Here is a 57671-nt window from a genome sequence, read left to right as displayed (position 1 = left end):
ATGAAGTAGTGCCCGGCAGGCACCGTCCACGACCGATCCGGAGTGGCGCGGTAGCGGCTCATTTCCTTGCGGATCAGGTGCTCGGCTGCACCGAGTTTTTCCTGGTAGAGCTCCGCGCTGCCCAGCGATCCCGCTTCGGCGCCGACCATCTTCTCGGCAATCGATTCGCCGTTGACGAACAGACGCTTGTCGGCGGTGTAACGCACCGTGTCACCTGGCAGGCCGACCACGCGCTTGATGTAGTTGACGTTCGGGTCGCTCGGGTAGCGGAACACCATGACATCGCCGCGCTGCGGATCACCGACTTCGATGATCTTCTTGTCGATCACCGGCAAACGGATCCCGTAGGAAAACTTGTTCACCAGAATGAAGTCGCCGACGTCCAGGGTCGGTTTCATCGAGCCGGACGGAATCTGGAACGGCTCCACCAGGAACGAACGCAGCACCAGCACAATGAACAGCACCGGAAAGAACGACTTGCCGTATTCGACCAGCAGCGGCTCTTTGTTCAGCTTCTCGACCACCACAGGCTCGGGCTGGCTGACACTGCCTTGATAAGAGGCAATGGCAGCCCGCCGACGCGGTGCCAGGAACAGCAGATCAATCAACGCCAACAGGCCGCAGACGAACACGGCGATGACCAGCAACAGCGGGAAATTTAGCGACATAGGACCTGATTATTCCAACCTGAGCACGGCGAGGAAGGCTTCCTGTGGAATTTCCACGTTGCCGACCTGTTTCATGCGTTTCTTACCGGCCTTCTGCTTCTCGAGCAGTTTCTTCTTACGACTGACGTCACCGCCGTAGCATTTGGCCAATACGTTCTTTCTGAGCGCCTTGACGGTTGTCCGGGCCACGATCTGACCACCGATGGCGGCCTGGATCGCCACGTCGAACATCTGACGAGGAATCAGTTCTTTCATCTTCTCGGTCAACTGGCGACCTTTGAAGTGCGAATTGTCACGGTGCACGATCAATGCCAGGGCATCGACCTTGTCGCCGTTGATCAGCACGTCCAGTTTCACCAGATTAGCCGATTGGTAACGATCGAAATGGTAGTCCAGCGAAGCATAGCCGCGGCTGGTGGATTTGAGACGGTCGAAGAAGTCCAGGACCACTTCGTTCATCGGCAGGTCGTAGGTGACTTGCACCTGATTGCCGAGGAACAGCATGTCGACCTGAACGCCGCGTTTCTCGATGCACAGGGTGATGACGTTGCCCAGGTGCTCCTGCGGTACGAGGATATTGGCGCGCACGATTGGCTCGCGCATGTCCTCAATCGCCGACACGTCCGGAAGCTTCGACGGGTTGTCGACGTAAATCGTTTCACCGGTTTTCAGCACCAGCTCGAAAATTACCGTCGGCGCGGTGGTGATCAGGTCCAGGTCGTACTCGCGCTCGAGGCGCTCCTGGATGATTTCCATGTGCAGCATGCCGAGGAAGCCGCAACGGAAGCCGAAGCCCAGGGCGTCGGAGCTTTCCGGGGTGTACTGCAGCGACGAGTCGTTCAGGGTCAGCTTCTGCAGTGCTTCGCGGAAATCCTCGAAGTCATCGGAGCTGACCGGGAACAGACCGGCGTAAACCTGCGGCTGGATACGTTTGAAGCCCGGCAGCACTGGCACATCAGGCGTGGAGCTGAGGGTCAGGGTATCGCCGACCGGCGCACCGTGAATGTCCTTGATGCTGGCGATGATGAAGCCCACTTCGCCGGCCTTGAGGTCAACGGTAGCGGTGTGTTTCGGGTTGAACACGCCAACGCTGTCGACCAGGTGCACCTTGCCGGTGGACTTGACCAGAATCTTGTCGCCCTTCTTCACCCGGCCATGGCGTACACGTACCAGGGAGACAACGCCCAGGTAGTTGTCGAACCAGGAGTCGATGATCAACGCTTGCAGCGGATCTTCGATGTTGCCGGTCGGCGCGGGAATGGTGTGGACCAGACGCTCGAGCACTTCGTCGACACCCAGGCCGGTCTTGGCGCTGCAGGTGACGGCGTCGGTGGCGTCGATGCCGATGATCTTCTCGATCTCGTCCTTGACGCGATCCGGCTCGGCCTGGGGCAGGTCGATCTTGTTCAGCACCGGCATGACCTCGAGGCCCTGCTCGATGGCGGTGTAGCAGTTGGCCACGGACTGGGCTTCCACGCCCTGCCCCGCATCGACCACCAGCAAGGCGCCTTCGCACGCGGCCAGGGAACGGCTGACTTCGTAGGTGAAGTCGACGTGGCCCGGGGTGTCGATGAAGTTCAGCTGGTAGGTGATGCCATCTTTGGCTTTGTAATAGAGGGTAACGCTGTGGGCCTTGATGGTGATCCCGCGTTCACGCTCAAGATCCATGGAATCCAGTACCTGGGCTTCCATTTCACGCTCGGCCAGGCCGCCGCACATCTGGATGAAACGGTCAGCCAGCGTCGACTTGCCATGGTCAATGTGGGCGATGATGGAGAAATTGCGGATATGACTCAAATCACTCACGGATCAACACTCAAAAAGGCTGCAGGCTTGGCCCGCCGAAAAATAGCCGGGAATTGTACCTGATACACGGCGCAAGCGTCACGTTCGCCTGTCACCCGGATCGCATGCAAAAACGCCCCGGTCTGGCGACCGAGGCGTTTTCAGGGTTCAGGCGCTGAATGAAAGCTTGTTCATCAGCCCGCTCGCCTGAGCAGCCAGACACCCGCCAGCGCACACACGCCGGCCGGCACCAGCACCGCAAACAGCGGCGAGAAACCGAACACCAGACTCGATGGCCCCAGCAGATCCTGGACGATACGGAAGGTGAATCCCACCAGCACGCCGGTGAAGACCCGCTGACCGAGGGTCACCGAACGCAGCGGGCCGAAGATGAACGAGATCGCCATCAGCACCAGTGCCGCAGTCACCAGCGGCTGCAACACCTTGACCCAAAATGCCAGCCAGTAACGGCCATTGCTCAGGCCCTGCTCGGCCAGATAGTGGATGTAGCCCCACAGCCCGCTGATCGACAGCGATTCAGGGGCCATGACCACGGTACTGAGCAGTTGCGGGCTCAACGCGACGTCCCATTGCTCGCTCGGGGTATTGACGACTTCAGTACTGCGCTCATGGAACAGCGTGGTGGCAACGTCGGTGAGCTGCCACTTGTTGCCGTCGAACTCGGCCTTTTTGGCGAAGCTGGAGCTGAGCAGATGGCGCTCCTTGTCGAAGTGATAGCGCGTCACGCCGTACAACAGACCGTTCGGTTGCACCGCGTTGATGTGGATGAATTCCTCACCCTGACGGTGCCACATACCGTGTTTGGCGCTTTGCGCATCGCCGCTGCCCTGGGCCAGCGAGCGATTGGCCTGGGCCATGCTCTCGGTGGCCGGGGCGACATATTCGCCGATCAGTACACCGGCGAGCATCAGCACCAGCATCGGCTTCATGACGGCCCAGACGATACGGCCGATCGACACGCCGGCGGCGCGCATGACGGTCAGCTCACTGCTGCTGGCCAGACTGCCGAGACCGATCAGACAGCCGATCAGTGCAGCCATCGGCAGCATTTCGTAGAGCCGGCGCGGCGCGGTCAACACCACGAAACCGAGCACATCGACCAAGGTGTAGGTGTCGCTGACGTCGCCCATTTCATCGATGAAAGCAAACAGCGTCGCCAGGCCGAGGATGATCGCCAGCACGGCGATGATCGCCATGAATACGCTGCTGCCGATGTAGCGGTCGAGTTTAACCACGGGCCACCTCCAGCGCGGCGCTGCGACGGCTGGCCAGCTTCAGGCGCATCGGCTCCCAATAGAGCAGGCCGAGGCCGATGACCAGGAAGATCGCGTGCACCCACCACAAGCCAAGGGCCGGCGGGATCTTGCCTTTTTCAAGGGCGCCGCGGGCGGCAATCAGGATGGTCAGGTAAGCCATATAAAGAAGAATCGCCGGCAGCAGCTTGAGGAAACGCCCCTGACGCGGATTCACCCGCGACAGCGGCACCGCCATCAGGGTCACGATGAACACCAGCAACGGCAGGGACATGCGCCATTGCAGTTCGGTTTTCGAACGGATGTCGTCACTGCCCCACAGGGACGAGGTCGGCATCGCGTCACGATCGGTGACTTCTTCGCTGACATCCGGCTTGGGCAGTAGCACGCCGTAGGTTTCGTAATGGATGGCACGATAGTCGGCCTGACCCGGACTGCCGTCATAGCGATAACCGTTGTCGAGAATCAGGTAGCGATTGCCGTCGGGGCGAATTTCCTGACGGCCCGATTCGGCAACCAGCACGGAAATCCCGCGATCCTTCTGGTCGGCGCCAAGGTTTTTCTGCGAGATGAACACGCTGCCGAGATTGACTCGATCGTCGCTCAGGGTTTCGGTATAGGTCACTCGAGTACCGTCACGCAACGCCTGGAAGCGGCCCGGTTCGAGCGTATCGAACTCGGTCAGCGCGTCCTGCTTGTTCAGCAACAGCTGAAACTGGTTGGCGCCCTGCGGAGCCAGGCCAAGGCTCAGCCACGCCACCACCAGTGCCACCAGCGTCGCCGGAAACAGGGTCATGCGAAAGAGTTTCTGCTGGCTCATGCCGGTGGCCGAGAGCACGGTCATTTCGCTTTCGAGGTACAGGCGACCGTAGGCCAGCAGGATCCCGAGGAACAGGCCCAGCGGCAGAATCAGTTGCAGGAAACCCGGCAGACGAAAGCCCATGATCAGGAACAGCGAGCCCGGATCGAGCTGACCGGCCGCAGCCTGCGCCAGGTATTTGATGAAGCGACCGCTCATGATGATGACCAGCAGCACGGCACTTACGGCGCTGAGGGTCAACAGGACTTCGCGGGACAGATAACGGAAGACGATCAAACCAGACACTCCAGGGTTGTCAGGCTAAGGCGGCCAAACAAGCAAACACATCGACCGCCCGCCATGCAGAGCGGTCGAAAAAAGATGCGGCATTATCCTGTGATTGGGTGCGCCTGTCACTGCGCACACTCATCCATCTCTGTAATCCTTTGCCGATCGTACAACCTAGGGGGCGTTCTCAATTAGTTTTCACACCGCGCCGGGTCTGCTGTTGTGCAGGACAAGGCGCGAGAAGCGTGGTTTGGTCATTCCAAACAAGCTTCGAGCAACGCAGCCCTGCACAACAGCAGGCCCGGCCCTTCGGGTTGTGCCTTAAAGCCGGCCAGTCTGCGTTGCAGGCCTTGGAAAGGGAACAACCATTCCCAGCGGCCTGCGCCTTGCCTGGCTGGCTTTAAGGCGACAACGCGGTGTGAAAACTAATTGAGAACGCCCCCTAGGGTTGTCAGGCGCGGGGAGCGAGGTTCAAACTGCGGCCCTTGTCGCGGGCTTTGGCCTGCGCCTCTTCTATTTATAAGCAGGCGACTGCGGACAGCGTCGAACGCCTGCATGTTGACCATTCATTAGGGATCCGGACATGGAACTGGTTGTAAAAAGCGTTAGCCCAGAAACGTTGAAAACCGCCACCCTGGTGGTTGCCGTCGGCGAAGGCCGCAAACTCGGTGTCGCCGCCAGACTGGTCGACGAGTCGAGCGGTGGTGCGATCAGCACCGTGCTCAAGCGTGGCGACCTGGCCGGCAAGGTCGGGCAGAGCCTGTTGCTGCACAGCCTGCCGAACCTGAAAGCCGAGCGCGTGTTGCTGGTCGGCGTGGGCAAGGACGAAGAACTGGGCGACCGTCCGTTCCGCAAAATCGTCGCCGGCATCCTCAACACCCTCAAAGGCCTGGGCGGCGGCGATGCCGTGCTGGCGCTGGATGAAGTCATCGTCAAAGGCCGCGACAGCTACGGCAAGACCCGCCTGCTGGCGGAAACCCTGGTCGACGGCGGCTACACCTTCGACCAGTTCAAGAGCCAGAAAGCCGAACCGCGCGCCCTGAAGAAAATCACCCTGCTGACCATCAAGGCTGCACAGGCCGAAGTACAGCGCGCCGTGAACCACGCCACCGCAATCGCCAACGGCATGGCCTTCACCCGTGATCTGGGCAACCTGCCGCCGAACATCTGCCACCCGACGTTCATGGGCGAACAGGCGAAGAACCTCGGCAAAGAGTTCAAGGATCTGAAAGTCGAAGTACTCGACGAGAAGAAGATCAAATCCCTCGGCATGGGTTCGTTCTATGCCGTTGGCCAGGGCAGCGCCCAGCCGCCGCGCCTGATCGTCATGCAATACAACGGTGGCAAGAAATCCGAGAAGCCGTACGCGCTGGTCGGCAAGGGCATCACCTTCGACACCGGCGGCATCAGCCTGAAGCCGGGCGCCGGCATGGACGAGATGAAGTACGACATGGGCGGCGCTGCCTCTGTGTTCGGTACGCTGCGTGCGGTGCTTGAGCTGAAACTGCCGATCAATCTGGTGTGCATCCTCGCCTGCGCCGAAAACATGCCGAGCGGCAACGCGTCGCGTCCGGGCGACATCGTTACCACCATGAGCGGCCAGACTGTGGAAATCCTCAACACCGACGCCGAAGGCCGTCTGGTGCTGTGCGATGCGCTGACCTACGCCGAGCGCTTCAAGCCACAAGCGGTGATCGACATCGCCACTTTGACCGGTGCTTGCGTGGTAGCCCTGGGCGCCCATACTTCCGGCCTGCTGGGCAACAACGACGAACTGATCGACCAGTTGCTCAGCGCCGGCAAGGCCGCCGACGACCGCGCCTGGCAACTGCCGCTGTTCGATGAGTACCAGGAGCAACTGGACAGCCCGTTCGCCGACATCGCCAACATTGGCGGGCCGAAGGCCGGCACCATCACCGCCGCCTGCTTCCTGTCGCGCTTCACCAAGAACCTCAACTGGGCGCACCTGGACATCGCCGGCACCGCATGGACCAGCGGCGGCAAGGACAAGGGCGCCACTGGCCGTCCGGTTCCACTGCTGACCCAGTACCTGCTGGATCGCGCCAAAGCCTGAACCTGCTGAGGGGCGGCGTCGCTTCATGGCGACGCCGCTCGCTGCTCTGGAACCGCAATGACCAAAGTCGACTTCTACATCCTGCCGAGCGCCGATCCTTCGGCGCGCCTGGATTTTGCCTGCAAGCTCACCGAGAAAGCCTGGCGCATGGGCCATCGCATCTACCTGCATTGCAGCGATGCGAGCCAGCGGGACGATCTCGATGCGCGCCTGTGGGCTTTCAAGGGCGAAAGCTTCGTGCCCCACGGCCCTGCCGACAGTGAACCGGACGGCTTGATCGTGCTGGGATTCGGGGAAGACTGCGGTGAGCATCAGGATCTTCTGGTCAACCTCGACCTGAAAGTCCCGGCCTTCGCCAGCAAGTTCGCCCGCGTGGCGGAGGTGGTGGTGGAAGACCCGACCATCCGAGCGGCGGCGCGGGAGAGTTTTCGCTTCTATCGCGAACAGGGCTATTCTCTGCAAGACCACCGTTTACAGCGACTCTGAGCATTCCAATGGACACTCCGAAACCGCAACAGAAATCCGCACACCTGCTGGACGATCTTGAATCGATCCGCCAGTTGCTCGGCGATGACAACCTGCAACCGCCGCTCTTGACCGATACGGTCGATGACAGCGAACAGGAACAGATTCCAATGCTGTTCGATTCCGTCGGCAACGAGCCGGCGGCCGTCGCGCCACCCCCGGCACCAGCCCCGGCTGCCCAGCCTGCGGCACCGGTCGATAAAGGCCCGGACGCCCTTCTCCATCTGGACAGCGAACTGCGCGCGGCCGCGCAACTGATCATGCAAGACGTGATCGACGACTTCGCTCCGCACATCGAAACCGAAATCAAACGCCGCCTCGAGGCGCGGATGGAGCGGCTGCTCAGCCAGTACGAATAACCCCGCCTTCGGTATTTTTTGTGGCGAGGGAGCTTGCTCCCGCTGGGGTGCGAAGCGCCCCCAAAACCATTCAACAGTGTTTTTGCCGCGAAGCCTGCGTGACAGTGTTTACGACTGCTGCGCAGCCGAGCGGGAGCAAGCTCCCTCGCCACAGAGTTCGCGATCACATTTAGATCTCCATCCGGCCCACCCCGCTCGCCCTCGGCACCATGCCCCGCTATACTTCCCGGCTTTTCCTGAATAAATGCCAATAGGGTCCCGCCGCGCATGGATAAGACCTACCAGCCGCACGCCATTGAAACTTCCTGGTACAAGACCTGGGAGTCCGAGAACTACTTCGCCCCGCAAGGCGCGGGCGAGTCCTACACCATCATGATCCCGCCGCCGAACGTCACCGGCAGCCTGCACATGGGTCACGGCTTCAACAACGCGATCATGGACGCCCTGATCCGTTTCCGCCGCATGCAAGGTCGCGACACCCTGTGGCAACCGGGCACCGACCACGCCGGTATCGCTACGCAGATGCTGGTGGAGCGCCAACTCGAAGCCCAGGGCCAGAATCGTCACGATCTGGGTCGCGAGAAATTCCTCGAGAAAGTCTGGGAGTGGAAAGATCAGTCCGGCGGCAATATCAGCCGGCAGATCCGTCGCCTCGGCTCGTCCGTCGACTGGAGCCGCGAGCGCTTCACCATGGACGACGGCCTCTCGGAAGCGGTGAAAGAAGCATTCGTGCGTCTGCATGAAGACGGCCTGATCTACCGCGGCAAGCGTTTGGTCAACTGGGACACCAAACTGCACACGGCGATTTCCGACCTCGAAGTGGAAAACCACGAAGAGAAAGGTTTCCTGTGGAACCTGAAATACCCGCTGGCCGACGGCGTCAAGACCGCCGAGGGCAATGACTTCCTGATCGTTGCCACCACCCGCCCGGAAACCATGCTCGGCGACTCCGCCGTCGCGGTTAACCCGAACGATGAGCGCTACAAAGCCCTGATCGGCAAATTCGTCGAGCTGCCATTGGTTGGCCGTCGTATCCCGATCATCGCCGACGATTACTGCGACCCGGAATTCGGCACCGGCTGCGTGAAAATCACTCCGGCGCACGATTTCAATGACTACGAAGTCGGCAAGCGCCACAACCTGCCGCTGCTGAACATCTTCGACAAGAACGCCAACGTGCTGCCGGCAGCCCAGGTGTTCAACCTCGACGGTACGCTGAACGAAAGCATCGACGGCAAAATTCCGGCCGAGTTCGCTGGCCTGGAGCGTTTCGAAGCGCGCAAGCAGATCGTCGCCGCGTTCGACGCCGCCGGCCTGCTGGTGAGCGTCAATGATCACAACCTGAAAACGCCGAAAGGCGACCGCTCCGGCACGGTCATTGAGCCGTGGCTGACTGACCAGTGGTACGTATCGACCAAGCCTTTGGCCGAGCCGGCGATTGCTGCGGTCGAAGACGGGCGCATCCAGTTCGTGCCCAAGCAGTACGAAAACATGTACTTCTCGTGGATGCGTGACATCCAGGACTGGTGCATCAGCCGTCAGCTGTGGTGGGGCCACCGGATTCCGGCCTGGTACGACGAGTCCGGCAAGGTCTACGTCGGCCGCGACGAAGCCGAAGTGCGTGCCAAGCACAACCTCGGCCCGGACGTTGCGCTGCAACAGGACAACGACGTACTCGATACCTGGTTCAGTTCCGGCCTGTGGACATTCTCGACCCTGGGCTGGCCTGAGCAGACCGAGTTCCTGAAGAAATTCCACTCCACCGACGTTCTGGTCACCGGTTTCGACATCATCTTCTTCTGGGTTGCCCGGATGATCATGATGACCATGCACCTGATGAAGAACGAAGACGGCACGCCGCAGGTTCCGTTCAAGACTGTGTACGTACACGGCCTGGTGCGCGACGGCCAGGGCCAGAAGATGTCCAAGTCCAAGGGCAACGTTCTTGACCCGCTGGACATCATCGATGGCATCGACCTCGAGTCGCTGGTGCAGAAGCGCACCTCGGGCCTGATGCAGCCGAAACTGGCGAAGAAGATCGAAAAGCAGACCCGCGAAGAGTTCGCCAACGGCATCGAAAGCTACGGCACCGACGCCCTGCGCTTCACGTTCTGCTCGCTGGCCTCGACTGGTCGCGACATCAAGTTCGACATGGGCCGCGTCGAAGGCTATCGCAACTTCTGCAACAAGATCTGGAACGCCGCGCGCTACGTTCTGGACAAGGGCGAAGACTGCGGCCAGAACGGCGAAGCCTACGAGCTGTCGCTGGCCGATCGCTGGATCATCTCGCAACTGCAACGCACCGAAGCCGAAGTGACCCGTCAACTGGATCAGTTCCGTTTCGACCTCGCCGCGCAAGCGCTGTACGAGTTCATCTGGAACCAGTACTGCGACTGGTACCTGGAGCTTTCCAAGCCCGTGCTGTGGGACGAGAACGCGCCGGTCGAACGTCAGCGCGGCACTCGCCGTACGCTGGTGCGCGTGCTGGAAGTGGCGTTGCGTCTGGCACATCCGTTCATGCCGTTCATCACTGAAGAAATCTGGCAGCGCATCGCGCCGCTGGCCGGCATTCAGGGCAAGACCATCATGCTGCAACCTTGGCCGGTGGCCAATGAAGAGCGCATCGATCCGGCGGCCGAAGACGATATCGAATGGCTGAAAGGCCTGATGCTCGGCACGCGCAACATTCGTGGCGAAATGAACATCGGCCCGGGCAAGCCACTGCCGATCTACCTGAAAAACGTCAGCGCTGAAGACCAGCGCCGTCTGACGGAGAACGAAGCGCTGCTGAAGAAGCTGGCGCGTCTGGAATCGATCACCGTCCTGAAGGCTGGCGAAGAAGCACCGCTGTCCGCCACCGCACTGGTCGGCGAGATGGAAGTGCTGGTGCCAATGGCCGGTCTGATCGACAAAGGCGCCGAACTGGCACGCCTGGACAAGGAAATCCTGCGTCTGCAGGGCGAAGTCCAGCGGGTTGGCGGCAAACTGTCCAACGCCGGTTTCGTCGACAAGGCCCCGGCCGAAGTCATCGAGAAGGAACGCGCCAAACTGGCCGAGGCGGAACAGGCCCTGGGCAAACTGGCCGAGCAGCACGCGCGGATTGCCAGCCTGTAACGGTAAATCGCACTGAAAAAGGGAGGCCCAGGTGGCCTCCCTTTTTATGTCCACCACATTTCCCCTGTAGGAGCTGCCGAAGGCTGCGATCTTTTGATCTTGCTTCTAAAAATCAACATCAAAAGATCGCAGCCTTCGGCAGCTCCTACATGGGTTCGGCGTATGGCGCATCAATGTGGGACAATACCCGCCACTTTCAGCCATACCCGAATCGACCACGCCCATGACCACCCCCCGCACACCCAAACCTGCGCGCAAGAAGCCTGACTCCGCGACCCCGGCCAAGACCGTAGAGCCGCGTGAGAAGGCCAGCCTGCATCCGCGCAATCGCCATCAGGGTCGTTACGACTTCCCGGCGCTGATCAAGACCACGCCCGAGTTGGCCAAGTATGTGATCACCAACCCGTACGGCAAGGAAAGCATCGACTTCGCCAGCCCCGACGCGGTACGCGTGTTCAACCGGGCGCTGCTCAAGTCGTTCTATGGCATCCAGCATTGGGACATTCCGGCGGACTACCTCTGCCCACCGGTGCCGGGGCGTGCCGATTACGTGCACTTTCTCGCCGACCTGCTGGCGAGCATGAACGACGGCAAGGTCCCGCGCGGCGCAATCGTCAATGTGCTGGACATCGGCATGGGCGCCAACTGCGTGTATCCGCTGATTGGCAACAGCGAATACCGCTGGCACTTCCTCGGCTCGGAGATCGATCCGACGGCCGTGGCGGCGGCTCGAGCCATCGTGCAATCCAACGACCTGAGCAAGGTGATCCAGCTGCGCCAGCAGGAAAACCGCAAGCACATCCTGATCGGCTTGCTGGAGCCGGGCGAGCGCTTTGACCTGACCATGTGCAACCCGCCCTTCCACGCTTCGATGGAAGAAGCGACCAAGGGCAGCGAGCGCAAATGGCGTGCCCTGGGCAAGGCCGATCCGAAACGCAAGTTGCCGGTGCTGAACTTCGGCGGCCAGTCGGCGGAACTGTGGTGTGAAGGCGGAGAAGCACGTTTTGTGACGCAATTGATCGCCGAGAGCGCGAACTTCCAGCACAAAGTGCTGTGGTTCAGCACGCTGGTGTCAAAAGCTTCGAACCTGCCAGCCATCGAAACCGCGCTGAAAAAGGCCGGCGTGCTGGAAAGCCAGGTCGTGGAGATGTCCCAGGGACAGAAGCAGAGCCGCTTCGTGGCCTGGACCTTCCAGACCAAGTCCGAGCAGCAGATCTGGCGCCGCGAGCGCTGGGTGCGCTAACACACTGCGGATTACCTTGTGGGAGCGAGCCTGCTCGCGTAAGCGGTCTATCAGTCGACATCCAAGGTGACTGAACCACCGCATTCGCGAGCAGGCTCGCTCCCACAATGCTTCAGTGACATACCCACCGAATTGCAGACACAAAAAAACCGTGCCCCGGATCTCTCCGAAGCACGGTTTTTTTATCGCTGCGTCTTACTTGTTCACAGCGTCGGTCAGGCCTTTGGCCACAACCAGCTTGATCACTTTCTTGGCAGGGATTTCGATGGCAGCGCCAGTCGAAGGGTTACGGCCAGTGCGGGCAGGACGCTCGGTCACTTTCAGCTTGCCGATACCTGGCAAGGTGATTTCGCCGCCGTTTTCCAGCTGATCGGCAACGATTTGGCCCAGTTGGTCCAGAGCGTTACGCGCGGTGGTTTTCGGCGCGTCGATAGCTTCAGCGATGTCGGCGATCAGTTGGTCTTTAGTAAGAGCCATGTAGTGTTCCTTCCCTATCAAATTCATATGGATTGCAGAGTGCAGTGTCAGCCATCGAGCCCGATCTTCTGGATCTGGCACCCTCGGCGATAACCACGACGAGTCGGGTTATAGATGCCGAAATCAGGGTTTGGTTCGACCTGACAAATGCTGAATGCACGCTTAACGCAGTGACTTCGCGTAAGACCGCGCAAAACTAGCACAGCGACAAGGAAATATCCGCCTCTAGCTACCCATTTGGTCAGCTTTATTGCGCTAAATCGGTAAAAAACCGCATAAGGCCGGGCGCGCGCCCCGGTTTTGCCGTGCAACCCGCGCCAAAACCAGTGGTTGCGGTACACTGAGCGCTTTTTCGGGGGAGCCTGCCCTCCTCCCTTCCAACAGCCGAGAAGCCCATGCCGATCCGTCATTGCATCGTCCACCTGATCGACAAAAAACCCGACGGCACGCCCGCAGTTCTGCACGCCCGTGACTCTGAACTGGCGGAGTCCGCAGCCATCGAAAACATGCTCGCCGACCTCAATGAGAGCTACAACGCCAAACAGGGCAAAGCCTGGGGCCTGTTCCATCCGGAGTCCGGCGCGTTCCCCTTCAGCGGCTGGCTGAAGGAGTACATGGAAGGCGGCCGTGACTTCACCGCATTCAGCAAAGTGGCGGTCGAGCACCTGCAGAAGCTGATGGAAGAATCCAACCTGTCGGTGGGCGGCCATGTGCTCTTTGCCCACTATCAGCAAGGCATGACCGACTACCTGGCGATCGCCCTGCTGCACCACAGCGAAGGCGTCGCGGTGACCGATGAGCTGGACGTTACGCCGTCGCGCCATCTTGACCTTGGCCAACTGCATCTCGCCGCGCGGATCAACGTCTCCGAGTGGCAGAACAACAAGCAGTCCAAGCAGTACATCTCGTTCATCAAGGGCAAGAATGGCAAGAAAGTCTCGGAATACTTCCGCGACTTCATCGGCTGTCAGGAAGGCGTCGACGGCCCCGGCGAAACGCGTACTTTGCTCAAGGCCTTCAGTGACTTCGTCGAAAGCGAGGACCTGCCGGAAGACTCGGCCCGGGAGAAAACCAAGACCCTGGTCGACTACGCCAGCAGCCAGGCCAAGCTCGGCGAACCGATGGGCCTTGAAGAACTGTCGGAGCTGATCGACGAGGAGCGCCCGAAAGCCTTTTACGATCACATCCGCAACAAGGACTACGGCCTGTCACCAGAGATTCCGGCAGACAAGCGCACCCTCAACCAGTTCCGCCGCTTCACCGGCCGCGCCGAAGGCCTGTCGATCAGCTTCGAAGCGCATCTGCTGGGCTCGAAGATCGAATACGACGAAGAGAACGGCACGCTGATCATCAAAGGCCTGCCGACTTCGCTGACCGACCAGTTGAAGCGGCGTAACTGATGCTCGGCAATGTGTTGAAGAAAGTTGCCCTGGTGCTGCTGGTAGTCGTGGTCTACCAGAACTGGGGCAAGATCGAGCGGGTGTTCAATCCCTCGCAAATGGTCTCGGAGCAGACGCGCGCCCAGGCCAATGTCGTGCTCTACGCCACCGACTGGTGCGGCTACTGCAAGCAGACCAAACGCTTTCTCGACAGCAAGGGCATACCGTTCAAGGAGTTTGATATCGAGAAGGATGCCCAAGCGCGCAAGGCGTATGAGGCATTGGGCGGACGCGGGATTCCGCTGATCGATGTGAACGGCACGTTGATTCGCGGGTTCGACCCGGACGAAATCCTCGCTGCCCTGAAATAACACATAACCTGTGGCGAGGGAGCTTGCTCCCGCTCGACTGCGCAGCAGTCGCAAAACCTGCAAACCTGCTATCGCGCTGAAAAGCAGGGGCCGCTTCGCAGCCCAGCGGGAGCAAGCTCCTCGCCACAGAGTGTTGCGTGTGATCCGTTATTTGGCTTCGATACGGAAACCAAAACGCGGAAAGTGCACGTGCACCACGCCGCCACGTTCGTCTTCACGGCGAATGATCAGCTCTTCACTGCCGGCAAACAGCAATTCGCCTGCCACCGGATCGACGCCGTAATCGATAGCGGCAATCGTCACCTGCTGCCCGGGCTTGAACCCGTTCGGATCAACGAACTGCTCATCCGGCAACGCCGCCGGCGTCGCGTTACGCGCCACCTCCAGCGCCTCTGCAGAGCTCATCTCGCTTGCCGCACCATGGCCGAACCCCAGCACCCGACCCAGCCACGCCGCAACCGCCGGATAGTCATTCACCAACGGCGCCGTCACGTGGGTCGCCTTGAGGAACCACAGCGGATGCGCCAGGGCGAAGTCAGCAATCGATGGTTCGCCAAACAGGAAGTCCCCCTGCTCGCGCTGCAACTGCTGCTCCAGACGCGCCATGATCGTCGGCCACTGATGCTTGGCCTGCTCGGCGGACAGACGCGTGGCGCTGCCGCCGCTGAACAAACCCGCTCGATCGGCGAGGAACGCCTTGATCGCTTCCGGCGGCAATTTGCCGAAACGCACGGCCACCGATTCCGGCTGGAACACCAGGCTCACCGCGTGTTGAAACACCACCGAATCGGCCCACGCCGCAAAACTGGCGCTGGTCATTTCCTGGCCTTCGGGGAAAAACGCCGGCAGGGCTTTTTCCTGTTCCAGGCGTCGAGCAATCAGTGCAGTGTCGCAATATATGTCTGCGCCAATCTGCAGCACCGGGGTCTTGCGGTATCCACCGGTCAGAGCGGTCAGATCCGGTTTCGGCATCACCGGCGAGATATGCACCGAGCGCCACGACAAGCCTTTGAACCCCAGCAGCAGGCGGGCCTTCTCGGCAAAGGGGGAGGTCGGGTAATGATGCAGAATCAACTCGGACATGCTCGGCTCCGCCGCTCAGATAGTGAGCCAGCAGCTTAGCGCGCATTTGCTTAGCAGCCTACAGATCTGCCTGATGGGAACCAATCAGTCAGATTGATAAGACGCCACCAGGCACTCCTTGGCGCTCTTCCTGAGTTTCTTGATCAAGCGTTCCTGGCGCAACGCATCGCTCTTGTCGCGGCACAGCTCGGTATAAACCAGCGCCATGGCCGGACTGGAGAGGAAGAACCGCGCGCCTTTGCCGCTTTGATGCTTGGCGAAACGGCGCACCGGATCATCGCTGATCCCGCAGTACAACGAGCCATTGGCGGCACGCACGAGGTAGACGAACCAGGATTTGCTCACGGGTTCGGCAACATCGACGGTTTTTTCGCTAAGGCTGGTCACTTCGGGATCTGAACGTGTAGGAAAACAGGCGGCGATCTTATCAGCGCCCGGCCTGAAATGCCTTCAGTCCCTTCAACGCTTGCGCGCGTACGGCGTTGCGCACCAGCGGCGTCCAGCCCAGCAGCAGGCCTTTGAAACCCAGTGCCTGACGCGACCAGCGCCACAGATCGAAGCGATCGTGGTGCTCGCAGATCTTGCCGTCGCGGAAGACGAAACGCGCGTGGATATCGTTGATAACGATGTTGCCGGTCTGGCTGAACAGGTAGGTCGCGACCCAATGCGCGCCACCGGTACGCTCGTCGGCGCGGACGTTGTCGAAGGTCAGCGAGAAGTCTTTGGCGCGGGTGGTGAGCATGCGCCACATGTCGCCGGCATCGCGCCCGTGCAGCTCGCCAAAGGCCGGATCGCTGAACACGACATCGTCGGTGTAGCAGGCGGCCATGGCTTCGGCGTCGAGGCGCTGAAAGGCCTGGTAGAAGCGGGTGATCAGGGCGCTATGGGCTTCGCTCAAGGCAATCTCCAAAGAAATAGGTACAGATTGCCAGCACCATAATCCGCCGCGCCCAGAAACACTATCGGCAATACGCAAAACCCTTGTGGGAGCGAGCCTGCTCGCGAAGGCAATTCAACATTCAACATTCGTGTTGAATGAAATACCGATTTCGCGAGCAGGCTCGCTCCTACAGTTTCAATAGCGTCAGATCTTTTCGCTTTGCACCTGCACATACAGCGCCCGTCCGGCGCCCAGTCCGGCAATGATCGCACCCACGCCAATAATGCCGAAAATCCAGCCCAGCGCATTCCAGCCGCCGGTCCAGTCATGCACCACGCCCACGGCGAACGGCCCCATCGACGCCAGCGTGTAACCGAAACCCTGGGACATGCTCGACAGGTTCGCCGCGACATGGGAATCGCGCGAACGCAGCACGATCAGCGTCAACGCCAGACTGAACGTCCCGCCCTGCCCCAGTCCGAGCAGAATCGCCCAGCCCCACAGGCCTTCGATCGGTGCGTACAGGCAGCCGAACAGGCCCGCCAGCGTCAGCGCCATGACCACGACGATCGCCAGACGCTGATCCTTGCCACGGGTCGCCAGCCACGGCGCGGCCAGCGAACTGGCCAGTTGAATGATCACCGAACCGGACAGCACCAATCCTGCCTGGGTCGGTGTCAGCCCGCGTCCGATGAGGATCGACGGCAACCAGCCAAACACGATGTAGGCCAGCGATGACTGCAGGCCCATGTACAAGGTCACCTGCCAGGCCAGCGGATCACGCAGCAACCCGCGCACGCGATAGGCGACGTTGTGCGCGCCGTGCTTCGAGCCGACCTGAGGCAACCAGAACACCGCCGCCACCAAGGCTGGAATCACCCAGAAACCCAGGCCCATCGCCCAGCTGTTACCGAAGTGTTCACTCAGTGGCACGGTCGAACCCGCCGCCATTGCCGCGCCCAGACACAGGGCCATGGTGTAGACACCGGTCATGGTGCCGGCGTGTCTGGCGAAGTCGCGCTTGACGATGCCCGGCAGCAGCACGCCAACGATGCCGATGCTGGCGCCGCCGAGCACACTGCCGGCGAACAGGCCGATCTCACCGAAGTTGCTGCGCAGGATAATCCCGCCGGCCAGCGTCAGCAGAATCCCCAACACCACCCGTTCAGCGCCGAAACGTCGCGCCAGAATCGGCGCCAGCGGCGCGAACAGGCCCAGGCACAGCACCGGCAACGTAGTCAGCAATCCCGCCTGCGCCGCGGACAGCCCGAGACTTCTGGAGACCTCGCTGAGCAACGGCGCCATGCTCGACAGCGCCGGGCGCAGGTTCAATGCCACCAGAATCAGTCCGAGCAGCAACAGCCACGGACGTTTTACCAACGGGTGGCTTTGCTGCACCTGCTCGTCATCGGCTTCGGCATCAATCAGCAGCTCTTCCAGCTCGGTGGTGCGTTTCGACGCTGTGCATAACTCGGTGCGGGACATGGCTTTCTCGGTTTCAAGGTTCATTGATCAACTGCCTCGACAAGGCTTTGGCCCGTTCCGGGTCGCGTTGCTCGACCGCATCGAGCAGGTCGATATGCAGGTCGAACACTTCCTGGCGGCGCGGGGAGATATTCAGGGTCTGGCGCAGTTGCGCGCCGACGATGCTGGAGAAATAGCGATACAGCTCGCTGAGGGTCGGGTTATGCGCGGCGTCGACCAGACGTCGATGGAACACCAGATCGCAGGCGATGTAGGTGTCGAGATCGCCGTGGTAATGGCTGCCGCTGGTGCCGAGCGCTTCGCGCAGTGCGGCCAGATCCTCATCGGTACGGCGCAACGCCGCCAGGCCGATGGCCTCGACTTCAAGGATGTGCCGGGTTTCCCGGGCCTGCTCCAGGGAACAGCGGGACAACGCCTTCAGCGTATCCAGCGGATCGACCACTGCGCGCAGATAACTGCCGTCGCCCTGACGGATTTCGATCAGCCCGGAAAACGCCAGAACGCGCATCGCTTCGCGCACCGTGTTGCGGCTGATGCCCAGCTCAGCGCACAGCTCAGGCTCGGTGGGCAGACGCTCGCCGACCTGCCAGACACCACTGTTGATGCGCTGACGCAGTTGGTCCAGAGCCTGATCGACCAGGGACCGCTTGATCAAAGGGGAAATTTCGGACATGAGCCTCGCCTTTTCATCCAATCATAGGATGAATTTTCCGACATGTTAGTCAGACCCATGTAGGACGGCAACCACCTAGGGTCAATCGGAGACACATGGAGCGGCATTTTCGATTGGTCAAAATTACCCTTTAAGGGTAATTTCAGGGACAGGGTTTTGGCTTCTTATGGAAAAGAACACACCCCATTACGACTTGGCGGTGATCAAGTCTGAAGTGAGGCGACTGGGTCAAAATGCTTTCACCAAAACTTCAGTAAGGTCAGCTGAGAAGCTCGGCTTCAACGTCAGCGAAATGCAGGAGATTGTTTTCGAGCTACAAACCAGGATGTTGTACAAATCGATGACTACCTATGACGATCATCGAATCTGGCAAGACGTGTATCACATCAATTCGCGAGATCAGGAGATTTACATCAAGGTGACATACCGCCCCGGCGGCAGCCCACCGGTGATCTCCTTTAAGGAGAAAAACCCATGAAAACCCAGCAATGTGTCAGCTGCGGGGCGCGTGAGGGAATGAGGCATTTTCAGGGGCGCGGCGAAACCCTGAGAGTCAAAGACATGGAGCGTCGTGTCGATAATCTTTCTGGATGGGAATGCCAGAAGTGCGGTGAGATCGAATGGGACCCCGACACCGATAGTGCGCAGCGGTATTGCAAAGCAGGTGATGAGTTGGTTATCGCTGCGAGGCAAATGATTGGTGACGAGATGAAGCGTATCCGTCGCAAATTGCACCTGACGCAAAAAGAGACGGTACAACTGCTGTCTGGGGGTGGGCATAACGCATTTTCCCGCTATGAGCGCGGCGATGTATTGCCGCCCAAAGCGCTCATACTGTTGATGCGTTTATTGGATCGTTATCCGTACTTGCTAACCGATGTAAAGACTCTCGGCGAAGGTGCCGACTTGAGAGGTTTCGAGCACATCGTCCACAAAGAACACGAATCCCTCTCCGTGTCCTGAACTGTTCAGAAAAAACAAACCCGGCACATCGCCGGGTTGGTTTTATACATCCGCCATCAATGCAAAATCTGACTCAAGAACAACTTCGTCCGATCATTCTGCGGGTTATCGAAGAAGTCATTCGGCGCTGCCTGCTCGACGATCTCGCCCTTGTCCATGAAGATCACGCGGTTCGCCACGGTGCGGGCGAAGCCCATTTCGTGGGTCACGCAGAGCATGGTCATGCCGTCTTCGGCCAGACCGATCATGGTGTCGAGAACCTCTTTCACCATTTCCGGATCGAGTGCTGAAGTCGGTTCGTCGAACAGCATGATTTTCGGCTTCATGCACAAGGCGCGGGCGATCGCCACACGCTGCTGCTGACCGCCGGACAGTTGCCCCGGGTATTTGTGCGCCTGCTCCGGAATGCGTACGCGTTCCAGGTAATGCATGGCAATTTCCTCGGCCTTGCGCTTGGGCATCTTGCGCACCCACATCGGCGCCAGGGTGCAGTTCTGCAAAATGGTCAGGTGCGGGAACAGGTTGAAGTGCTGAAACACCATGCCGACTTCGCGGCGGATCGCTTCGATCTGCTTGAGGTCGTTGGTCAATTCCACGCCGTCGACGACGATGCGGCCCTGCTGGTGTTCTTCCAGACGATTCAGGCAACGAATCGTCGTGGATTTACCGGAACCCGACGGGCCGCAGAGGACGATGCGTTCGCCCTGCCTGACGTTGAGGTTGATGTCTTTGAGTACGTGAAACTGGCCGTACCACTTGTTCACGCCCTGCATCTGGATGATGCCTTCCGGACCCACAGGCTTTTTGATTGCTTCGCTCATTTACAGAGAACTCCTAACGCTTGTGGCCAGTGTCGAGCTTGCGTTCCAGATGCATGGAATAGCGCGACATACCAAAACAGAAAATCCAGAACACCAGGGCGGCGAACACGTAGCCTTCGGTGGCCATGCCCAGCCATTTCGGGTCGGCGGCGGCTTGCTTGACGCTGTTGAGCAGGTCGAACAGGCCAATGATGATCACCAGGCTGGTGTCCTTGAAAAGCGCAATGAACGTGTTGACGATGCCCGGAATCACCAGCTTCAAGGCCTGCGGCAAAATCACCAGGCCCATCGAACGCCAGTAACCGAGGCCCATCGCCGCAGCCGCTTCGTACTGCCCTTTGGGAATCGCTTGCAGACCGCCGCGCACCACTTCGGCGACGTAGGCCGACTGGAACAGGATCACGCCGATCAGCGCCCGCAGCAGTTTGTCGAAGTTCATGCCTTCGGGCAGGAACAGCGGCAGCATCACCGAGGACATGAACAGCACCGTGATCAACGGCACGCCGCGCCAGAATTCGATGAAGGTCACGCAGACCACACGAATCGCTGGCATATTCGAACGCCGCCCCAGCGCCAGCACGATGCCCAGCGGCAAAGCGCCGGCAATGCCGACGGTGGCGATCACCAGGGTCAGCATCAGCCCGCCCCACTGGCTGGTCGGCACGGTGGTCAGACCGAAACCGCCGTGCAACAAGGTGAAGGCGATGATCGGGTACAGCACCAGAAAGCTCAGGCCATAGACCGCTTTACGCGGCATCCGCGAGATGAACAGGGGTGCTGCGCCGATGACCGCCAGCCACACGGTCAGGTCGACGCGCCAGCGCAGTTCGGTCGGGTAATAACCGTACATGAACTGGCCGAACCGCTGCTGGATGAACACCCAGCAGGCGCCTTCCTTGGTGCAGTCGGCGCGGGTGGTGCCAACCCAGTTGGCATCGACGATCGCCCAACTGAGGATCGGAGGTACCACGAGATAAATCAGGTAGAACGCAAACAGCGTCAGCAGGGTGTTGAGCCAGCTGGAGAACATGTTCGCGCGCATCCACGCCACCACGCCGATGCTGCTGTTGGGTGGAGGCATGTCGGGTTTGAAAGTATGAGTACTCATGCGCTTTTCCTTACCGCTCGATCAGCGCAATGCGCTTGTTGTACCAGTTCATCAGCAGGGAAATGCTGATACTGATCGCCAGGTACACGCTCATGGTGATGGCAATCACTTCGATGGCCTGCCCGGTCTGGTTGAGCACGGTGCCAGCGAACAGCGAAACCATTTCCGGGTAACCGATACCGGCGGCCAGCGAGGAGTTTTTCGCCAGGTTGAGGTATTGGCTGGTCAGTGGCGGAATGATCACGCGCAAAGCTTGCGGGATGATCACCTTGCGCAGGGTCGGGCCGTTGCGCAGGCCAAGCGAACGCGCCGCTTCGGTCTGGCCATGGCTGACCGACTTGATCCCGGAACGCACGATTTCGGCGATGAATGCCGCGGTGTACACGGTGAGCGCCAGGGTCAAGGCCAGCAGTTCCGGGATCAGCACCCAGCCGCCGACAAAGTTGAAGCCCTTGAGCTCGGGCATTTCCCAGTGCAGCGGAGCGCCGAAGATCAGCGCGCACAAGGTCGGGATCACCAGCACAATTGCCAGGCCGGTCCAGAACTTGTGGAACGGCACACCGGTTTCTTCGAAGCGCTTGTTGGCCCAGCGGCACATCAGCACGATGCCGATGATCGCCAGCACGATGCTGCCCACGAACGCCCAGAAGCCGTCAGCTGCGAGTGCGGCCGGCATGTTCAGGCCACGGCTGCTGACGAAGAAGGTGTCGCCGAAGTTATGGCTGTTGCGCGGCCCCGGCATGGTCAGGAATACCGCGAAGTACCAGAACAGGATCTGCAGCAGTGGCGGAATGTTGCGGAACACTTCCACATATACCGTCGCCAGTTTGGCGATGATCCAGTTCTGCGACAGCCGCGCCACGCCGACGATGAAACCGAGAATCGTCGCCAGAATCACGCCGATAAAGGTCACCAACAGGGTGTTGAGCAGGCCGATGACAAACACCCGCGCGTAGCTGTCCGCTTCGGTGTAGTCGATCAGGTGTTGAGCGATGCCGAACCCGGCACTGCGCTCCAGAAAGCTGAAACCGGAAGTGATGCCCCGGTGCTGAAGGTTGGTTTGCGTATTGTCGAACAGGTACCAGCCAAGCGAGACCACCGCCACAACCGTGATGATCTGGAATAGCCACGCACGCACTCGTGGATCGCTGAGGCTGAGCCTCTGCTTTGGTGCGCCGATAGAATTTTGCATGAAGTGCCCCGAAAGAAATGGAACAAGAACATCACCCGGCGGTTGGCCCGCCGGGTGATAGAACCATTAGCGCACTGGTGGTGCGTACTGAATGCCGCCGTTGTTCCACAGGGCGTTCAGGCCACGGTCGATTTCCAGCGGAGTGCTCTTGCCGAGGTTTTTCTCGAAGATTTCACCGTAGTTGCCGACTTGCTTGACGATCTGCACAACCCAGTCTTTCGGCAGTTTCAGGTCTTTGCCGTATTCGCCGTCAGCGCCGAGCATACGGGCCACGTCCGGGTTCTTGGTCGACTTGGCTTCAGCTTCGACGTTCTTCGAAGTGATGCCGGCTTCTTCGGCATTGAGCAGCGCGTAGCCGACCCAACGCACGATCGCCAGCCATTCGTCGTCACCGTTACGTACGACCGGGCCCAGTGGTTCCTTGGAAATGGTTTCCGGCAGAACCACGTAGTCCTTCGGCGAGGCCAGCTTGCTGCGCTGGGCGAACAGCTGGGACTTGTCGGAGGTCAGCACGTCGCAACGACCGGATTCCAGCGACTTGGCGCTTTCATCGGAGGTGTCGAAGGTGATCGGGGTGTATTTCAGACCGTTGCCACGGAAGTAGTCGGAAACGTTCAGCTCGGTGGTGGTACCGGCCTGGATGCAGATGGTCGCGCCGTCGAGCTCTTTGGCACTTTTCACGCCCAGCTTGTTGTTCACCAGGAAGCCGATGCCGTCGTAGTAGGTAATGAAGCCCGGAAATTTCAGACCCATGCCCGCGTCACGGGAGCTGGTCATGGTGGTATTGCGCGACAGGATGTCGATCTCGCCGGACTGCAGCGCGGTGAAGCGCTCCTTGGCGTTCAACTGGCTGAACTTGACCTTGTTGGCGTCGCCGAAAACGGCAGCGGCCACAGCGCGGCAGACGTCGGCGTCGATGCCGAGGATCTTGCCGGTCGCATCCGGTACCGAGAAGCCCGGCAGACCGTCGCTCACGCCACACTGCACGAAACCTTTTTTCTGTACCGCATCCAGGGTTGCACCCGCCTGAGCGAACCCGCTGACACCGAGTACTGCTGCAGCAGTCACGACCGCCAGAGTGGATTTCAACATCTTCATTCAAACCTCCAGTTTTGCTCTTGTTGTGTCGGAGCTTGAGTCCTGTCGCACCCTTTTGAGGCGTTGTTGACCCGTGTTGGCTTTTTTTGGGGTCAACCGACGTAAGACCTTCGCTATGAGTCTAGTAGGAGAAGATCCACATCATGGATCACTCACTTCTCACCAATCGGCCGAACGGGCTGTAGCCCTTTCACGTTCGCTAAGCCCGTAGCGGCCATTGGCGAACATCCATCACCGGATTCGTTGCTATCCCATCGCGCGACTGACACTGATAGTGTTACCGCCGCGCAACGGATGCTTCGTACGCAAAGCTTCATAGCAAAGGCCGTACCACACCGCTTGCCGAAGTCATTGCGCGACACGTCAATAGCTAAACTTGTAACCTTGCGACATCTTGTTAACGGATCAACCGGGCGCGCACTTCAATCACGCACTCAATGAGAGCGCCCGCACATTTTTGGAGCAGACATGACCGAGCCCTTGATTCTTCAGCCTGTTAAGCCCGCGGATGCCTGCGTGATCTGGCTGCACGGCCTCGGCGCCGACCGTTACGACTTCCTGCCGGTCGCCGAGGCGCTGCAGGAAAGCCTGCTGAGCACACGTTTTGTGCTGCCCCAGGCACCCACTCTTCCAGTGACGATAAATGGCGGATATGCCATGCCCAGCTGGTACGACATCAAAGCCATGAGCCCGGCCCGGGCGATTGACCGTGACCAGTTGGAAGCGTCGGCGGATCGCATCATCGAACTGATCGAAAGCGAACGCGCCAGCGGAATAGAAGCCTCGCGGATCTTTCTGGCCGGATTCTCCCAGGGCGGTGCCGTGGTATTGCACACCGCATTCCTGAAATGGCAGGGGCCGTTGGGTGGGGTGCTGGCGTTGTCGACATATGCGCCGACCTTCACTAACGAGATGGAGCTTTGCGCCAGTCAGCAGCGCATTCCTGCGCTGTGTCTGCACGGTCAGTTCGATGGGGTGGTGCAGAACTCGATGGGGCGCAGTGCCTATGAGCATTTGGTGAAGCATGGTGTCACCGTGACATGGCAGGAATACCCAATGGAGCACGAAGTGTTACCTGAAGAGATTCGCGACATCGGCGTCTGGTTGAGCGAACGCCTGCGCTGATTGGCGACCAATCCCTGCCCTTTGATCCCTCCTACTACGCCGCGCCCGTTTCTTGCATTACACTGGCCGGCGTACATTCCTTAACCAATTGATGAGATGACCGTGCTCAAAGCACTCAAGAAAATGTTCGGTAAAAGCGAGGCTGAGCAGCTCGCGCCAGTTTCCAGCGCGCCGTCGCACGCCCCCGGTCATCGCACCGATGCCCCACAGGCCGACCGCCCCGCTCCCGCAGCCACACCGAAGCCAGAAGAAAAACCCGCTACGGCCGCGCCAATTGCCGCCGAGCCTGCGCGCAGCGAAGCGCCGAAACCGGCCAGACCGCGTCGCGAACCGAAGCCCAAGGCAGCGGTAATTCCCTGGAAACTCGAAGACTTCGTCGTCGAGCCGCAGGAAGGCAAAACCCGCTTTCACGATTTCAAGCTCGCCCCGGAACTGATGCACGCCATCCAGGACCTGGGCTTTCCTTACTGCACGCCGATCCAGGCGCAGGTGCTGGGTTTCACCCTCGCCGGTAAAGATGCCATCGGCCGTGCGCAGACCGGCACCGGCAAGACCGCCGCGTTCCTGATCTCGATCATCACCCAACTGCTGCAGACGCCGCCGCCCAAAGAGCGCTACATGGGTGAACCGCGCGCGTTGATCATCGCGCCGACCCGCGAACTGGTGGTGCAGATCGCCAAGGACGCCGCAGACCTGACCAAGTACACCGGCCTCAACGTGATGACGTTCGTCGGCGGCATGGACTTCGACAAACAACTCAAGCACCTCGAAGCGCGCCATTGCGATATTCTCGTCGCGACCCCGGGCCGCTTGCTCGACTTCAACCAGCGCGGCGACGTGCATCTGGACATGGTCGAAGTGATGGTGCTCGACGAAGCCGACCGCATGCTCGACATGGGTTTCATCCCGCAGGTTCGGCAGATCATTCGTCAGACCCCGCCGAAGTCCGAGCGCCAGACCTTGCTGTTCTCCGCGACCTTTACCGAAGACGTGATGAACCTGGCCAAGCAATGGACCACGGATCCGGCGATCGTCGAAATCGAAATCACCAACGTCGCCAATGAGAACGTCGAGCAGCACATCTACGCCGTGGCCGCCGCCGACAAATACAAACTGCTCTACAACCTGGTCAACGACAACGGTTGGGAGCGGGTCATCGTGTTTGCCAACCGCAAGGACGAAGTGCGCCGCATCGAAGAGCGCCTGGTGCGTGACGGCATCAACGCCGCGCAATTGTCCGGTGACGTGCCGCAGCACAAGCGGATCAAGACCCTGGAAGGTTTCCGCGAAGGCAAGATTCGCGTGCTGGTGGCCACCGATGTCGCCGGTCGCGGCATTCACATCGACGGTATCAGCCACGTGATCAACTTCACCCTGCCGGAAGTGCCGGACGATTACGTGCACCGCATCGGCCGTACCGGTCGCGCCGGCGCTGACGGTGTGTCGATCAGCTTCGCCGGTGAGGACGACTCCTATCAGTTGCCGTCCATCGAAGAAAAGCTCGGTCGCAAGATCAGCTGCGAAACACCGCCGACGCATCTGCTCCGCGCGGTTGAGCGCAAGCGCCCACAATAAGCCTCGCGATACGAAAAAGCGCAGCCGGAAACGGACTGCGCTTTTTTTACGCCCGACGGTTGCCCGCCAGAACTAAAAGTCCATAATGGAAAAATAAGTTTAGTTCTGGAGAGCGAGATGTCCGGTACCCCGTACGTGATCGATCAAGCCCAAGCCCGTGATCTGCTGACGCTAATCGACGTGCCGCAGATCCTGCGCAAACTGTTCCGTGATCTGGCGGCCGGTAACGCCGTGCAGCCAGCTCAGCAGTTAGTGGAATTCCCACAGGGCGCCGGCGACTTCATCAATTATCTGGGCGTGCTGGCCGAGGACGGCGTGTACGGCGTGAAGACTTCGCCGTATATCGTTCGTGAGCAGGGTGCGCTGGTGACGGCGTGGACCCTGCTGATGTCGATGAAAACCGGCCAGCCGCTGCTGCTCTGCGATGCCGGCGAACTGACCACCGCGCGCACCGCCGCGACCACGGCAGTGGCGGTTGACGCCCTCGCACCGGCGAATGCCCAACGACTGGCGATCATCGGCAGCGGGAAAGTCGCTCAGGCGCATCTGCATTACGTCAAAACCTTGCGCGAATGGCAAAGCATCAGCGTGTACTCGCCGTCGCTGCTGGAAGATCCTGAGATACAGGCCGTGTTGAGGACCATCGCGCCATCACTGAAGATTGCCGACAGCCGCGAGGCCGCTATCGCCGAAGCTGACGTGATCATGCTCTGCACCTCGTCTGCCGGGCCGGTGATCGATCCTGCCGAATTGAGCAAACCGGCGCTGATCACTTCGATCAGCACCAACGCCCCCCGCGCACATGAAGTGCCGCCGGGCAGCCTCAACGACATGCAGGTGTTCTGCGACTATCGTCAGACCACGCCAGGGTCGGCGGGTGAGATGTTGATTGCCGCTGAGCAGCATGGATGGCACAAGGAATCGATTGTGGGCGATCTGGCGGATTTGCTCAGCGACAAAGTCCCGCGCCCTGATTACCAGCGGCATGTGTTTTTCCGTTCGATCGGTCTGGGCCTGGAAGACATTGCCTTGGCCAATGCGGTTTATCACCTCACCACAAATCCCTTGTAGGAGTGAGCCTGCTCGCGATAGCGGTCTGACATTCGATATTGATGTCGGCTGATCGACCGCTATCGCGAGCAGGCTCACTCCTACAGGGGGCGACGTCATTTCTGGATATCGCGTACACACCGGAGAGTTTCATGAACCACGCAGATTTCATCATCATCGGCGGCGGGATTGCCGGCGCTTCCACCGGGTTCTGGCTGGCGCCGCACGGCAAAGTGATCGTGCTCGAACGTGAAACCCATCCCGGCTATCACTCCACCGGTCGTTCCGCCGCGCTGTACACCGCCGCCTACGGCACCGCCCAGGTACGCGCACTCACTCAGGCCAGCCGCGCGTTCTTCGACAATCCTCCCAGCGGCTTCTGCGAGCATCCGCTACTGACCCCACGCGGCGAAATGACCGTCGACTTCATCGGCGATCCCGCCGAACTCAACAACCAATACCTCAGCGCCAAAGCCACCGTGCCCCAGATGCAGCTGCTCAGCGCCGACGAAGCCTGCGCACGCCTGCCGATCCTGCGCCGGGACAAAGTCCACGGTGCGATCTACGATCCTTCGGCGTGCGACATCGACACCGACGCGCTGCATCAGGGCTACCTGCGCGGCATCCGGCGCAACCACGGCGAAGTCCACACCGATTGCGAAGTGCTTGGCCTGGATCGCGATGCCGATGGCCTGTGGATCGTGCAAACCAACGGCGAGACGTTCAGCGCACCGGTGCTGATCAACGCCGCCGGTGCCTGGGCCGACAGAATCGGCGCCCTGGCCGGTGCGCAGCCGCTGGGTCTGCAACCGAAACGTCGCGCTGCGTTTATCTTTGCCGGTCCTGAAGGCGTGGACATCCATCACTGGCCGATGCTGGTCAGCCTCGACGAATCCTTCTACATGAAGCCCGACGCCGGCATGTTCCTCGGCTCGCCGGCCAACGCCGACCCGGTTGAACCGCACGACGTGCAGCCGGAAGAACTCGACATCGCCATGGGTATTTATCAGATCGAAGAAGCCACCACACTGACCATCCGCCGCCCGACCCGCACCTGGGCCGGTCTGCGCAGTTTCGTTGCCGACGGTGATCTGCTCAGCGGTTTCGATTCAAAAGTGCCGGGGCTGTTCTGGGTCGCCGCACAGGGCGGTTACGGCATTCAGACATCGCCAGCGATGGGCCAGGCCAGTGCGGCGCTGGTGCGCGGCGAGCCGTTCCCCGAGCAACTGCAGCAATTCGGTCTGGACAGCGCCATGCTCTCCCCCGCCCGACTGGCGTGATCGCATCGACTCGCCCAAGAGATTGCGGCACACTCGCAGCGCCCCGGCACATGGGGCGCTGACGCTGCCTGGAGCTCCACTGTCATGACCGCCCCCGAATTCGACCCGGCGCTGGATAACTTCCGCGCCATCGCCGATGCCATCGCCACGCTGTTCTTTCCCCATGCCGAGGTGGTGCTGCACGACCTGCGCACGCAGAAGGTCGACTACATCGCCAACAACCTGTCCAAGCGTGAGATCGGCGACGACTCCTCGCTGGAAGACATGCTCAGCGAGGAGGTCAGCGAAAGAAACATCGGCCCGTACGAAAAGCTCAACTGGGACGGTCAGAAGATTCGCAGCCTGAGCACTGTGCTGCGCGACAGTGAAGATCGACCGCTCGCAGTGCTGTGCATCAATCTGAATATTTCCCTGTTCGAGAACGCCAAAGCGGCGCTCGACCTGTTTCTGTCGCCGAGCAAACTGATTCCGCAGCCGGACTCACTGTTCCGTGATGACTGGCAGGAACGCATCAACACCTTCCTCCACGCGTGGCTGCGCGAGCGGCAGTTGAGCCTGAATCTGCTGACCCGTGATCACAAACGCGAACTGGTGCTGGCGCTGCACGCCGAGGGCGCGTTCAAGGGCAAAAGCGCCTCGAACTACGTGGCCAATGTGCTGAACATGGGCCGGGCTACGGTGTACAAGCATTTGAAGGAATTGAAGGGCTGAAAAGCAAAAGATCGCAGCCTTCGGCAGCTCCTACAGGAAAACGCATTCCCATGTAGGAGCTGCCGAAGGCTGCGATCTTTTCTGTCAGTCGCCGTAGATGTCGGTCTGGAAATACTTCTGGGAAATCTTCTGGTACTCGCCACTCGCGCGAATCCCGTCGATGGCGCTGTTCAACTGGCTGACCAGCTCGGCATTGCCCTTGCGCACCGCAATCCCCGCGCCTTCGCCGACATACTTGGGATCCTTCAACTCCGGACCGACAAACGCATAACCCTTGCCGCGGGGCATCGACAGGAAGTCATTGAGCGGAATGGTGTCGGCGAAAATCGCATCGAGGCGCCCCGCCGCCAGGTCCATGTAGATTTCTTCGTTATTGCTGTAGCGCTTGACGTTGATGCCCTTGGGTTCGAACACCTCGGTGGCATAACGATCAGTGGTGGTCGCGCGCTGCACGCCAACATTCTTGCCTTTGAGGCTGGCGTACTGATCATCGACGCTGGCGCCTTCCTTCATCACCAGGCGCGAGGATGTGAAGTAGTACTTATGGCTGAAATCCACTGACTTCTTGCGATCTTCGTTGATGGTCATCGACGACAGCGCCATGTCGATCTTCTTCACTTTCAGCGAAGGAATCAGCCCGTCGAACTCACCTTCGACCCACACACACTTGACCTTCATCTGCGCACACAAGGCATTGCCGATGTCGTAGTCGAAACCGACGATTTCACCCTTGTCGGTTTTCGACGCGAACGGCGGATAGGCCGCTTCGATGCCGATGCGCAGGGTTTTCTCGGCGGCGAACACGCTGGCGGAGGCCAACAGGCTGAGGGCCAGACCGGTGATGAGGGGGAGTTTCTTCATGTTCGTTCTCTCGCGAAGTTGTTGTTGGTTTGGCAAGAAAGCAGCTACAAGCGGCAAGCTATTAGCTGCAAGACAGAAACTTTTTTTGTACTTGTAAATCCATACTGGACTCTCAGGTACAAATCGTCAATTGGCCTTAGCGGTGTGTCAGCGAGATTTTGGGTGATGCAGAAGGCGTCATCGCGAGCAGGCTCACTCCTACATTTGGAATGCGTTCCCCTGTAGGAGTGAGCCTGCTCGCGATAGCGAATTTGAGGGCAATACAGAACTTACTTCTTCCAGCGATCCGCAGCCGCATGATCACTGTCCCGCCCCTCAACCCAACGGGGCCCATCGCTGGTGTTTTCTTTCTTCCAGAACGGCGCGCGGGTTTTCAGGTAGTCCATGACGAACGCGCAGGCATCGAACGCGGCCTGGCGATGGGCGCTGGCGGCGCCGACGAAGACGATCGGCTCGCCCGGCTCCAGCGCGCCGATGCGGTGCAGCACTTCCAGTTTCAGCAGCGGCCAGCGCTGCTGCGCTTCGACAGCGATCTTGCCGAGGGCTTTTTCGGTCATGCCCGGATAGTGCTCGAGAAACATCCCTGCGACGTCGAGCCCGTCGTTGAAGTCGCGCACGTAACCGACAAAGCTCACCACCGCACCGACGCCCACATTGGCCGCGTGCATCGCATTGACTTCAGCGCCCGGATCGAACGGCATGGCCTGCACGCGAATCGCCATGTTCAGCCCCCGGTCACAGTTGGAAAAAACGCCACTTCGTCGCCATCGGTCACTGGCTCGTCAAGCTGACAAAGATCCTCGTTGCGTGCGCACATCAGGTTCTGCTCGCTCAACACCTCAGCGCCATCACGTTGCGCCAACAATGCGCGAACGTCATCGACGCTAGCGAAATCGCCTTCAACCACGACTGAATCCACGCCCAGCGCCTCGCGGTAACGGGCAAAAAACTTCACGGTCAGTTTCATGCCGGCTCCGCTTGGAAATGGCCGCTCTTGCCGCCGACTTTTTCCAGCAGACGTACGCTCTCGATGGTCATGCCACGATCGACAGCTTTGCACATGTCATAGATGGTCAGGGCGGCGACACTGGCGGCGGTCAGCGCCTCCATTTCGACGCCGGTCTGCCCGGACAACTTGCAGCGGGCGACGATGCGCACGCTGTCTTCGCCTTCGGCGCTGAGTTCGACTTTGACCCCCGTCAGCATCAGCGGGTGGCACAGCGGAATCAGATCGCTGGTTTTCTTCGCTGCCTGAATCCCGGCAATGCGTGCCACGGCGAACACATCACCTTTGGGATGGCCGCCGCTGACGATCATCTGCAGGGTTTCAGGGAGCATGCGCACCAGCGCTTGAGCCGTCGCTTCACGGAACGTCACGGCTTTTTCAGTGACGTCGACCATGTTGGCGCGACCTTGGGAATCGAGATGAGTCAGCACGGGATTACTCCTGATCAGGAGCGTGGATTGTAAACCTGTGGGTCAGATATCCGCATCACTGATTATGAAATCACCGCTATCACCTGTAGGAGTGAGCCTGCTCGCGATAGCGGTCTGGTATTCAACATTGATGTCGACTGATCGACCGCTATCGCGAGCAGGCTCACTCCTACATTTTGATTTGCATAGGCCATAAAAAACGGGCGGCCGACTGGCCGCACGGTTTTGGGTGAAGGATTACAAATGCGATTCGGCGTATTCGGCCAGGATCGAGCGAGGCACCCCTTGCAGGGTGATGTGCACACCGTTGGGGAAATCCTTGAAGCGTTCGGTCAGGTAGGTCAGCCCGGAGCTGGTCGCGGACAGGTAAGGGGTATCGATCTGTGCCAGGTTACCCAGGCACACCACTTTGGAACCGGCGCCGGCACGGGTGATGATGGTCTTCATCTGGTGCGGCGTGAGGTTCTGGCATTCGTCGATCAGGATCAGGCTCTGCTGGAAGCTGCGACCGCGAATGTAGTTGAGCGATTTGAACTGCAACGGCACTTTGCTGAGGATGTAGTCGACGCTGCCATGGGTGTTCTCGTCATCCATGTGCAAGGCTTCGAGGTTGTCGGTGATGGCGCCCAGCCAAGGCTCCATTTTTTCCGCTTCGGTGCCGGGCAGGAAACCGATTTCCTGATCCAGGCCCTGCACGCTGCGGGTGGCGATGATGCGGCGGTAGCGCTTGCTGACCATGGTCTGCTCGATCGCAGCGGCCAGCGCCAGGATGGTTTTACCAGAACCGGCGGCGCCGGACAGGTTGACCAGATGAATGTCCGGATCAAGCAACGCGTACAGCGCCAGACTCTGATAGATGTCGCGCGGCTTCAGCCCCCACGCCTCCTGATGCAGCAGCGGTTCCTGATGCAGGTCGAGGATCAGCAGTTTGTCTTCCTGGATTTCCTTGATCCAGCCGACAAAGCCCTGCTCGTCGATAATGAATTCGTTGATATGCACTGCTGGCAGGTTGTCGATCAACTGCACCTGGTGCCAGGTGCGGCCATGGTCCTGGCGGGTTTCGACCTTGCTCACGCGGTCCCAGAAGGAGCCGGTCATGTTGTGGTAGCCATTGGGCAGCAGCGACACGTCATCGACCAATTGGTCGGTGCTGTAGTCCTCGGCGTCGATGCCGCAGGCGCGCGCCTTGAGGCGCATGTTGATGTCTTTGGTGACCAGCACCACCGGTTTCTGCGGATCGCGAGTGTGCAGATCGATCAGTTGGTTGATGATTTTGTTGTCGTTCAGGTGCTCGGGCAGAATCAGATTCGACTCGGCCTGCTTGCTCATCAGAATTGACAGCAAGCCCTTCGGCCCGCCCTTGCCACGCTGGATCGGCACGCCGAGCTCAACGTCTTCGGGAGACGCGTCGCCCAGGGTCTTGTCGATCAGGCGGATCGCCTGGCGGCATTCGGCGGCCACGCTGTGATGGCCGCTCTTGAGCTTGTCCAGCTCTTCCAGCACGGTCATCGGGATGGCGACGTGGTGTTCTTCGAAATTCAGCAGGGCATTTGGATCGTGAATCAATACGTTGGTATCGAGTACATACAGGATTGGCTGGTTGGAGGAAGGGCTGCGTCCGTGATCATCCATACTCGGTCACCTATGTGGGAGCCATTCGACGCAATACCGTGACAGTGCTGCGCCTCGAGGTGACTGCCGAATTCATCCACGAGGGCCTGGATGAACTGCACACAATAGGAGTCTGGGAAGACGCCACCTGTGTTGCAGGTTTCGGCGGTCTGTCTTCGTAATACTCCAAAACCGATGACATAAAAAAGTACTTTGACGGTTTTTTTAAGTTTATTTTGCAGAGTGACGAAAAGGCCTTGGCGGACTCCCCAGACACCGCTAAAGTCGGAAGTCCGCCTGCATCGAATTCCCGGCAAAAATCACCCCAAGCCCAATGTTTCCGGGCTTTTTTTAGTTTCTCAACGAAACGCGTCCTGGCAGTCTTCCCAACCGATACCGCTCTGCGCAGTCTGGGTGATCAGCCACGGCAGCGAAGTCTTCACGGCGTCCTGTTTCATGTTGAAATTGATCACCCCGTGACGCCACAACAGCATCAGGGTCAAGACCCGCTGCGCGCTGGCCGGGCCCTTGAGCTTGCCGGCACCGTCCTGGGCATCGATGTCCCACAGCGCCACTTGCAGGCCCTGGGTATTGAAGAAACCTTGCGCGTCGCTGCGGCGCTGGCCATCCGGCGGACGGAACAGCGGCACGAAGTTTTCCGGCAGTTTGTTCTTCACCAGATCGGCGCTGCGCCGTACCGAATCCTGCCAGTCCTGCCAATGGCTGTGGGAGCGGAATTCCCAGCCCTGCACGCCAACGCACTGCCGGGAGAAGCTCGCTTGCAGACTGCTGACCGAACGGCCGGCGAGCCGCGCCTGGATATCCTTGCCCAAGACGAAAAATGTTCCGCTCAGATTCGATTTGCGCAGATATTCGGTCAGCCAGTCGGTGTTGTCCGGTTGCAGGTTGGCGGCGCTGTCGAAAGTCAGCAGAAACAGCCGGTCGTGCATGTCTTCGCCGTTACGCTCGTAGTCACCGAAACGATCGAATTCATTGCTGGTTTGCGGCGACAGCGCGGCCTTGCGCATCAGCTCGTCCAGATACTGCAAATGGAAGATCCGGCTCGGCTCGGCCCATTTGGTGTAATAACTGTCGTCGCTGACCACGAACTTGGCGGCCTGCTCGCGCAGAGTCGGCAGGTCTTCGACGAGGAAGCAGAACGAGGCGTCCTGATCGCAGCTTTGCTGGGCGTGATTGTAATTGGTCAGCAAGCGCTGCCAGAGACGCTGGCGCAACTGATTGATCGCATCGATATTGACCGTGCGCAGGCCCAAGCGCTGGGCGAGTGCCGCCTCGTCGATGGATTCGGTGCCGAGCAGGCCGCGAGCGAACATGAGGATTTCCGCCCGCGACGCGACGTCGAACAGGGTCGGATTGCTCAACTGCTCCGGCCAGGTCGTGCGGTCCAGCGTCGCCGCATCGCCGGGCGCCGCCAAGGCCGCGTAGCTCAGCAGCCACGCGGTGAATAAAAGAACAATGCGCAAAGGGATATCTCCATAACAAAACCCGCGCGGCACTATATCGCGGGTGGATCAAAACAAAGATCAAAAGATCGCAGCCTTCGGCAGCTCCTACCTGTCCCCATTGAATTCATTGCGGTTTCATCTCGAGCGCAATCTGTAGGAGCTGCCGAAGGCTGCGATCTTGTTCCATGACACCACCGATCACCTATCACGCTCATAGCTGGAGTCAGCAAGGACAACCCCCTAGAATCGCCCCCACGATTAAAGGAGACGACTTCATGCTGATGGTGATTTCCCCCGCCAAGACCCTCGACTACGAAACACCGCCGGCGACCCAGCGCTTCACCCAGCCGCAATACCTCGACCATTCCCAGGAGTTGATTCAGCAGCTGCGCGAGCTGAGCCCGGCGCAGATCAGCGAATTGATGCACGTGTCCGACAAGATCGGTGGCCTCAATGCCGCGCGATTCGGCAGCTGGACGCCAGCCTTTACCCCAGAGAACGCCAAGCAGGCCCTGCTCGCATTCAAGGGTGACGTCTATACCGGCCTCGACGCTCAGTCCTTCAGCGAGGCGCAATTCGATTACGCGCAAAAGCACTTGCGCATGCTCTCCGGCCTTTATGGCCTGCTGCGCCCGCTCGACCTGATGCAACCGTATCGTCTGGAGATGGGCACCAAACTGGCCAACGCCCGTGGCAAGGATCTGTATGCGTTCTGGGGCACGCGCATCAGCGAATGGCTGAATGAGGCGCTGGCCGAGCAAGGCGATGACGTGCTGCTCAACCTTGCATCAAACGAGTACTTTTCCGCGGTCAAGCGCAACGCTCTGAAGGCGCGGATCATCAACACCGAGTTCAAGGACCAGAAGAACGGCCAGTACAAAATCATCAGTTTCTATGCGAAGAAAGCGCGCGGCCTGATGAGCCGTTTTGTGATTCAGGAACGCATCAACGACCCGGCTCAGCTCAAGCAGTTCGATGTGCAGGGTTATCGCTACAGCGCCGAGCAATCGAAACCCGACAATCTGGTGTTTTTACGCGACCACGCCCCGGAATAAAGCATGCCCTTTGCACGACTCTTTTCTCCGGGAGTCGTGCAGTCCGCCCGAAGTCAAAATCCCCCCGCAGCATATCGCCAATTTCATGGCGCCAATAAAACCACGACCTGTTTTCTAATTTTAGTTTCACTCGACACTTAAGTTTTTTTTCAGTAGTGGCACCTAAATTTTTTACCCGTAGTGGCACAAAACTATCGACCCCGTTTTCACCCCGATCAATAAAGGCCCAAGTCGCTAGTGCTATCAATTTGCTCTCAGTGCCATCTTGGTCAATATTTCAAAAAATTTCGGGTGGCACGATGAGCGGGCTGGAACTATGTCCAAATGCGTTGCTCATACCACCGGTAACGATTCTCGCCGAGTTTGTACGAGATAACTTACGCAGAGCTGATAGCCATGTAACCAAGTTGTCACACCAACTTGCCTGAGTGACTAACGAGTCTCAAAACAATCGAAGGACAGGAGATACGCACCATTAATATCCCCTACTAAGGCCAAGGCCGCGCCCCTATAAACGTGCTCGCCTGAGCACCTAACTGCTTGATTTACGGGCTCCCTACCCGACGTCGAGCAGGCTACATAACTGCACAAGAGTCTTCCCGCACGGAAGATCGGCTGCATAACAGGGCAAGTCATAACAACAAGGCCTAGTTGCGCACTTCTTGAGTGCATTTATTAGACACTCGGAACTTTGTATGCCTGCACACGGCATTGTGGCGCCTGTAAGCCGCACTTTCGAGTGCACTAGTGACCGCTGAACACCATTAACTCCGGCCATCTAAGGCCAGATATATACAGAGGTAATTGCGATGCGCATCAGCATATTTGGTTTGGGTTACGTTGGCGCAGTATGTGCCGGTTGCCTGTCTGCACGGGGCCATGACGTAGTTGGCGTCGACGTTGCCAAAGACAAGATCGACATGATTAACGCCGGCAAATCGCCAATCGTTGAACCGGGCCTGGGCGAACTTCTGCAACAGGGCGTCCAGACCGCTCGTCTGCGCGGTACGACCAACTTCGCCGAGGCGATTCGTGATACTGACCTGTCGATGATCTGCGTCGGCACGCCAAGCAAAAAGAACGGCGACCTGGAACTGAACTACATCGAGGCCGTGTGCCGCGAGATCGGTTTTGTCCTGCGTGAAAAAACCACCCGTCACACCATCGTCGTACGCAGCACCGTGCTGCCAGGCACCGTGGCCAACGTGGTAATCCCGATTCTGGAAGACTGCTCGGGCAAGAAGGCTGGCGTCGATTTCGGCGTAGCGGTCAACCCGGAATTCCTGCGTGAATCCACCGCCATCGCCGACTACGATCACCCTCCGATGACCGTCATCGGCGAGTTCGACACCGCGTCGGGCGACGTTCTGCAATCGCTGTACGAAGAACTCGACGCACCGATCATCCGCAAGGACATCGCCGTTGCCGAGATGATCAAGTACACCTGCAACGTCTGGCACGCCACCAAAGTGACCTTCGCCAACGAGATCGGCAACATCGCCAAAGCGGTCGGCGTCGATGGCCGTGAAGTGATGGACGTGGTCTGCCAGGACAAGACACTGAACCTGTCCCAGTACTACATGCGCCCGGGCTTCGCTTTCGGCGGTTCGTGCCTGCCCAAGGACGTACGTGCGCTGACCTACCGCGCCGGCTCCCTGGACGTCGAAGCACCGCTGCTCAACTCGCTGATGCGCAGCAACGAATCGCAAGTGCAGAACGCTTTCGACATCGTTGAAAGCCATGACAAACGCAAAGTCGCCCTGCTCGGTCTGAGCTTCAAGGCCGGCACCGACGACCTGCGCGAAAGCCCGCTGGTCGAACTGGCGGAAATGCTGATCGGCAAGGGCTACGACCTGAGCATCTACGACAGCAACGTCGAGTACGCCCGCGTCCACGGTGCGAACAAGGACTACATCGAATCGAAGATTCCGCACGTGTCGTCCCTGCTCAACTCGGACTTCGACTCGGTGATCAACAACTCCGACGTGATCATCCTCGGTAACCGCGACGAGAAATTCCGTTCGCTGGCCCACGAAGCGCCGCAAGGCAAGCAAGTCATCGACCTGGTGGGCTTCATGTCCAAAGCCACCAGCGCCGGTAGCCGCACCGAAGGCATCTGCTGGTAAAGCAGCCCTAAGCGACAAGCCTCGAGCTGCAAGCCAAAGCGTTTCGCTTGCAGCTCGAAGCTTGCGGCTTGAAGCCTTCTCACCTTCGGATGACGGTTATGACCAAGCTCAAACATTTTTTTCTGCAATCAGCCGGCTGGCTTTTTTATCTCAGTCTGCTGATGGGCCTGGCCTTGATGCTGCCCACGTCCACATTCGACTCCGAGTCGAAGGACTTCATTTTCCTGATTGGCGCCGTGGGTATCTGGCGCTACTCGATGGGTGCAACGCACTTTGTGCGCGGCATGATTTTTCTCTACATCGTTTACCCGCACCTGCGTCGCAAAGTACGCAAGCTGGGTAAAGCGGCCGACCCGTCGCATGTGTTTCTGATGGTCACCAGCTTCCGTATTGACGCGCTGACAACCGCGCAGGTCTACAGCTCGGTGATCCGCGAAGCCATCGACTGCGAACTGCCGACCACCATTGTCTGCTCGATCGTGGAAATGTCCGACGAGTTGCTGGTCAAGGCACTGTGGGCGCGGATGAATCCGCCGGAGCGAGTCAAGCTCGACTTCGTACGCATTCCCGGTACCGGCAAGCGCGATGGTCTGGCGTTCGGTTTCCGCGCGATCTCCCGTCACCTGCCGGACGACCGTGCCGTGGTGGCCGTGATCGACGGCGACACCGTGCTCGGCGAAGGCGTCGTGCGCAAGACCGTGCCGTGGTTCCAGCTGTTCGGCAATGTCGGCGGCCTGACCACCAACGAGTTCTGCGAAGTGCGCGGCGGCTACATCATGAGCGAATGGCACAAGCTGCGTTTCGCCCAGCGCCACATCAACATGTGCTCGATGGCCCTGTCCAAGCGCGTGCTGACCATGACCGGTCGGATGTCCGTGTTCAAAGCCTCCGTGGTGACCAATCCGGAATTCATCGCCGACGTTGAAAGCGACTCGCTGCAACACTGGCGTCTGGGGCGTTTCAAGTTCCTGACCGGTGACGACAAGTCGAGCTGGTTCAGCCTGATGCGCCTGGGTTACGACACCTTCTACGTGCCGGACGCCGCGATCAACACCGTTGAGCACCCGCCGGAAAAGAGCTTCATCAAGGCCAGCCGCAAGCTGATGTTCCGCTGGTACGGCAACAACCTGCGCCAGAACTCGCGCGCACTGGGCCTGGGTATCCGCCGGCTCGGCGTGTTCACCTCGGTGGTGCTGTTCGACCAGCGCGTGTCGATGTGGACCTCGCTGCTCGGTCTGACCGTGGCACTGATCGCCAGCTTCAAATACGGCACCGCGTTCATCCTCGTGTACCTGCTGTGGATCGGCATCACCCGCCTGATCCTGACGCTGTTGCTGTCGTGTTCCGGCCACCGTATCGGCCCTGCTTACCCGGCGATTCTGTATTACAACCAGATCGTTGGCGCCATGGTGAAGATCTACGTGTTCTTCCGCCTTGACCAACAATCCTGGACTCGCCAGCCCACATCCCTGACCCGTGATCTCGCCAGCTTTCAACGTTGGTTCAACACCTGGTCGTCTCGGACCATGACCTTCTCCGCCGGCAGCATTTTTGTCGCCGTGCTGCTGATGATGGTCTGACCCGCTCCTATTGAATTAACAAGGAAATCGCCCCTATGAATACCGCCGTCAACGTCAACGTAGTGCATGAATCCGAAGCCCAGCGCCAGCACGCTCGCGTGAAAATCCCGGCCAAGCTGCGTTTCTTCGGCCCTGACCGGACTCCGCTCGAAGCGCGGGTCCTCGATCTGTCCGCTGGCGGTCTGGCGTTCAACGCCGGGCAGATGCCGCTGACCATCGGCGAGGTGTACAAGGCGCGTCTGCAATTCGTCATCGACAACCTCGGCCTGGCCATGGACGTTGAACTGCAGGTGCGCTCCTTTGATCGCGCTACCGGCCGTGCCGGCTGCCAGTTCCAGAACCTCGAGCCGCAGGACATTTCCACCCTGCGCCACCTGATCACTTCGCACCTGGCCGGCGACATCGTCAGCATCGGCGAAGTGCTGGCGACCCTGCAGCGCGACAATTTCACCAAGGCGCGCAAGAACAAGACCGACGATACCGGCATGACCCCGTTCGGCCGTCTGAAAGCCGTGACCTTCAGCGCCGGTATTTTCGCTGTCGGCCTGGTCGCTGCCGGTTTCATCTTCAAGTCGGTGTACGGCATGTACTTCGTCAGCCATGCGCAGGCCGGTCTGGTCAGCGTGCCGGGGATGAACATCACCATGCCGCGCGACGGCACCGTGCAAAGTCTGGTCAAGTCCGACGGCGTCGCTGCCAAAGGCGCACCGCTGGCGACCTTCAGCACCAGCATGCTCGACGTGCTGAAGGGCCATCTGGCCGAAGATCAACTGGCCCCGGCCAAGGTTGAAGAATTGTTCGGCAAGCAAATGACCGGCACCCTGACTTCGCCGTGCGACTGCACCGTGGCCCAGCAACTGGTGGCTGACGGTCAGTACGCGAGCAAGGGCGACGTGATCTTCCAGTTGGTGCCACGCAACACCCAGGCCACCGTCGATGCGCGCTTCTCCTATCGCCAGTTCGGCGACGTGCGTCCGGGTACGCCAGTCAGCTTCCAGATCGCCGGCGAAGACAAGACCCGCACCGGCAAGATCGTCAGCAGCACCAGCCTGAAGAGCGCCGACCTGTCCTCCGACATCCGCGTGCAGATCCAGCCAGACGAGCCGCTCGACAGCAGCCTCGCCGGCCGCCCGGTGGAAGTGAACAGCGACCGTGGCCCGAACCTGAACTGGCTGATCGACAAAGCCATGGCTGCCGGTCTTTAAGTCGAGGACATGCCTGTGACTACGCATAACTTGAACACACCGCCGACCCTGTGGGAGCGAGCCTGCTCGCGATGGGATCGCCGCGGTTTGTCTGATGTACCGAGTCGCTTGCATCGCGAGCAGGCTCACTCCTACAAGGGAACGGTGTGTGCCCTGGCATTGGCAGTGAGTCTGGCCGGTTGCGCCGGGCTGCCCGATCAGCGTCTGGCCAACGAAGCGCTCAAGCGTGGCGACACCGCCACCGCCGCGCAGAATTACCAGCAACTGGCCGATCTGGGTTACAGCGAGGCGCAAGTCGGTCTGGCCGATATCCAGGTCGACAGCCGTGACCCGGCGCAGATGAAACAGGCCGAAGCGACTTACCGCGCAGCGGCGAGCGTTTCGCCGCGTGCCCAGGCACGTCTCGGTCGCCTGCTGGTGGCCAAGCCGGGCTCCACCGAAGCCGAGCACCATGAAGCCGAAACCCTGCTGAAAAAAGCCGCCGCCAATGGCGAAGGCAATACGTTGATCCCGCTGGCGATGCTGTACCTGCAATACCCGCACAGCTTCCCCAACATCAACGCCCAGCAGCAGATCGATCAGTGGCGCAAGTCGGGCTACCCGGAAGCCGGTCTGGCGCAGGTGCTGCTGTATCGCACCCAGGGCACTTACGACCAGCACCTGGATGACGTGGAAAAGATCTGCAAGGCCGCACTCAACACCACCGACATCTGCTATGTCGAACTGGCTACCGTCTACCAGAAACGTGGCCAGGCGGAGCAACAGGCCGAATTGATCAAGCAGATGCAGGCCGGTTACAGCCGTGGCACCGTCACCGCGCAGCGAGTCGATTCCGTGGCCCGCGTGCTGGCCGATTCGACCCTGGGCAAGACCGACGAAAAAACTGCCCAGGCGCTGCTCGAGCCGATCGCTCCGGGCTACCCGGCGTCGTGGGTCACCCTCGCCCAATTGCTTTACGACTTCCCCGAACTGGGCGACGTCGACCAGATGATGAAGTACCTGGACAATGGCCGCGCCGCCGATCAGCCGCGCGCCGAACTGTTGCTGGGCAAGGTCTACTACGAAGGCAAAATGGTTCCGGCCGACGCCAAAGTCGCCGAGGAACACTTCCAGAAAGCCGTTGGCCGCGAAGTGGCCGCCGACTACTACCTCGGCCAGATCTATCGCCGTGGCTACCTCGGCAAGGTCTATCCGCAGAAGGCCCTCGACCACCTGCTGACCGCTGCGCGCAACGGTCAGAACAGTGCCGACTTCGCCATCGCCCAGCTGTTTTCCCAAGGCAAGGGCACCAAGCCCGATCCGCTGAACGCCTACGTATTCAGCCAACTGGCCAAGGCGCAGAACACCCCGCAAGCCGATGAACTGGCAGCGACCCTCGAGGCGCAATTGCCGCCCGAGCGCCTGCCCGAAGCCCGCCGCCTGTTGCAACAGGAACAGGCCAGCCGTGGCGCCCTGAACTCGAACACGCTGCAACTGCACGCCCTGCAAGAAGAAGACGGCGAGGAAAAACTATGAAGCTGAACCCATTCGTGAAGGCCGGTATTGGCCTCACCTTCGCGCTGATCTGGTCTTGCCCGACACTGGCTGCGATGACTGAAAGCAAGAACTTCGGTCTGGAAGTGAAACTCACCGGTCAATCCGAAGACGACCGTGACCTCGGCACTGCCGGTGGCGGCGACGTCAATGGCGTGGGCCTCGACCTGCGTCCATGGATCTACGGCGAAAGCGGCGCGTGGAGCGCCTACGCGATGGGCCAGGCGGTGACCTCGACCGACATCATCGAGACCGACACCCTGCAGCAGTCCGACGGTGAACAGACCACCGACAGCGGCGATCGCGAAACCAAGAAAAACTACCTGGCGATGCGCGAGTTCTGGGTCGGCTACAGCGGCTTCACGCCGTACCCTGGCGAGATCCTCAAGTTCGGTCGCCAGCGTCTGCGCAATGACGACGGCCAATGGCGCGACACCAACATCGAAGCGCTGAACTGGACCTTCGACACCACCCTGCTGCGCGCCAATGCCGGTGTGGCCGAGCGCTTCAGCGAATACCGCACCGACCTCAAAGAGCTGGCGCCGAAAGACAAGGATCGCCTGCACGCCTACGCCGACGCCGCTTACCAGTGGACACCGGGCCAGTGGGTCGGCATTCGAGGTCACCACACTCACGACGACGGCAAACTCGATTACGCCGAGCCGGGCGTCCCGCGCGACTCGCTGGACAAGACCGAGAACGGCGACATCAGCTGGATCGGCCTGACTGCCGACAGCGACGCCTACAACTGGCGCAACACCAACACCGTCAACTACTGGGGCAGCATCACCGGCATGAGCGGCGACCGCGATACGGTCAACGCGCTGAACGCCGATGGCACGCGCCCGACACAAGCCAAGCGCAGCGATGACATCAGCGGCTGGGCCGCCGATGTCGGCGTGCGCCTGCGCCTCGATCCACAATGGCAAGTCGGCGGTGCCTATGCCCGCGCCAGTGCCGATTACGAACAGAACGGTCTGGAGAGCAACCGCTCCAACTACACCGGTACCCGTTCGCGCGTACACCGTTTCGGCGAAGCATTCCGTGGCGAAATGAACAACATGCAGACCGCCACCCTGTTCGGTTCGTGGATGGTCAACGACGAGTACGACGCCAGCCTGATCTACCACAAGTTCTGGCGTGTCGACGGCAACAAGCCGGTCGGCAGCAACGGCATCAACGCGGTGGAAAACAACACCGACGACGTCACCGGCGCGATTCTCTCCAGCACCTCGCTGCCGCTTGAAGATGGCAACAAGGACCTGGGTCAGGAAATGGACCTGGTCGTCACCAAGTACTTCAAGCAAGGCCTGTTGCCGGCGGCGTTGAGCCAGTCGATCGACGAGCCTTCGGCACTGGTGCGTTTCCGTGGCGGTGTGTTCAAACCGGGCGATGCCTACGGCAGCCAGGTTGATTCCTACATGCACCGCGCATTCATTGACGTGATCTGGCGCTTCTGATGCAAACCGCCAAGGGAGTGCCCGACATGATCAGCACCAGAACAGGCTCATTCAGCCTGCTGGCCGGCGCGATGCTGCTGGCCAGCGCCGGCGCCTTCGCCAATGTTGAACCGGCGAAACCTGCGACCGTGGCCAAGGAACTGCAGCAGGCCAAGACCTACACCGTCAGCAGCGCGCCGACCGAGGCGCTGCAACTGGCCAAGCCGAAACTGCCCGACCTGTCCGGCTTCACCGCCGAGGCCGCTGCGGCGAAAATCGTGCGCAGCAAACCGGGCAAGATCAGCGTGCGCCGGATGATGCAGGAAAACGCCCTGAAGGATTTCATCGGCGGCGATAACAAGATGGCCGAATGGGTTGTGCGTCAGCACGGCATCCCGCAGGCGATCTTCATAGACGACGGCTACATGAACCTCAAGGATCTGGCGAAAAAGCTGCCCAAGCAGTATTTCAGCGAGACCTCGCCGGGCGTTTACCTGGCCAAATTGCCGATCGTGGTCGGCGAGAAAGGCATCCTCGAAATCGACGGTCAGACCCAGGAACTGCGCCTGTCGCAAGAGGCCGGTTCGTTCCTGATCAACGACGGTCAGTTGTTCGTGCGTGACACCAAAGTCACCGGCTGGCGCGAAAAGGACAACGGCCCGGCAACCTTCCGTTCGCCGAAGGAATTCCGCCCGTTCCTGCTCGCCTGGGGCGGCACCGAGACCTACATCGTCAACAGCAAGATGGCCAGTTTCGGTTACGCCAACAGTAAGTCGTACGGAGTGAGTATTTCCCAGTACACGCCGAACATGGCCAAGGTTCTCAAGCGCCCGGAACCGACCGGCTGGATCGTCGGCTCCGAGTTCTCGGACATGTGGTACGGCTTCTACTGCTACGAAACCCGCGACTTCGTGGTCAAGGGCAACACCTACAAAGACAACATCGTCTACGGCATCGACCCGCATGACCGCTCGCACCGTCTGATCATTGCCGAGAACACTGTTCACGGCACGAAGAAGAAGCACGGGATCATCATTTCCCGTGAGGTCAACGACAGCTTCATCTTCAACAACAAGAGTTACGACAACAAGTTGTCGGGCCTGGTGATCGACCGTAACAGCGTCAACAACATCATTGCCTACAACGAGATCTACAAGAACCACACCGACGGCATCACGCTCTACGAGTCCGCCGACAACCTGCTGTGGGGCAACAAGGTCATCAGCAATACCCGTCACGGCATCCGTATTCGTAACAGCGTGAACATCCGCCTCTACGAAAACGTCGCCATGACCAACGGCCTGACCGGTATCTACGGCCACATCAAGGACCTGACCGACACCGACCGTGACATCAAGCTCGACCCGTTCGACGCGCAGGTGTCGCTGATCGTGGTTGGCGGCGAACTGGCGGCCAATGGCAGCGGCCCGCTGTCGATCGACTCGCCGCTGAGTGTCGAGCTGTATCGCGTGTCGATGCTGGCGCCGACCAAGTCCAGCGGCATCAGCTTCAACGGCATCCTCGGCGAGCGCCAGGATGAAATTCTCGACCTGCTGGTGCGCCAGCAGAAAGCCGTGCTGATCGACCCTGTCGAACGCCAGACCGAATTGCAGGACTGAGGATAATTTTTATGCACCCACACATGATCAAACTGCTCAGCCTCTCGGCCCTGACTCTCGGCATTCTTGCTGCCGGCAACGCACGCGCCGACGCTGAAGGCGCAAGCGTCACGCCACCGAAGTTCACCGCCGAGCCGTGCTGCAATCTGTGCCCGGCGGCCCATGACGCAAAAAACTACACCACGCGTTATCAGCAGAACTTCACCACCCTGGTACAGGCGCAGGGCGACTGGCTGTTCCGTACCCAGGAAGATTTGCGCACCGAGTTCAACACCACGCCGGCCGGCTACAAGCGCCTGCAACAGTTGCACGATGCGTTCAAGAGCAAAGGCGTCGAGCTGGTGATCGTTTACCAGCCGACCCGAGGCCTGGTGAACCGCAACAAGCTCAACCCGCAGGAAAAAGCCGCGTTCGACTACGAGAAAGCCTTGGGCAACTACAAGACCATGCTCGGCCGTTTCGCCAAGATGGGTTACGTGGTGCCGGACCTGTCGCCACTGACCAACGAATCGTTGCCGGACACCCTGCCCGCCCACGATTTCTACTTCCGTGGCGACCAGCACTGGACGCCATACGGCGCTCAGCGCACGGCAAAAATCGTGGCGGAAAAGGTCAAGCAGATCCCGGCTTTCGCCGACATTCCCAAGCGTGAATTCGAGACCAAGAAGTCCGGGCGCATGGGCAAGACCGGCACCCTGCACAACATGGCCGGGCAACTGTGTGGCACCAGCTACGCGATCCAGTACATGGACCAGTTCACCACCGAGCCGAAAGGCGAGGCAGGCGACGGCGATCTGTTCGGCGATTCCGGCAATCCGCAGATCACTCTGGTCGGTACGTCGCACAGCGGCAAGAACTACAACTTCGCCGGTTTCCTTGAAGAAGCCATCGGCGCCGACATTCTCAACGTGGCCTTCCCCGGCGGCGGTCTGGAAGGTTCGATGTTGCAGTACCTGGGCAGCGAAGAATTCCAGAAGACCCCGCCGAAGATTCTCATCTGGGAATTCTCGCCGCTGTACCGCCTCGACCAGGAAACCATCTATCGCCAGATGATGGCGCTGCTCGACAACGGTTGCGAAGGCAAAGACGCACAGATGTCCGCCAGCACCACGCTGAAACCGGGCAGCAAGCAAGAACTGCTGGTCAACAGCAAGAACCTGAACCTGCAAAACGCAAGTCATCAGGTCGACATCCGCTTCGCCGACACCTCGGTGAAAACCCTGCAAGCCACCCTCTGGTACATGAACGGTCGCCACGAGGACATCAAGATCGAGAAACCGGAAACCTCCGACACCGACGGTCGTTTCGCCTTTGAGCTGCGCACGGACGAAGACTGGGCCTCGCAAAACCTGCTGGCGGTCGAAGTCCAGGGTCCTGAAGCCGGACCTGGCGCCGCGCCACAAAAAGTCGAAGCGAAAATCTGCAAACGCAACGTATTCCCGGGCGCTGGTCAACAGACCGCGCAGCTCGGGCAATGAGGTCTGCTATGCGAAATCCGAAACTGAAAAATCTGTTGGCACCGACGCTCCTGAGCCTGGCGATGTTCGCCGGGGCGACCCAGGCCGCTGCGCCATTGCGTCCACCGCAGGGCTACTTCGCCCCGGTGGATAAATTCAAGACCGGCGACAACAGCGATGGCTGCGATGCCATGCCGGCGCCGTACACCGGACCGCTGCAATTTCGCAGCAAATACGAAGGTTCGGACAAGGCCCGCGCAACGCTGAACGTGCAGTCGGAAAAAGCCTTTCGCGACACCACCAAAGACATCACCACGCTGGAGCGCGGCACCGCCAAACGCGTCATGCAGTTCATGCGCGACGGTCGCCCGGAGCAGCTCGAATGCACGCTCAACTGGCTGACCGCGTGGGCCAAGGCCGATGCGTTGATGTCGAAAGACTTCAACCACACCGGCAAGTCGATGCGCAAATGGGCGCTGGGCAGCATGGCCTCGTCGTACATTCGCCTGAAGTTTTCCGACTCGCATCCGTTGGCCCAGCATCAGCAGGAAGCGCAGCTGATCGAAGCCTGGTTCAGCAAAATGGCCGATCAGGTGGTCAGCGACTGGGACAACCTGCCGTTGGAAAAAACCAACAACCACTCGTACTGGGCCGCCTGGTCGGTGATGGCCACCGCCGTCGCCACCAACCGCCGCGACCTGTTTGATTGGGCGGTGAAGGAATACAAGGTCGGCGTCAATCAAGTCGACGCCGACGGCTTCCTGCCCAACGAACTCAAGCGCCAGCAACGCGCCCTCGCCTATCACAACTACGCCCTGCCGCCGCTGGCGATGATCGCCAGTTTCGCTCAGGTCAACGGTGTCGATCTGCGTCAGGAAAACAACGGCGCACTGAAGCGTCTCGGTGATCGTGTGCTGGCCGGTGTGAAGGACCCTGATGAGTTCGAAGAAAAGAACGGCAAAAAGCAGGACATGACCGACCTGAAAGAGGACATGAAATTCGCCTGGCTCGAACCGTTCTGCACCCTCTACACCTGTGCGCCGGATGTGATCGAGAAGAAACGCGACATGCAACCGTTCAAGACCTTCCGCCTTGGCGGCGACCTGACCAAGGTCTACGACCCGTCCCATGAAAAGGGCAACAAGGGTTCTTGAAAGGCGAAGAGCAAAAGCCCCTCACCCTAACCCTCTCCCGGAGGGAGAGGGAACTTGACGAGGTGCTTTTGAGAAATCCGCCGACCTGAAATACCGAGTCGATCTCCATTTTTGAAAACCATGGAGATCAGGCTCCCTCTCCCTCCGGGAGAGGGCGGGGGGTGAGGGGCGCGGTTTGACGGCCAGCCCAGACCTCAAGCAAACACTGTGTCACCCCTCCACTACCACGGGGGGTTTGGGGGGGCTTTGGCCCTTGACTGTTGGTTCAAACATGGAGAGATCGGGATGGTATTTTCATCCAACGTGTTCCTGTTTCTGTTCTTGCCGATCTTTCTCGGCTTGTACTACTTGAGCGGGCAACGCTATCGCAACCTGCTGCTGCTGATCGCCAGCTATGTGTTCTACGCCTGGTGGCGGGTGGACTTCCTCGCGCTGTTCGCCGGCGTCACGCTGTGGAACTACTGGATCGGCCTTAAAGTCGGTGCCGCCGGCGTCAGGACCAAACCGGCGCAGCGCTGGCTGTTGCTCGGCGTGGCGGTGGACCTGTGCATCCTCGGCTACTTCAAGTACGCCAACTTCGGCGTCGACAGCATCAATGCGATCATGACCTCGTTCGGTCTCGAGCCGTTCATCCTCACCCACGTGCTGCTGCCGATCGGTATTTCGTTCTACATCTTCGAATCGATCAGCTACATCATCGACGTGTACCGTGGCGACACTCCGGCGACGCGCAACCTGATCGACTTCGCAGCGTTCGTGGCGATCTTCCCGCACCTGATTGCCGGCCCGGTTCTGCGTTTCCGCGACCTCGCCGATCAGTTCAACAACCGCACGCACACCCTCGACAAGTTCTCCGAGGGCTGCACGCGGTTCATGCAGGGTTTCATCAAGAAAGTCTTCATCGCCGATACCCTCGCCGTGGTCGCCGACCATTGCTTCGCCCTGCAGAACCCGACCACGGGCGACGCCTGGCTCGGTGCGCTGGCGTACACCGCGCAGCTGTATTTCGACTTCTCCGGCTACAGCGACATGGCCATCGGCCTGGGCTTGATGATGGGTTTCCGCTTCATGGAAAACTTCAAGCAGCCGTACATCAGCCAGTCGATCACCGAGTTCTGGCGCCGCTGGCACATCAGCCTGTCGACCTGGCTGCGTGACTATCTGTACATCACGCTCGGCGGTAACCGCAAAGGCACGCTGATGACCTATCGCAACCTGTTCCTGACCATGCTGCTCGGTGGTCTGTGGCACGGCGCGAACATCACTTACATCATCTGGGGCGCCTGGCACGGCATGTGGCTGGCGATCGAAAAAATGCTCGGCCTGAACACCTCGCCGCGCAGCCTCAACCCGATCCGCTGGGCACTGACCTTCCTGCTGGTGGTGATGGGCTGGGTGATCTTCCGTGCCGAGAACCTGCACGTTGCCGGACGCATGTACGGCGCGATGTTCAGCTTCGGTGACTGGTCGCTGTCGGAACTCAATCAGGCCAGCCTGACCGGCCTGCAAGTGGCAACCCTGGTGGTGGCTTACGTGACCCTGGCGTTCTTCGGCCTGCGTGATCTGTACACCAATCAGCCGCCAGCCAAGACCAAACCTGAAGTCAACGTCGAGGCCGATGGCCCTGCCACTGCGACCCCGGGAATGATCAAGGCAGCGCCTGGTGAAAATCCTGCGAGCATCCATGAACCTGGCTACACCGTCGGCGTCGAAGCCCAGGTGCAACCGGCCTACTGGACCGCGGACTGGTCGCGCTACGTGATGCGCGGGCTGATCCTGCTGCTGTTCATCGCCTCGATTCTCAAACTCTCGGCGCAAAGTTTCTCGCCGTTCCTTTACTTCCAGTTCTGAGGGATCTGACATGACCCGCTCATTACGCATCTTCTACATCGCCCTGTTCCTGGTGACGCTGTTGGTCCTGGGCCTGTGGTCGGTTCGCAGCTTCTTCGGCTTCAGCACCAACGCCGATGCGACGGTGCTCAACGGCCGCTGGACGAAGGCGGTGGAAACCCACTATGACGATGAATTCCCGATCAAGCGTCTGGGCACCAACCTCTGGGCCGCGCTGGATTTCAAACTGTTCAACGAAGGTCGTCCGGGCGTCGTGCTCGGCCGCGACCAGTGGTTGTACAGCGATGAGGAATTCAACCCGATCGTCAACGAAGAGCAGAACCTGCAAGGCAACTACGCGCTGGTCGAAGGCGTGCGCCAGACCCTGAAAGAGAAAGGCGTGAAACTGGTGATGGCGATCGTGCCGGCCAAGGTGCGTCTGTACCCGGAGCATCTGGGTGAAGTGAAGCCTGCGAGCATTCACCAGAACCTGTATCAGGATTTCCACGCCCGTGTCGCTGCCGACAAGATCCTCGCCCCTGACCTGCTCGGCCCGCTGCAACAGGCCAAGCAGAACGGTGAGCAAGTGTTCCTGCGCACCGACACCCACTGGACCCCGGAAGGCGCCGAAATCGCGGCCAACACGCTGGCCAGGACCATTGCCGAGAAATTCCCCCTGAGCGGCGAGCCACAGCGCTTCGTCACCACGCCAGCTGAGAAGGTCACGCACAAGGGCGATCTGCGTCTGTTCCTGCCGCTCGATCCGCTGTTCGAAAACATGATGCCGGCGCCTGAGCCTCTGCTCAAACGCAACACCGTGGCCGCCGAGCAACCTGCCGGTGACGACGCCCTGTTCGCCAACAGCGAAGTACCGGTGGCACTGATCGGCACCAGCTACAGCGCCAACCCCAACTGGAACTTCGTCGGTGCGCTCAAGCAAGCGCTGCACAGCGACGTCGTCAACTACGCCGAAGACGGCCACGGCCCGATTCTGCCAATGCTCAGCTACCTGAAAAGCGATGACTTCAAGAACAGCCCGCCACAAGTGCTGATCTGGGAGTTTCCTGAACGATATCTGCCTGTGAACAACGAAATCGGCGACGCCGACCCACAGTGGGTCGCAGAGCTCAAACAAGCCGGCGCCCGCCAACAAAACGTAGCCATCAACACTAAATCCGAGACGCCCGATCGGGCGCAAAACTGAAAGAGAGGTACACCATGACTTTCACTACTACTCCTCGTCGTCTCGCTAAAAGCTTCGCACTGGTTGCTGGCCTCAGCGTGCTTTCCGTCCCAGCCTTCGCCGGTGGCGATGCTGCACTGTACGGCCCGACCGCGCCGAAAGGCTCGACCTTCGTACGTGTCTACAACGCCAGCAACGCTGAAGTCAGCGCCACTGTCGGCAGCACCAGCCTGAGCGATATCGCGCCACTGGCCAGCAGCGACTTCAGCTTCATGCCGGGCGGCGACTACAGCGCCAAGATCGGCAGCCAGACCCTGCCGGTGAAACTCGCCGGTGACCACTACTACACCCTGGTCAACAACGCTTCCGGCGCGCCACAACTGATCGAAGAACCACCGTTCAAGAACAAGCAGAAATCCCTGGTGCGCGTGCAGAACCTCAGCGACAAGCCGCTGACCCTGAAGACCGCCGACGGCAAGACCGAAGTGGTGCCGAACGTCGCGGCCAAAGGCCGTGGCGAACGTGAAATCAACCCGGTGAAAGTCAGCCTGGCGCTGTACGAAGGCGACAAGAAAGTCGGCGACGTAAAACCGGTCGCGCTGGAGCGTGGTGAGGCAGCCGTGCTGTACGTCACCGGCAACGGCAGCAACCTGTCGCCAGTCTGGGTGAAACGCCCGGTGTCGACTCGCTAACCCTTTTCCCGAACTGACGCAGTAACCCTTGTAGGAGCGAGCCTGCTCGCGAATACGGTCTGACATGCAGCATCAATGTCGACTGAGCCAGCGCTTTCGCGAGCAGGCTCGCTCCCACAGGGCTCTAACCAAATTGATTTTATGGAGTAAAAACTATGATTCCGGTGATCTTGTCAGGTGGTAGCGGTTCGCGTCTGTGGCCTCTTTCGCGCAAGCAATTCCCCAAGCAATTCCTCGCCCTGACCGGCGAACACACCCTGTTCCAGCAAACCCTCGAGCGCCTGGTGTTCGAAGGCATGGACACGCCGATCGTGGTCTGCAACAAAGAGCACCGTTTCATCGTCAACGAGCAACTGGCCGCACGCAATCTGGAATGCCAGCGCATCCTGATGGAACCGTTCGGCCGCAACACTTCGCCGGCCGTGGCCCTGACCGCGATGATGCTGGTCAATGAAGGTCGCGACGAACTGATGCTGGTGCTGCCGGCCGACCACGTGCTGGAAGACCAGAAAGCCCTGCAACGCGCACTGGCCCTGGCCACCGTCGCGGCGGAAAACGGCGAAATGGTCCTGTTCGGCGTGCCGGCGACCAAACCGGAAACCGGCTACGGCTACATCAAGTCCACCGCTGATTCGCTGCTGCCCGAAGGCGTCAGCCGTGTCTCGCACTTCGTCGAAAAACCGGACGTGAAGCGCGCCACCGAGTACGTCGAATCCGGCGGTTACTACTGGAACAGCGGCATGTTCCTGTTCCGCGCCAGCCGCTTCCTCGAAGAACTGAAAAAGCACGATCCAGACATCTACGACACCTGCCTGCTGACCCTCGAGCGCAGCCAGCAGGACGCCGACAGCGTCACTTTCGATGAAGCCACCTTCGCTTGCTGCCCGGACAACTCCATCGACTACTCGGTGATGGAAAAGACCCAGCGCGCCTGCGTGGTGCCGCTGACTGCAGGCTGGAGTGATGTCGGTTGCTGGTCGTCGCTGTGGGAAGTCAATGAAAAAGACGCCAACGGCAACGTCAGCAAAGGCGACGTGGTGATTCAGGACAGCAAGAACTGCATGATCCACGGCAACGGCAAACTGGTTTCGGTAATCGGCCTGGAAAACATCGTCGTGGTCGAAACCAAGGACGCGATGATGATCGCCCACAAGGACAAGGTCCAGGGCGTCAAGCAGATGGTCAACACGCTCAACGAGCAGGGCCGCAGCGAAACCCAGAACCATTGCGAAGTGTATCGTCCGTGGGGCTCGTACGACTCGGTGGACATGGGCGGGCGTTTCCAGGTCAAGCACATCTCGGTCAAGCCGGGCGCGTGCCTGTCGCTGCAAATGCACCACCACCGCGCCGAACACTGGATCGTGGTCAGCGGCACCGCCGAAGTGACCTGCGACGAGAACGTGTTCCTGCTCACTGAAAACCAGTCGACCTACATCCCGATCGCCTCGGTGCACCGCCTGCGCAACCCGGGCAAGATCCCGCTGGAAATCATCGAAGTGCAATCGGGCAGCTACCTGGGCGAAGACGATATCGAGCGTTTCGAAGATATCTACGGCCGCTCCACCCCGGTCGAGCGCGGCGTCTCGGTGAAAACCATCGCGCAGTAATCGCTCGCTGAAACAAGAAGCCCTCGTCCAGCCCGTTGCGTCCCCTATCCGCAGCGGGCTGGGCGGGGGCTTTTTTTCCGTTTAGCCGAAGCCATAGTTTCGGCGAGGTCTGTTCATCCACTTGTCTTCGACGGTTGCGCCATCAACCGCATGAACACCCTCCAACGGCGCTGTAAAACCGGCAACCAGCAGTTGTTGCGCCCATGGGCTCGGTGTTTCACCGTGGTTTGCAAGCTGCGCTTGATGCCGTGCAGACGATGCTGGGTTCAACGACTGAAAGTCTACTGCGGGTGTATTCGAAGGTGACAACGGCGCATGGACGGGGGTGGTCAAAACTCTGTGTTGAATACGCGTTTGCGCCTCTGAAATATCCATCACCTTGCCTAGGGCAACACTCGCTGCTCCAACCAGCTGTACGGCAGGATTGGAGGCGTGCATCAATAATTTCCCACCGACCTTGAAGCCCGTGGCTACAGCTCCCCGTCTCGCAGCCAATACGTTGGGATCTTCGACGGGGCTGTTGAACGCGACAGACAAGGGGCCCATTACCCGACTGGTAGCCTCCTCTCCCACCACTCTGTTCATCGCTGATGAAACCAGCTCTCCGGAGTGATAAAGAACAGCACCGGAGGGCGACGCCGTGTTCGTCCGGGCAGCAGCGATAACGTGCGCCTGATGGGTGTTGAGCATGGAGTTGTCCCGGGCACCCAGCTCCGCCAGAACCAAGGGTATTTCACCGCGGTAGGCCTGGACGTCAGGGTTGGGATCATTCTCGAAGTAACGGCGCACGGGCTGCATGCCGGCGGCTTGCGTGGGATTGACCAGTTTTTTGTCGGCAAGATCGTGATACACCCGATCGCCAGCAGGCTTATCGGGCTTGCGCCCGTCGCTGTCCCTGTAAGTCATTGGGTTATTGCGTAGCGCGCGATAGCGATTATGGCCGTCGATCGCTCCGCCAGGATCGCTGTTCAGCCAGCGTTGCAGCCACGGCACGTAATAGCGAAACCCGTAATAGTAAAGTCCCGTGGCGTCACGTTCCTTTGCCGAATACCGCGCGGTCTTGTAGCTGACGTCGGGTTCTTCGGCCCACGCCGTTGCACCGAATGGATAAAAATGCTCCCGGCTGATCAGCTGCGCATCCGCGTCCAGCTCAAGACTGATTGAGCCCAGATGATCATTGAAACTGTATCGGTAGAGATAATTGACGCCGGTCGGCGATGGGCTCTGCCAATGCAGGACGCGTACGATATTGAGTCCGGTCCGCACGATGATCACCTGCAGGCTCTCACCGGTGCCGGTATCGGTGCGTAATTCCAGCGCTGGCAGATAACGCACCTGTGCAAGAAGACTGCGTGCAGAGGCCCGTGACGAACGCGTCTTGCATACCCGCTGACCGGCGCCGTCATAGAGATAGCTTTCACGATCATCGGCATCTGATCGGCGTGAGACGACCACGACCGAGTCCAGCTGGCAACGCAGATTCCACTGCAACCGGCGCCCCTGATCCAGCAACAACAAATTACCCCGCGAATCGAAAGTTGCAGCGATCTCTGCTTCAGAGGGCGGCTTACCGTCGTGCCACGGCAAACACCGATTGCTGTAGCGTGCGGCCTGCAGTTGATGACCTGGACTCCGTTGGCCGACGTGAGTCAGCTCGCGCAAATTGCCGCCGGCGTCGTAATGATAACGCTGGCTGTAGTTGGCGACAGCGGTCGGCCCGCCACCGGCAACGCCGGCCTCCCAGCCAGTGGCATGGGACAACTGATAGAGACTGTCATAGCGATAACGACTGACCGGCTCGATGCGCTGGTTGGCGAACCAGCGCACGGCCAATGCCTGGTCTTCGATACTCGTTACATTGCCCATCGGGTCGTAGGCGTAGATCAGATGCTGCAGCACGTTGCCCAGATTGTCCCGAGCATGGCGAGTAAGCAGGCGACCGTCTTCGGGACGGTAGCTCAGCGTAGTCAGCACGCCGTTGCCTGCCAGTTCATGAGTGACTTGTCCGTAAGCGTCGTAGCGAATATCACTGACGACCGAATGGTCCTGAGTCTGAAGTTTGAGCCGTATTTCAACTGCGCGTAGATGGCCGTGGAGAGTCAGTGCGAAGGCCTGCCGATTGCCACCGGCATCGAACTGCTCGAGCACAGGTCCCAGCGGGGCATAGCGCCATTGTGTGGTTGCCCCTTGGGGTTCGAGCAACTTCTGTCGATCGACGATAGCCTCTGGCCAATCCGCGGCAACCGGCTCAAGCGTGAAGTGACGGATGTTTTCACTGCACTGCCCGGTGATCGCAAACTGCGAGAACTGAACACTGCCACCGGGATCGTCATGACGAATCACTTGACCGAGCTGATTGCGCAGCGGATCGCCCGCGCCGGGGCGGCCATAGGCAAGACGCTCGGAACAACGGCGAGGTACGCCGGTGCCTTCCTCGAACACCGCGACAGGTCGCAACAAGTCATCGTATGCAATTTCGCGGCATGTGCCACGGCTGTCCCAGTTGCACAGCGTCTGGCCGGCCAAACCCGGCAACTGGACCTGGACTCCCGCATCGGTACTGTCCGAGCGCAGCGCGATATCGTTCAAGGCATGGGCAGTGGTGAGGCTGGCGGGCGCTTGTGGATCAATCGCCTGCAACGCCCACAATCGCGCATCCCATTGTTTGACTGCACGGCCGGCGTTGTCGCGCAACGTCCGCTCGATGCGGGGCTCGCTTGCCAGCGCCGCATCGGCGCGCCAGTAGTTGACGCTGAGGATGGCCAACCCGCGCGGATCGTTCACGGCAAGCGTTGGCGTATTGCTGTGGATGCCCATAGTGCGTCAACGTCCCAGTGTGCCCTTGGCTCATGAGAGCAAGCGCGGAACCGCATTCCTACTGTCAGAAATTACAGTCCCGACCAACGGTGCGATCAAACTCGTCCCGAATACCCATTGCGCCAAGCCTTCGGTAGGATGGGGCTCACTCACCCACGGAGCGCTCACGCATGTTCATCGGCATCCTGCTGGTCATCACCTGGTTGATCCTGCTGCTGCGCTATCCGGCCAAGGCCTTGCCGGTTTCGGTGGCGGCGGCGATTGGGCTGGGTTTTGTGGCCATGTGGGTGGTGTGGCTGGACAACCGCGAGATCAAGCAACTCGCGCGCCTGGAACTGCGCATCGCTTACGCTCCCGAACAATGCCCGGCCGACCGTCCGCTGCAATTGAAAATGAACAACGGCAACGACGTGCCGCTGACCGAACTGCGTTGGCGCATCGCTGCCTATGCGCCGGGCGATACGGTCAACCTGGCGGACAATCAATACACAGCCCCGCGTTATCGCGGCCCCGGCGAACTGCAGGCCGGCGCCGCGTGGGAAGACTGCTTGCCACTGCCGCCGCTGCGCCCCGGCTATCGCCCGCAAAGCCTGGAGTTTCGCGCCGAGCATTTGCAGGGCAGTTTCTCCGACTGATCTCCTCCACACCTTATTTTGCACAAGGAATGCGCCATGCCCGTTGCGTTGATTACCGGTTGTTCCAGCGGCATCGGCCGCGCCCTTGCCGATGCGTTCAAAGCCGCCGGCTACGAAGTCTGGGCCAGTGCGCGCAAGACGCAAGACGTCGCCGCGCTCAGCGCCGCCGGTTTCATCGCGATCCAGCTGGACGTCAACGATGGCGCCGCGCTGGAACTACTCGCCGAGCGACTCCACCAGCAACACGGCGGCCTCGATGTATTGATCAACAACGCCGGTTACGGCGCCATGGGGCCGTTGCTCGACGGCGGCGTAGCGGCCATGCAGCGCCAGTTCGAGACCAATGTCTTTTCGATTGTCGGTGTCACCCGCGCGCTGTTTGCGCTGCTGCGTCAGGCCAAAGGTCTGGTGGTGAATATCGGCAGCGTGTCCGGTGTGCTGGTCACGCCATTCGCCGGTGCCTACTGCGCGTCGAAAGCGGCGGTGCATGCGCTGAGCGATGCCCTGCGCATGGAGCTGGCGCCGTTCGGTATCCGCGTGATGGAAGTCCAGCCCGGCGCGATTCAATCGAGTTTTGCCAAAAACGCCGGGCACGAGGCCGAGCAGTTGATCAACGAGCAGTCGCCGTGGTTTCCGCTGCGTGAGGGCATTCGCGCGCGGGCCAAGGCGTCGCAGGACAAGCCGACACCGGCCAATGAGTTTGCCGCCGAGGTGCTCAAGGCTGTGCAGCAGAGCAAACCGCCACGCTTGATCCGCATCGGCAATGGCAGCCGCGCGTTGCCGTTGTTGGCGGCGTTGCTGCCCAAGGGTTTGCTGGAATCGACGTTGATGAAGCGGTTCGGCTTGCGCGCGAAACTCTAGACAGGGCGGCCCGCTCCCACAGGGATCTTCGGTGCGGCCTGGATTCAGTGTGGGAGATTCTATGGTTGTCCTCAAGCGATAACTGCCCCTTTTGGTTGATATT

50 protein-coding genes (1 of these 50 running past the window's edge) are annotated in these 57671 nt (G+C 59.9%); 29 read left to right on the top strand and 21 right to left on the bottom strand.

Annotation, left to right across the window (positions count from 1 at the left end; translation table 11 throughout):
- The 4 genes from lepB to lptF form a co-directional block, all read right to left on the bottom strand.
- A protein-coding gene (gene lepB / locus QRN33_RS14040; RefSeq protein WP_042607735.1) for a signal peptidase I crosses the window boundary here: on the bottom strand, positions 1 to 668 show its 5' portion. Its footprint begins 187 nt before the window's first position; the window shows 668 of its 855 coding nt (coding positions 1-668); its start codon is at positions 666 to 668; its stop codon lies off the left edge, out of view.
- A gap of 9 nt (positions 669 to 677) precedes the next feature.
- Positions 678 to 2474 (bottom strand): translation elongation factor 4, encoded by a 1797-nt coding sequence (gene lepA / locus QRN33_RS14035; protein WP_016771564.1) that lies wholly within the window; start codon positions 2472 to 2474, stop codon positions 678 to 680.
- 173 nt (positions 2475 to 2647) lie between these two features.
- Positions 2648 to 3709 (bottom strand): LPS export ABC transporter permease LptG, encoded by a 1062-nt coding sequence (gene lptG / locus QRN33_RS14030; RefSeq protein ID WP_042607734.1) that lies wholly within the window; start codon positions 3707 to 3709, stop codon positions 2648 to 2650.
- Positions 3702 to 4823: an LPS export ABC transporter permease LptF gene (gene lptF, locus QRN33_RS14025; RefSeq protein ID WP_042607733.1), complete on the bottom strand. Its 1122-nt coding sequence runs from the start codon at positions 4821 to 4823 to the stop codon at positions 3702 to 3704. The genes lptG and lptF overlap by 8 nt, the downstream gene beginning before the upstream one ends.
- Positions 4824 to 5397: 574 nt before the next feature.
- Here lptF and QRN33_RS14020 point away from each other — a divergent pair.
- From QRN33_RS14020 to rlmF, 5 genes are all read left to right on the top strand, one after another.
- A complete protein-coding gene (locus QRN33_RS14020; protein ID WP_042607732.1) occupies positions 5398 to 6888 on the top strand; it encodes a leucyl aminopeptidase in 1491 nt (496 codons plus the stop codon).
- A 57-nt stretch (positions 6889 to 6945) separates the two neighbouring features.
- Entirely contained in the window at positions 6946 to 7374 is a 429-nt protein-coding gene (locus QRN33_RS14015) for a DNA polymerase III subunit chi (RefSeq protein WP_064364398.1), read from the top strand.
- 8 nt (positions 7375 to 7382) lie between these two features.
- Positions 7383 to 7772, top strand: coding sequence for a DNA polymerase III subunit chi (locus QRN33_RS14010; protein ID WP_285409070.1), 390 nt, complete (start codon positions 7383 to 7385; stop codon positions 7770 to 7772).
- Between the two features lie 267 nt (positions 7773 to 8039).
- On the top strand, positions 8040 to 10886 hold the full coding sequence (locus tag QRN33_RS14005) for a valine--tRNA ligase (protein WP_065615843.1): 2847 nt from the start codon (positions 8040 to 8042) through the stop codon (positions 10884 to 10886).
- A gap of 223 nt (positions 10887 to 11109) precedes the next feature.
- Positions 11110 to 12129 carry a 23S rRNA (adenine(1618)-N(6))-methyltransferase RlmF gene (gene rlmF, locus QRN33_RS14000; protein ID WP_285409069.1) on the top strand — a complete coding sequence of 340 codons (1020 nt, stop codon included), beginning with the start codon at positions 11110 to 11112 and terminating at the stop codon, positions 12127 to 12129.
- 195 nt (positions 12130 to 12324) lie between these two features.
- Here rlmF and QRN33_RS13995 read toward each other — a convergent pair whose 3' ends face one another.
- On the bottom strand, positions 12325 to 12606 hold the full coding sequence (locus QRN33_RS13995) for an HU family DNA-binding protein (protein WP_003221909.1): 282 nt from the start codon (positions 12604 to 12606) through the stop codon (positions 12325 to 12327).
- A gap of 395 nt (positions 12607 to 13001) precedes the next feature.
- Between QRN33_RS13995 and yejK the strand changes: the two genes are divergently transcribed.
- Together yejK and QRN33_RS13985 are read left to right on the top strand one after the other, a co-directional pair.
- On the top strand, positions 13002 to 14006 hold the full coding sequence (yejK, locus tag QRN33_RS13990; RefSeq protein WP_039759184.1) for a nucleoid-associated protein YejK: 1005 nt from the start codon (positions 13002 to 13004) through the stop codon (positions 14004 to 14006).
- Positions 14006 to 14356, top strand: a complete 351-nt coding sequence (locus QRN33_RS13985) for a glutaredoxin family protein (protein WP_123418157.1) — start codon at positions 14006 to 14008, stop codon at positions 14354 to 14356. The genes yejK and QRN33_RS13985 overlap by 1 nt, the downstream gene beginning before the upstream one ends.
- Positions 14357 to 14503: 147 nt before the next feature.
- On the opposite strand, the gene QRN33_RS13980 is transcribed toward QRN33_RS13985, so the two are convergent.
- The 5 genes from QRN33_RS13980 to QRN33_RS13960 all read right to left on the bottom strand — a co-directional run bounded on the left by QRN33_RS13980 (position 14504) and on the right by QRN33_RS13960 (position 18477).
- Positions 14504 to 15439, bottom strand: a complete 936-nt coding sequence (locus QRN33_RS13980) for a glutathione S-transferase family protein (protein WP_285409068.1) — start codon at positions 15437 to 15439, stop codon at positions 14504 to 14506.
- 84 nt (positions 15440 to 15523) lie between these two features.
- Positions 15524 to 15826 carry a GIY-YIG nuclease family protein gene (locus QRN33_RS13975; RefSeq protein WP_064364404.1) on the bottom strand — a complete coding sequence of 101 codons (303 nt, stop codon included), beginning with the start codon at positions 15824 to 15826 and terminating at the stop codon, positions 15524 to 15526.
- Positions 15827 to 15866: 40 nt separating this feature from the next.
- Complete coding sequence (locus QRN33_RS13970) at positions 15867 to 16337, bottom strand: nuclear transport factor 2 family protein (RefSeq protein ID WP_042607724.1); 471 nt, start codon at positions 16335 to 16337, stop codon at positions 15867 to 15869.
- A gap of 186 nt (positions 16338 to 16523) precedes the next feature.
- The gene (locus tag QRN33_RS13965) at positions 16524 to 17828 is read right to left on the bottom strand and encodes a CynX/NimT family MFS transporter (protein ID WP_285409067.1); all 1305 of its coding nucleotides are present in this window, start codon (positions 17826 to 17828) and stop codon (positions 16524 to 16526) included.
- Entirely contained in the window at positions 17818 to 18477 is a 660-nt protein-coding gene (locus QRN33_RS13960; protein WP_042607722.1) for a FadR/GntR family transcriptional regulator, read from the bottom strand. Before QRN33_RS13960 ends, QRN33_RS13965 begins: the two co-directional genes overlap by 11 nt.
- Before the next feature lie 166 nt (positions 18478 to 18643).
- On the opposite strand from QRN33_RS13960, the gene QRN33_RS13955 reads away from it, so the two are divergent.
- Both QRN33_RS13955 and QRN33_RS13950 read left to right on the top strand, forming a co-directional pair.
- On the top strand, positions 18644 to 18955 hold the full coding sequence (locus tag QRN33_RS13955) for a type II toxin-antitoxin system MqsR family toxin (protein ID WP_042607721.1): 312 nt from the start codon (positions 18644 to 18646) through the stop codon (positions 18953 to 18955).
- Positions 18952 to 19440, top strand: a complete 489-nt coding sequence (locus tag QRN33_RS13950; protein ID WP_042607720.1) for a type II toxin-antitoxin system MqsA family antitoxin — start codon at positions 18952 to 18954, stop codon at positions 19438 to 19440. Before QRN33_RS13955 ends, QRN33_RS13950 begins: the two co-directional genes overlap by 4 nt.
- A gap of 56 nt (positions 19441 to 19496) precedes the next feature.
- Here the strand turns inward: QRN33_RS13950 and QRN33_RS13945 are convergent, their stop codons facing one another.
- From QRN33_RS13945 to QRN33_RS13930, 4 genes are all read right to left on the bottom strand, one after another.
- Complete coding sequence (locus QRN33_RS13945; protein ID WP_007957337.1) at positions 19497 to 20261, bottom strand: amino acid ABC transporter ATP-binding protein; 765 nt, start codon at positions 20259 to 20261, stop codon at positions 19497 to 19499.
- A 13-nt stretch (positions 20262 to 20274) separates the two neighbouring features.
- The gene (locus tag QRN33_RS13940; RefSeq protein ID WP_042607719.1) at positions 20275 to 21369 is read right to left on the bottom strand and encodes an amino acid ABC transporter permease; all 1095 of its coding nucleotides are present in this window, start codon (positions 21367 to 21369) and stop codon (positions 20275 to 20277) included.
- A 10-nt stretch (positions 21370 to 21379) separates the two neighbouring features.
- Positions 21380 to 22561, bottom strand: a complete 1182-nt coding sequence (locus QRN33_RS13935) for an amino acid ABC transporter permease (protein ID WP_285409064.1) — start codon at positions 22559 to 22561, stop codon at positions 21380 to 21382.
- 66 nt (positions 22562 to 22627) lie between these two features.
- Positions 22628 to 23659 (bottom strand): amino acid ABC transporter substrate-binding protein, encoded by a 1032-nt coding sequence (locus QRN33_RS13930; protein ID WP_016771583.1) that lies wholly within the window; start codon positions 23657 to 23659, stop codon positions 22628 to 22630.
- A 468-nt stretch (positions 23660 to 24127) separates the two neighbouring features.
- Here QRN33_RS13930 and QRN33_RS13925 point away from each other — a divergent pair, with 468 nt between their 5' ends.
- The 5 genes from QRN33_RS13925 (at position 24128) to QRN33_RS13905 (ending at position 29400) form a co-directional block, all read left to right on the top strand.
- Positions 24128 to 24784, top strand: a complete 657-nt coding sequence (locus QRN33_RS13925; RefSeq protein WP_285409063.1) for an alpha/beta hydrolase — start codon at positions 24128 to 24130, stop codon at positions 24782 to 24784.
- A 96-nt stretch (positions 24785 to 24880) separates the two neighbouring features.
- On the top strand, positions 24881 to 26359 hold the full coding sequence (gene rhlB / locus QRN33_RS13920; RefSeq protein WP_123418162.1) for an ATP-dependent RNA helicase RhlB: 1479 nt from the start codon (positions 24881 to 24883) through the stop codon (positions 26357 to 26359).
- Between the two features lie 117 nt (positions 26360 to 26476).
- The gene (locus QRN33_RS13915; RefSeq protein ID WP_285409062.1) at positions 26477 to 27430 is read left to right on the top strand and encodes an ornithine cyclodeaminase family protein; all 954 of its coding nucleotides are present in this window, start codon (positions 26477 to 26479) and stop codon (positions 27428 to 27430) included.
- A 131-nt stretch (positions 27431 to 27561) separates the two neighbouring features.
- Positions 27562 to 28689, top strand: a complete 1128-nt coding sequence (locus tag QRN33_RS13910; RefSeq protein WP_285409061.1) for an NAD(P)/FAD-dependent oxidoreductase — start codon at positions 27562 to 27564, stop codon at positions 28687 to 28689.
- 84 nt (positions 28690 to 28773) lie between these two features.
- Positions 28774 to 29400 (top strand): helix-turn-helix transcriptional regulator, encoded by a 627-nt coding sequence (locus tag QRN33_RS13905; RefSeq protein WP_042607713.1) that lies wholly within the window; start codon positions 28774 to 28776, stop codon positions 29398 to 29400.
- A gap of 84 nt (positions 29401 to 29484) precedes the next feature.
- Here QRN33_RS13905 and aotJ read toward each other — a convergent pair whose 3' ends face one another.
- The 6 genes from aotJ to QRN33_RS13875 all read right to left on the bottom strand — a co-directional run bounded on the left by aotJ (position 29485) and on the right by QRN33_RS13875 (position 34793).
- Complete coding sequence (gene aotJ / locus QRN33_RS13900; RefSeq protein ID WP_042607712.1) at positions 29485 to 30261, bottom strand: L-arginine-binding protein AotJ; 777 nt, start codon at positions 30259 to 30261, stop codon at positions 29485 to 29487.
- A 269-nt stretch (positions 30262 to 30530) separates the two neighbouring features.
- Positions 30531 to 30983, bottom strand: a complete 453-nt coding sequence (gene moaE / locus QRN33_RS13895) for a molybdopterin synthase catalytic subunit MoaE (RefSeq protein ID WP_123418165.1) — start codon at positions 30981 to 30983, stop codon at positions 30531 to 30533.
- Between the two features lie 2 nt (positions 30984 to 30985).
- Positions 30986 to 31228, bottom strand: a complete 243-nt coding sequence (locus tag QRN33_RS13890) for a MoaD/ThiS family protein (protein ID WP_042607710.1) — start codon at positions 31226 to 31228, stop codon at positions 30986 to 30988.
- Entirely contained in the window at positions 31225 to 31698 is a 474-nt protein-coding gene (gene moaC, locus QRN33_RS13885; RefSeq protein WP_064364415.1) for a cyclic pyranopterin monophosphate synthase MoaC, read from the bottom strand. The genes QRN33_RS13890 and moaC overlap by 4 nt, the downstream gene beginning before the upstream one ends.
- Positions 31699 to 31935: 237 nt before the next feature.
- On the bottom strand, positions 31936 to 33330 hold the full coding sequence (locus tag QRN33_RS13880) for a PhoH family protein (RefSeq protein WP_042607708.1): 1395 nt from the start codon (positions 33328 to 33330) through the stop codon (positions 31936 to 31938).
- Positions 33331 to 33668: 338 nt separating this feature from the next.
- Entirely contained in the window at positions 33669 to 34793 is a 1125-nt protein-coding gene (locus tag QRN33_RS13875) for a polysaccharide deacetylase family protein (RefSeq protein WP_042607707.1), read from the bottom strand.
- Between the two features lie 257 nt (positions 34794 to 35050).
- On the opposite strand from QRN33_RS13875, the gene yaaA reads away from it, so the two are divergent.
- The 13 genes from yaaA (at position 35051) to QRN33_RS13810 (ending at position 53255) form a co-directional block, all read left to right on the top strand.
- Positions 35051 to 35830, top strand: coding sequence for a peroxide stress protein YaaA (gene yaaA / locus QRN33_RS13870; protein ID WP_227973729.1), 780 nt, complete (start codon positions 35051 to 35053; stop codon positions 35828 to 35830).
- Positions 35831 to 36639: 809 nt separating this feature from the next.
- A complete protein-coding gene (locus tag QRN33_RS13865; RefSeq protein ID WP_042607705.1) occupies positions 36640 to 37956 on the top strand; it encodes a nucleotide sugar dehydrogenase in 1317 nt (438 codons plus the stop codon).
- A 98-nt stretch (positions 37957 to 38054) separates the two neighbouring features.
- Entirely contained in the window at positions 38055 to 39536 is a 1482-nt protein-coding gene (alg8, locus tag QRN33_RS13860; protein ID WP_162276426.1) for a mannuronan synthase, read from the top strand.
- Positions 39537 to 39571: 35 nt separating this feature from the next.
- A complete protein-coding gene (locus QRN33_RS13855; protein WP_285409060.1) occupies positions 39572 to 40741 on the top strand; it encodes an alginate biosynthesis protein Alg44 in 1170 nt (389 codons plus the stop codon).
- A 9-nt stretch (positions 40742 to 40750) separates the two neighbouring features.
- On the top strand, positions 40751 to 42256 hold the full coding sequence (gene algK / locus QRN33_RS13850) for an alginate biosynthesis TPR repeat lipoprotein AlgK (RefSeq protein WP_285409059.1): 1506 nt from the start codon (positions 40751 to 40753) through the stop codon (positions 42254 to 42256).
- The gene (locus QRN33_RS13845; RefSeq protein WP_042607701.1) at positions 42253 to 43734 is read left to right on the top strand and encodes an alginate export family protein; all 1482 of its coding nucleotides are present in this window, start codon (positions 42253 to 42255) and stop codon (positions 43732 to 43734) included. Before algK ends, QRN33_RS13845 begins: the two co-directional genes overlap by 4 nt.
- Before the next feature lie 26 nt (positions 43735 to 43760).
- Entirely contained in the window at positions 43761 to 45332 is a 1572-nt protein-coding gene (algG, locus tag QRN33_RS13840; protein ID WP_285409058.1) for a mannuronan 5-epimerase AlgG, read from the top strand.
- 11 nt (positions 45333 to 45343) lie between these two features.
- Positions 45344 to 46810, top strand: coding sequence for an alginate O-acetyltransferase (locus QRN33_RS13835; RefSeq protein WP_042607700.1), 1467 nt, complete (start codon positions 45344 to 45346; stop codon positions 46808 to 46810).
- 8 nt (positions 46811 to 46818) lie between these two features.
- A complete protein-coding gene (locus QRN33_RS13830) occupies positions 46819 to 47943 on the top strand; it encodes a mannuronate-specific alginate lyase (protein ID WP_123418168.1) in 1125 nt (374 codons plus the stop codon).
- A gap of 285 nt (positions 47944 to 48228) precedes the next feature.
- Positions 48229 to 49794, top strand: coding sequence for an MBOAT family O-acyltransferase (locus tag QRN33_RS13825; protein WP_065615832.1), 1566 nt, complete (start codon positions 48229 to 48231; stop codon positions 49792 to 49794).
- A 10-nt stretch (positions 49795 to 49804) separates the two neighbouring features.
- The gene (locus QRN33_RS13820) at positions 49805 to 50977 is read left to right on the top strand and encodes an alginate O-acetyltransferase (RefSeq protein WP_064364420.1); all 1173 of its coding nucleotides are present in this window, start codon (positions 49805 to 49807) and stop codon (positions 50975 to 50977) included.
- Between the two features lie 14 nt (positions 50978 to 50991).
- A complete protein-coding gene (locus tag QRN33_RS13815) occupies positions 50992 to 51648 on the top strand; it encodes an alginate O-acetyltransferase AlgF (RefSeq protein ID WP_042607696.1) in 657 nt (218 codons plus the stop codon).
- A 155-nt stretch (positions 51649 to 51803) separates the two neighbouring features.
- Positions 51804 to 53255: a mannose-1-phosphate guanylyltransferase/mannose-6-phosphate isomerase gene (locus QRN33_RS13810; protein ID WP_042607695.1), complete on the top strand. Its 1452-nt coding sequence runs from the start codon at positions 51804 to 51806 to the stop codon at positions 53253 to 53255.
- 81 nt (positions 53256 to 53336) lie between these two features.
- Here the strand turns inward: QRN33_RS13810 and QRN33_RS13805 are convergent, their stop codons facing one another.
- Entirely contained in the window at positions 53337 to 56072 is a 2736-nt protein-coding gene (locus QRN33_RS13805; RefSeq protein ID WP_285409057.1) for an RHS repeat domain-containing protein, read from the bottom strand.
- Positions 56073 to 56242: 170 nt separating this feature from the next.
- Here QRN33_RS13805 and QRN33_RS13800 point away from each other — a divergent pair, with 170 nt between their 5' ends.
- On the top strand, positions 56243 to 56707 hold the full coding sequence (locus QRN33_RS13800) for a multidrug transporter (RefSeq protein WP_285409056.1): 465 nt from the start codon (positions 56243 to 56245) through the stop codon (positions 56705 to 56707).
- A gap of 36 nt (positions 56708 to 56743) precedes the next feature.
- Positions 56744 to 57568 (top strand): SDR family oxidoreductase, encoded by an 825-nt coding sequence (locus QRN33_RS13795; protein ID WP_285409055.1) that lies wholly within the window; start codon positions 56744 to 56746, stop codon positions 57566 to 57568.
- Positions 57569 to 57671: the final 103 nt, after the last annotated feature.

Origin of the sequence: Pseudomonas sp. FR229a, assembly GCF_030209115.1 — a bacterium.
Classification (GTDB): Bacteria; Pseudomonadota; Gammaproteobacteria; order Pseudomonadales; family Pseudomonadaceae; genus Aquipseudomonas; species Aquipseudomonas moraviensis_A.
Note: the sequence above shows the minus strand (reverse complement) of the source record. Positions and strands in the feature narration are given on the sequence as shown.

Coding starts and splice junctions, on each gene's coding strand:
- QRN33_RS14020 (WP_042607732.1), top strand. CDS start 5,398: ATGGAACTGGTTGTAAAAAGCGTTAGCCCAGAAACGTTGAAAACCGCC.
- QRN33_RS14015 (WP_064364398.1), top strand. CDS start 6,946: ATGACCAAAGTCGACTTCTACATCCTGCCGAGCGCCGATCCTTCGGCG.
- QRN33_RS14010 (WP_285409070.1), top strand. CDS start 7,383: ATGGACACTCCGAAACCGCAACAGAAATCCGCACACCTGCTGGACGAT.
- QRN33_RS14005 (WP_065615843.1), top strand. CDS start 8,040: ATGGATAAGACCTACCAGCCGCACGCCATTGAAACTTCCTGGTACAAG.
- rlmF (WP_285409069.1), top strand. CDS start 11,110: ATGACCACCCCCCGCACACCCAAACCTGCGCGCAAGAAGCCTGACTCC.
- QRN33_RS13995 (WP_003221909.1), bottom strand. CDS start 12,606: ATGGCTCTTACTAAAGACCAACTGATCGCCGACATCGCTGAAGCTATC.
- yejK (WP_039759184.1), top strand. CDS start 13,002: ATGCCGATCCGTCATTGCATCGTCCACCTGATCGACAAAAAACCCGAC.
- QRN33_RS13985 (WP_123418157.1), top strand. CDS start 14,006: ATGCTCGGCAATGTGTTGAAGAAAGTTGCCCTGGTGCTGCTGGTAGTC.
- QRN33_RS13980 (WP_285409068.1), bottom strand. CDS start 15,439: ATGTCCGAGTTGATTCTGCATCATTACCCGACCTCCCCCTTTGCCGAG.
- QRN33_RS13965 (WP_285409067.1), bottom strand. CDS start 17,828: ATGAACCTTGAAACCGAGAAAGCCATGTCCCGCACCGAGTTATGCACA.
- QRN33_RS13960 (WP_042607722.1), bottom strand. CDS start 18,477: ATGTCCGAAATTTCCCCTTTGATCAAGCGGTCCCTGGTCGATCAGGCT.
- QRN33_RS13955 (WP_042607721.1), top strand. CDS start 18,644: ATGGAAAAGAACACACCCCATTACGACTTGGCGGTGATCAAGTCTGAA.
- QRN33_RS13950 (WP_042607720.1), top strand. CDS start 18,952: ATGAAAACCCAGCAATGTGTCAGCTGCGGGGCGCGTGAGGGAATGAGG.
- QRN33_RS13945 (WP_007957337.1), bottom strand. CDS start 20,261: ATGAGCGAAGCAATCAAAAAGCCTGTGGGTCCGGAAGGCATCATCCAG.
- QRN33_RS13940 (WP_042607719.1), bottom strand. CDS start 21,369: ATGAGTACTCATACTTTCAAACCCGACATGCCTCCACCCAACAGCAGC.
- QRN33_RS13935 (WP_285409064.1), bottom strand. CDS start 22,561: ATGCAAAATTCTATCGGCGCACCAAAGCAGAGGCTCAGCCTCAGCGAT.
- QRN33_RS13930 (WP_016771583.1), bottom strand. CDS start 23,659: ATGAAGATGTTGAAATCCACTCTGGCGGTCGTGACTGCTGCAGCAGTA.
- QRN33_RS13925 (WP_285409063.1), top strand. CDS start 24,128: ATGACCGAGCCCTTGATTCTTCAGCCTGTTAAGCCCGCGGATGCCTGC.
- rhlB (WP_123418162.1), top strand. CDS start 24,881: ATGACCGTGCTCAAAGCACTCAAGAAAATGTTCGGTAAAAGCGAGGCT.
- QRN33_RS13915 (WP_285409062.1), top strand. CDS start 26,477: ATGTCCGGTACCCCGTACGTGATCGATCAAGCCCAAGCCCGTGATCTG.
- QRN33_RS13910 (WP_285409061.1), top strand. CDS start 27,562: ATGAACCACGCAGATTTCATCATCATCGGCGGCGGGATTGCCGGCGCT.
- QRN33_RS13905 (WP_042607713.1), top strand. CDS start 28,774: ATGACCGCCCCCGAATTCGACCCGGCGCTGGATAACTTCCGCGCCATC.
- aotJ (WP_042607712.1), bottom strand. CDS start 30,261: ATGAAGAAACTCCCCCTCATCACCGGTCTGGCCCTCAGCCTGTTGGCC.
- moaE (WP_123418165.1), bottom strand. CDS start 30,983: ATGGCGATTCGCGTGCAGGCCATGCCGTTCGATCCGGGCGCTGAAGTC.
- QRN33_RS13890 (WP_042607710.1), bottom strand. CDS start 31,228: ATGAAACTGACCGTGAAGTTTTTTGCCCGTTACCGCGAGGCGCTGGGC.
- QRN33_RS13880 (WP_042607708.1), bottom strand. CDS start 33,330: ATGGATGATCACGGACGCAGCCCTTCCTCCAACCAGCCAATCCTGTAT.
- yaaA (WP_227973729.1), top strand. CDS start 35,051: ATGCTGATGGTGATTTCCCCCGCCAAGACCCTCGACTACGAAACACCG.
- QRN33_RS13865 (WP_042607705.1), top strand. CDS start 36,640: ATGCGCATCAGCATATTTGGTTTGGGTTACGTTGGCGCAGTATGTGCC.
- alg8 (WP_162276426.1), top strand. CDS start 38,055: ATGACCAAGCTCAAACATTTTTTTCTGCAATCAGCCGGCTGGCTTTTT.
- QRN33_RS13855 (WP_285409060.1), top strand. CDS start 39,572: ATGAATACCGCCGTCAACGTCAACGTAGTGCATGAATCCGAAGCCCAG.
- algK (WP_285409059.1), top strand. CDS start 40,751: ATGCCTGTGACTACGCATAACTTGAACACACCGCCGACCCTGTGGGAG.
- QRN33_RS13845 (WP_042607701.1), top strand. CDS start 42,253: ATGAAGCTGAACCCATTCGTGAAGGCCGGTATTGGCCTCACCTTCGCG.
- algG (WP_285409058.1), top strand. CDS start 43,761: ATGATCAGCACCAGAACAGGCTCATTCAGCCTGCTGGCCGGCGCGATG.
- QRN33_RS13835 (WP_042607700.1), top strand. CDS start 45,344: ATGCACCCACACATGATCAAACTGCTCAGCCTCTCGGCCCTGACTCTC.
- QRN33_RS13830 (WP_123418168.1), top strand. CDS start 46,819: ATGCGAAATCCGAAACTGAAAAATCTGTTGGCACCGACGCTCCTGAGC.
- QRN33_RS13825 (WP_065615832.1), top strand. CDS start 48,229: ATGGTATTTTCATCCAACGTGTTCCTGTTTCTGTTCTTGCCGATCTTT.
- QRN33_RS13820 (WP_064364420.1), top strand. CDS start 49,805: ATGACCCGCTCATTACGCATCTTCTACATCGCCCTGTTCCTGGTGACG.
- QRN33_RS13815 (WP_042607696.1), top strand. CDS start 50,992: ATGACTTTCACTACTACTCCTCGTCGTCTCGCTAAAAGCTTCGCACTG.
- QRN33_RS13810 (WP_042607695.1), top strand. CDS start 51,804: ATGATTCCGGTGATCTTGTCAGGTGGTAGCGGTTCGCGTCTGTGGCCT.
- QRN33_RS13805 (WP_285409057.1), bottom strand. CDS start 56,072: ATGGGCATCCACAGCAATACGCCAACGCTTGCCGTGAACGATCCGCGC.
- QRN33_RS13800 (WP_285409056.1), top strand. CDS start 56,243: ATGTTCATCGGCATCCTGCTGGTCATCACCTGGTTGATCCTGCTGCTG.
- QRN33_RS13795 (WP_285409055.1), top strand. CDS start 56,744: ATGCCCGTTGCGTTGATTACCGGTTGTTCCAGCGGCATCGGCCGCGCC.